56 protein-coding genes (2 of these 56 running past the window's edge) are annotated in these 56,841 nt (G+C 56.5%); 44 read left to right on the top strand and 12 right to left on the bottom strand.

The features are described from left to right. Both fadJ and sixA read left to right on the top strand, forming a co-directional pair. On the top strand, positions 1 to 1,628 hold the 3' portion of the coding sequence (gene fadJ / locus INF73_RS12480) for a fatty acid oxidation complex subunit alpha FadJ (RefSeq protein WP_193541795.1). The gene continues 520 nt to the left of window position 1, outside the view; 1,628 of the gene's 2,148 nt are visible here — the last part of the coding sequence; the start codon falls outside the window, past its left edge; its stop codon occupies positions 1,626 to 1,628. Positions 1,629 to 1,837: 209 nt separating this feature from the next. Beyond that, entirely contained in the window at positions 1,838 to 2,323 is a 486-nt protein-coding gene (gene sixA / locus INF73_RS12485; protein WP_003861375.1) for a phosphohistidine phosphatase SixA, read from the top strand. A gap of 46 nt (positions 2,324 to 2,369) precedes the next feature. Here the strand turns inward: sixA and smrB are convergent, their stop codons facing one another. Continuing rightward, positions 2,370 to 2,921, bottom strand: a complete 552-nt coding sequence (smrB, locus tag INF73_RS12490; RefSeq protein WP_008502613.1) for an endonuclease SmrB — start codon at positions 2,919 to 2,921, stop codon at positions 2,370 to 2,372. A 145-nt stretch (positions 2,922 to 3,066) separates the two neighbouring features. On the opposite strand from smrB, the gene prmB reads away from it, so the two are divergent. From prmB to INF73_RS12520, 6 genes are read left to right on the top strand one after another with little or no spacing between them, the layout of a single operon-like run. Then, positions 3,067 to 3,999 (top strand): 50S ribosomal protein L3 N(5)-glutamine methyltransferase, encoded by a 933-nt coding sequence (gene prmB, locus INF73_RS12495; protein WP_023312578.1) that lies wholly within the window; start codon positions 3,067 to 3,069, stop codon positions 3,997 to 3,999. A 60-nt stretch (positions 4,000 to 4,059) separates the two neighbouring features. Next, the gene (aroC, locus tag INF73_RS12500) at positions 4,060 to 5,145 is read left to right on the top strand and encodes a chorismate synthase (RefSeq protein ID WP_028013970.1); all 1,086 of its coding nucleotides are present in this window, start codon (positions 4,060 to 4,062) and stop codon (positions 5,143 to 5,145) included. Between the two features lie 2 nt (positions 5,146 to 5,147). After that, positions 5,148 to 5,972, top strand: coding sequence for a penicillin-insensitive murein endopeptidase (gene mepA, locus INF73_RS12505; protein WP_041908880.1), 825 nt, complete (start codon positions 5,148 to 5,150; stop codon positions 5,970 to 5,972). Beyond that, on the top strand, positions 5,972 to 6,781 hold the full coding sequence (locus INF73_RS12510) for a sulfite exporter TauE/SafE family protein (RefSeq protein WP_126300730.1): 810 nt from the start codon (positions 5,972 to 5,974) through the stop codon (positions 6,779 to 6,781). Before mepA ends, INF73_RS12510 begins: the two co-directional genes overlap by 1 nt. After that, entirely contained in the window at positions 6,781 to 7,326 is a 546-nt protein-coding gene (locus INF73_RS12515; protein ID WP_193541793.1) for an elongation factor P hydroxylase, read from the top strand. Before INF73_RS12510 ends, INF73_RS12515 begins: the two co-directional genes overlap by 1 nt. 13 nt (positions 7,327 to 7,339) lie before the next feature. Beyond that, the gene (locus INF73_RS12520; protein WP_028013966.1) at positions 7,340 to 7,615 is read left to right on the top strand and encodes a YfcL family protein; all 276 of its coding nucleotides are present in this window, start codon (positions 7,340 to 7,342) and stop codon (positions 7,613 to 7,615) included. A 53-nt stretch (positions 7,616 to 7,668) separates the two neighbouring features. On the opposite strand, the gene mnmC is transcribed toward INF73_RS12520, so the two are convergent. Continuing rightward, complete coding sequence (gene mnmC / locus INF73_RS12525) at positions 7,669 to 9,666, bottom strand: bifunctional tRNA (5-methylaminomethyl-2-thiouridine)(34)-methyltransferase MnmD/FAD-dependent 5-carboxymethylaminomethyl-2-thiouridine(34) oxidoreductase MnmC (RefSeq protein WP_193541791.1); 1,998 nt, start codon at positions 9,664 to 9,666, stop codon at positions 7,669 to 7,671. Positions 9,667 to 9,824: 158 nt separating this feature from the next. On the opposite strand from mnmC, the gene fabB reads away from it, so the two are divergent. Continuing rightward, on the top strand, positions 9,825 to 11,042 hold the full coding sequence (gene fabB, locus INF73_RS12530; RefSeq protein ID WP_023336433.1) for a beta-ketoacyl-ACP synthase I: 1,218 nt from the start codon (positions 9,825 to 9,827) through the stop codon (positions 11,040 to 11,042). 67 nt (positions 11,043 to 11,109) lie between these two features. Further along, positions 11,110 to 12,288 carry an MFS transporter gene (locus INF73_RS12535; protein ID WP_059353894.1) on the top strand — a complete coding sequence of 393 codons (1,179 nt, stop codon included), beginning with the start codon at positions 11,110 to 11,112 and terminating at the stop codon, positions 12,286 to 12,288. 89 nt (positions 12,289 to 12,377) lie between these two features. Here INF73_RS12535 and flk read toward each other — a convergent pair whose 3' ends face one another. Continuing rightward, a complete protein-coding gene (gene flk, locus INF73_RS12540; protein WP_059357082.1) occupies positions 12,378 to 13,382 on the bottom strand; it encodes a flagella biosynthesis regulator Flk in 1,005 nt (334 codons plus the stop codon). Between the two features lie 113 nt (positions 13,383 to 13,495). Between flk and pdxB the strand changes: the two genes are divergently transcribed. The 15 genes from pdxB (at position 13,496) to hisP (ending at position 27,494) form a co-directional block, all read left to right on the top strand. Beyond that, on the top strand, positions 13,496 to 14,632 hold the full coding sequence (gene pdxB / locus INF73_RS12545; protein WP_193541789.1) for a 4-phosphoerythronate dehydrogenase PdxB: 1,137 nt from the start codon (positions 13,496 to 13,498) through the stop codon (positions 14,630 to 14,632). 67 nt (positions 14,633 to 14,699) lie between these two features. Continuing rightward, a complete protein-coding gene (locus INF73_RS12550) occupies positions 14,700 to 15,713 on the top strand; it encodes an aspartate-semialdehyde dehydrogenase (protein WP_028013962.1) in 1,014 nt (337 codons plus the stop codon). Further along, positions 15,713 to 16,525, top strand: a complete 813-nt coding sequence (truA, locus tag INF73_RS12555; protein ID WP_045259682.1) for a tRNA pseudouridine(38-40) synthase TruA — start codon at positions 15,713 to 15,715, stop codon at positions 16,523 to 16,525. Before INF73_RS12550 ends, truA begins: the two co-directional genes overlap by 1 nt. Before the next feature lie 28 nt (positions 16,526 to 16,553). Continuing rightward, positions 16,554 to 17,213 carry a DedA family protein gene (locus INF73_RS12560; RefSeq protein WP_008502599.1) on the top strand — a complete coding sequence of 220 codons (660 nt, stop codon included), beginning with the start codon at positions 16,554 to 16,556 and terminating at the stop codon, positions 17,211 to 17,213. Between the two features lie 154 nt (positions 17,214 to 17,367). Further along, complete coding sequence (gene accD / locus INF73_RS12565; protein ID WP_003861408.1) at positions 17,368 to 18,273, top strand: acetyl-CoA carboxylase, carboxyltransferase subunit beta; 906 nt, start codon at positions 17,368 to 17,370, stop codon at positions 18,271 to 18,273. 70 nt (positions 18,274 to 18,343) lie between these two features. Next, positions 18,344 to 19,612 carry a bifunctional tetrahydrofolate synthase/dihydrofolate synthase gene (gene folC / locus INF73_RS12570; protein ID WP_028013959.1) on the top strand — a complete coding sequence of 423 codons (1,269 nt, stop codon included), beginning with the start codon at positions 18,344 to 18,346 and terminating at the stop codon, positions 19,610 to 19,612. Next, a complete protein-coding gene (dedD, locus tag INF73_RS12575) occupies positions 19,602 to 20,294 on the top strand; it encodes a cell division protein DedD (RefSeq protein WP_045259684.1) in 693 nt (230 codons plus the stop codon). The genes folC and dedD overlap by 11 nt, the downstream gene beginning before the upstream one ends. A gap of 164 nt (positions 20,295 to 20,458) precedes the next feature. Next, positions 20,459 to 20,947 (top strand): colicin V production protein, encoded by a 489-nt coding sequence (cvpA, locus tag INF73_RS12580; RefSeq protein ID WP_000262116.1) that lies wholly within the window; start codon positions 20,459 to 20,461, stop codon positions 20,945 to 20,947. Between the two features lie 33 nt (positions 20,948 to 20,980). Beyond that, the gene (purF, locus tag INF73_RS12585; RefSeq protein WP_014884664.1) at positions 20,981 to 22,498 is read left to right on the top strand and encodes an amidophosphoribosyltransferase; all 1,518 of its coding nucleotides are present in this window, start codon (positions 20,981 to 20,983) and stop codon (positions 22,496 to 22,498) included. Between the two features lie 88 nt (positions 22,499 to 22,586). Continuing rightward, positions 22,587 to 23,156 (top strand): UbiX family flavin prenyltransferase, encoded by a 570-nt coding sequence (locus INF73_RS12590; protein ID WP_048958028.1) that lies wholly within the window; start codon positions 22,587 to 22,589, stop codon positions 23,154 to 23,156. 290 nt (positions 23,157 to 23,446) lie between these two features. Next, entirely contained in the window at positions 23,447 to 24,229 is a 783-nt protein-coding gene (gene argT, locus INF73_RS12595) for a lysine/arginine/ornithine ABC transporter substrate-binding protein ArgT (RefSeq protein ID WP_028013956.1), read from the top strand. A gap of 213 nt (positions 24,230 to 24,442) precedes the next feature. Continuing rightward, entirely contained in the window at positions 24,443 to 25,225 is a 783-nt protein-coding gene (hisJ, locus tag INF73_RS12600) for a histidine ABC transporter substrate-binding protein HisJ (protein ID WP_047367997.1), read from the top strand. Between the two features lie 87 nt (positions 25,226 to 25,312). Then, on the top strand, positions 25,313 to 25,999 hold the full coding sequence (locus INF73_RS12605; protein ID WP_028013954.1) for a histidine ABC transporter permease HisQ: 687 nt from the start codon (positions 25,313 to 25,315) through the stop codon (positions 25,997 to 25,999). Next, entirely contained in the window at positions 25,996 to 26,712 is a 717-nt protein-coding gene (locus tag INF73_RS12610; RefSeq protein ID WP_193541787.1) for an ABC transporter permease, read from the top strand. Before INF73_RS12605 ends, INF73_RS12610 begins: the two co-directional genes overlap by 4 nt. 8 nt (positions 26,713 to 26,720) lie before the next feature. Then, complete coding sequence (hisP, locus tag INF73_RS12615; RefSeq protein WP_010433274.1) at positions 26,721 to 27,494, top strand: histidine ABC transporter ATP-binding protein HisP; 774 nt, start codon at positions 26,721 to 26,723, stop codon at positions 27,492 to 27,494. 99 nt (positions 27,495 to 27,593) lie between these two features. On the opposite strand, the gene INF73_RS12620 is transcribed toward hisP, so the two are convergent. From INF73_RS12620 to yfcG, 4 genes are all read right to left on the bottom strand, one after another. Next, complete coding sequence (locus INF73_RS12620) at positions 27,594 to 28,103, bottom strand: GNAT family N-acetyltransferase (protein WP_047367996.1); 510 nt, start codon at positions 28,101 to 28,103, stop codon at positions 27,594 to 27,596. A 44-nt stretch (positions 28,104 to 28,147) separates the two neighbouring features. After that, positions 28,148 to 29,041, bottom strand: a complete 894-nt coding sequence (locus tag INF73_RS12625; RefSeq protein ID WP_047367995.1) for a TIGR01777 family oxidoreductase — start codon at positions 29,039 to 29,041, stop codon at positions 28,148 to 28,150. A gap of 13 nt (positions 29,042 to 29,054) precedes the next feature. Further along, entirely contained in the window at positions 29,055 to 29,423 is a 369-nt protein-coding gene (folX, locus tag INF73_RS12630; RefSeq protein ID WP_028013950.1) for a dihydroneopterin triphosphate 2'-epimerase, read from the bottom strand. A 75-nt stretch (positions 29,424 to 29,498) separates the two neighbouring features. Continuing rightward, positions 29,499 to 30,128, bottom strand: a complete 630-nt coding sequence (gene yfcG / locus INF73_RS12635; protein WP_028013949.1) for a GSH-dependent disulfide bond oxidoreductase — start codon at positions 30,126 to 30,128, stop codon at positions 29,499 to 29,501. 140 nt (positions 30,129 to 30,268) lie between these two features. On the opposite strand from yfcG, the gene yfcF reads away from it, so the two are divergent. The 3 genes from yfcF to yfcD are packed head-to-tail and all read left to right on the top strand — an operon-like array spanning position 30,269 to position 32,142. Next, a complete protein-coding gene (gene yfcF / locus INF73_RS12640) occupies positions 30,269 to 30,913 on the top strand; it encodes a glutathione transferase (protein WP_047367994.1) in 645 nt (214 codons plus the stop codon). A gap of 55 nt (positions 30,914 to 30,968) precedes the next feature. Beyond that, a complete protein-coding gene (gene yfcE / locus INF73_RS12645; protein ID WP_028013947.1) occupies positions 30,969 to 31,520 on the top strand; it encodes a phosphodiesterase in 552 nt (183 codons plus the stop codon). Positions 31,521 to 31,575: 55 nt separating this feature from the next. Next, positions 31,576 to 32,142, top strand: coding sequence for an NUDIX hydrolase YfcD (yfcD, locus tag INF73_RS12650; protein WP_006811396.1), 567 nt, complete (start codon positions 31,576 to 31,578; stop codon positions 32,140 to 32,142). A gap of 3 nt (positions 32,143 to 32,145) precedes the next feature. On the opposite strand, the gene INF73_RS12655 is transcribed toward yfcD, so the two are convergent. Continuing rightward, positions 32,146 to 33,165, bottom strand: coding sequence for a LacI family DNA-binding transcriptional regulator (locus INF73_RS12655; protein ID WP_028013946.1), 1,020 nt, complete (start codon positions 33,163 to 33,165; stop codon positions 32,146 to 32,148). A gap of 232 nt (positions 33,166 to 33,397) precedes the next feature. Between INF73_RS12655 and INF73_RS12660 the strand changes: the two genes are divergently transcribed. From INF73_RS12660 to INF73_RS12680, 5 genes are all read left to right on the top strand, one after another. Beyond that, a complete protein-coding gene (locus tag INF73_RS12660; RefSeq protein ID WP_047367993.1) occupies positions 33,398 to 33,841 on the top strand; it encodes a PTS sugar transporter subunit IIA in 444 nt (147 codons plus the stop codon). Positions 33,842 to 33,921: 80 nt separating this feature from the next. Further along, positions 33,922 to 34,194 carry a PTS sugar transporter subunit IIB gene (locus tag INF73_RS12665; RefSeq protein WP_100169933.1) on the top strand — a complete coding sequence of 91 codons (273 nt, stop codon included), beginning with the start codon at positions 33,922 to 33,924 and terminating at the stop codon, positions 34,192 to 34,194. 21 nt (positions 34,195 to 34,215) lie between these two features. Continuing rightward, positions 34,216 to 35,607, top strand: coding sequence for a PTS ascorbate transporter subunit IIC (locus INF73_RS12670; protein WP_045631476.1), 1,392 nt, complete (start codon positions 34,216 to 34,218; stop codon positions 35,605 to 35,607). Next, positions 35,604 to 36,434 (top strand): transketolase, encoded by an 831-nt coding sequence (locus INF73_RS12675; RefSeq protein ID WP_028013942.1) that lies wholly within the window; start codon positions 35,604 to 35,606, stop codon positions 36,432 to 36,434. Before INF73_RS12670 ends, INF73_RS12675 begins: the two co-directional genes overlap by 4 nt. Then, positions 36,427 to 37,380, top strand: coding sequence for a transketolase family protein (locus INF73_RS12680; protein ID WP_045259691.1), 954 nt, complete (start codon positions 36,427 to 36,429; stop codon positions 37,378 to 37,380). The genes INF73_RS12675 and INF73_RS12680 overlap by 8 nt, the downstream gene beginning before the upstream one ends. A 107-nt stretch (positions 37,381 to 37,487) precedes the next feature. Here INF73_RS12680 and pta read toward each other — a convergent pair whose 3' ends face one another. Together pta and ackA are read right to left on the bottom strand one after the other, a co-directional pair. Beyond that, on the bottom strand, positions 37,488 to 39,629 hold the full coding sequence (gene pta, locus INF73_RS12685) for a phosphate acetyltransferase (RefSeq protein WP_041908921.1): 2,142 nt from the start codon (positions 39,627 to 39,629) through the stop codon (positions 37,488 to 37,490). A 75-nt stretch (positions 39,630 to 39,704) separates the two neighbouring features. After that, complete coding sequence (gene ackA / locus INF73_RS12690) at positions 39,705 to 40,907, bottom strand: acetate kinase (protein WP_041908924.1); 1,203 nt, start codon at positions 40,905 to 40,907, stop codon at positions 39,705 to 39,707. Between the two features lie 337 nt (positions 40,908 to 41,244). Here ackA and yfbV point away from each other — a divergent pair, with 337 nt between their 5' ends. The 4 genes from yfbV to INF73_RS12710 all read left to right on the top strand — a co-directional run bounded on the left by yfbV (position 41,245) and on the right by INF73_RS12710 (position 44,866). Next, the gene (gene yfbV, locus INF73_RS12695; RefSeq protein WP_028013938.1) at positions 41,245 to 41,700 is read left to right on the top strand and encodes a terminus macrodomain insulation protein YfbV; all 456 of its coding nucleotides are present in this window, start codon (positions 41,245 to 41,247) and stop codon (positions 41,698 to 41,700) included. Positions 41,701 to 41,792: 92 nt separating this feature from the next. Next, the gene (locus INF73_RS12700) at positions 41,793 to 42,287 is read left to right on the top strand and encodes a YfbU family protein (RefSeq protein ID WP_003861461.1); all 495 of its coding nucleotides are present in this window, start codon (positions 41,793 to 41,795) and stop codon (positions 42,285 to 42,287) included. Positions 42,288 to 42,298: 11 nt separating this feature from the next. Continuing rightward, positions 42,299 to 42,958, top strand: a complete 660-nt coding sequence (locus tag INF73_RS12705; protein WP_193541785.1) for a sugar phosphatase — start codon at positions 42,299 to 42,301, stop codon at positions 42,956 to 42,958. Positions 42,959 to 43,033: 75 nt separating this feature from the next. Next, the gene (locus INF73_RS12710) at positions 43,034 to 44,866 is read left to right on the top strand and encodes an SLC13 family permease (RefSeq protein WP_028013936.1); all 1,833 of its coding nucleotides are present in this window, start codon (positions 43,034 to 43,036) and stop codon (positions 44,864 to 44,866) included. A 52-nt stretch (positions 44,867 to 44,918) separates the two neighbouring features. Here the strand turns inward: INF73_RS12710 and yfbR are convergent, their stop codons facing one another. After that, positions 44,919 to 45,518 (bottom strand): 5'-deoxynucleotidase, encoded by a 600-nt coding sequence (yfbR, locus tag INF73_RS12715; RefSeq protein WP_028013935.1) that lies wholly within the window; start codon positions 45,516 to 45,518, stop codon positions 44,919 to 44,921. Positions 45,519 to 45,612: 94 nt separating this feature from the next. After that, positions 45,613 to 46,827: an alanine transaminase AlaA gene (gene alaA / locus INF73_RS12720; RefSeq protein ID WP_003861471.1), complete on the bottom strand. Its 1,215-nt coding sequence runs from the start codon at positions 46,825 to 46,827 to the stop codon at positions 45,613 to 45,615. Between the two features lie 938 nt (positions 46,828 to 47,765). Between alaA and lrhA the strand changes: the two genes are divergently transcribed. From lrhA to nuoG, 7 genes are all read left to right on the top strand, one after another. Continuing rightward, complete coding sequence (gene lrhA / locus INF73_RS12725) at positions 47,766 to 48,704, top strand: transcriptional regulator LrhA (RefSeq protein ID WP_028013934.1); 939 nt, start codon at positions 47,766 to 47,768, stop codon at positions 48,702 to 48,704. A gap of 630 nt (positions 48,705 to 49,334) precedes the next feature. Next, entirely contained in the window at positions 49,335 to 49,775 is a 441-nt protein-coding gene (nuoA, locus tag INF73_RS12730) for an NADH-quinone oxidoreductase subunit NuoA (RefSeq protein ID WP_014171000.1), read from the top strand. A gap of 15 nt (positions 49,776 to 49,790) precedes the next feature. After that, positions 49,791 to 50,465, top strand: a complete 675-nt coding sequence (gene nuoB / locus INF73_RS12735) for an NADH-quinone oxidoreductase subunit NuoB (protein ID WP_003861482.1) — start codon at positions 49,791 to 49,793, stop codon at positions 50,463 to 50,465. Between the two features lie 89 nt (positions 50,466 to 50,554). Then, the gene (nuoC, locus tag INF73_RS12740) at positions 50,555 to 52,357 is read left to right on the top strand and encodes an NADH-quinone oxidoreductase subunit C/D (protein WP_028013933.1); all 1,803 of its coding nucleotides are present in this window, start codon (positions 50,555 to 50,557) and stop codon (positions 52,355 to 52,357) included. Between the two features lie 2 nt (positions 52,358 to 52,359). After that, the gene (gene nuoE / locus INF73_RS12745; RefSeq protein WP_006176513.1) at positions 52,360 to 52,860 is read left to right on the top strand and encodes an NADH-quinone oxidoreductase subunit NuoE; all 501 of its coding nucleotides are present in this window, start codon (positions 52,360 to 52,362) and stop codon (positions 52,858 to 52,860) included. Continuing rightward, positions 52,857 to 54,194 carry an NADH-quinone oxidoreductase subunit NuoF gene (gene nuoF / locus INF73_RS12750; protein ID WP_006811381.1) on the top strand — a complete coding sequence of 446 codons (1,338 nt, stop codon included), beginning with the start codon at positions 52,857 to 52,859 and terminating at the stop codon, positions 54,192 to 54,194. Before nuoE ends, nuoF begins: the two co-directional genes overlap by 4 nt. 55 nt (positions 54,195 to 54,249) lie before the next feature. Further along, on the top strand, positions 54,250 to 56,841 hold the 5' portion of the coding sequence (gene nuoG, locus INF73_RS12755) for an NADH-quinone oxidoreductase subunit NuoG (RefSeq protein WP_045259693.1). The gene runs 132 nt beyond the window's last position; the window shows 2,592 of its 2,724 coding nt (coding positions 1–2,592); its start codon is at positions 54,250 to 54,252; its stop codon lies beyond the right edge, outside the window.

Consider the following 56,841-nt stretch of genomic DNA (forward strand, 5'->3'; position numbering starts at 1 on the left):
TACGCCCCCGTCAGGCACTGAAAGTGGGGTTGGTTGACGACGTCGTTCCGCACACCATTCTACTGGACGCTGCCGTTGAGCTGGCGCTGAAGGGACGTCAGGCAAAACGTCCTCTCCCCGTACGCGAGCGCGTGCTGGCAGGGCCACTGGGGCGCGCGCTGCTGTTCAACATGGTAGGCAAAAAAACCGAGCAAAAAACCAAAGGCAACTACCCGGCGGCAAAGCGCATTCTGGAAGTGATGGAAACCGGGTTGTCGCAGGGCAGCAGCAGCGGCTATGCCGCTGAGGCCAAAGCCTTTGGTGAACTGGCGATGACGCCGCAGTCGCAGGCGCTGCGCAGCATCTTCTTCGCCAGTACTGAGGTGAAAAAAGATCCGGGCAGCGAGGCAGAGCCTGCGCCGCTGCGCGCCGTTGGCGTGCTGGGCGGTGGGCTGATGGGCGGCGGAATCGCGTTTGTTACCGCCAGCAAAGGCAAATTGCCCGTGCGTATCAAAGACATCAGCGCAAAGGGCATCAACCACGCGCTGCAGTACAGCTGGCAGAACCTTGATCGGAAGGTCAAACGCCGCCATATCAAGGCAAGCGAACGTGATAAAACCCTGGCGACGATCTCCGGCACGACGGATTACAGCGGTTTTGCGCACCGGGACCTGGTGATTGAAGCCGTATTTGAAGACCTGGCGCTTAAGCAGCAGATGGTGGCCGACGTAGAGCAGCACTGCGCGCCGCACACTATTTTTGCCTCAAACACCTCGTCTTTACCGATTGGCGATATCGCGGCGAAAGCTGCTCGTCCGGAGCAGGTCATTGGTCTGCACTTTTTCAGTCCGGTCGAAAAAATGCCGCTGGTGGAGGTGATCCCGCACGCCACGACCAGCCCGCAGACCATCGCCACCGTGGTGAAGCTGGCGAAAAAACAGGGTAAAACCCCGATTGTGGTCGCGGACAAGGCTGGCTTCTACGTCAACCGTATTCTGGCACCCTATATCAACGAAGCGATGCGGCTGCTGACGGAAGGGGAGAAAATCGAACACGTCGACGAGGCGCTCGTAAAGTTTGGCTTCCCCGTCGGTCCAATCCAACTTTTGGATGAGGTGGGAATAGACACCGGCACTAAAATTATACCTGTGCTGGAAGCGGCTTATGGCGATCGTTTTACCCCGCCTGCAAACATTGTTTCTGCAATTTTGAAGGACGATCGCAAAGGCAGAAAAAATGAACGCGGTTTCTATCTTTACGGCGCGAAAGGGCGTAAAAGCAAGAAACAGGTCGACCCTTCGGTTTATGGGCTTATTTCGGCCACCGGTCAGGGAAGACTGTCTGCCGTTCAGTGCGCAGAACGTTGCGTGATGATGATGCTCAATGAAGCGGCGCGCTGCTTTGGTGAACAGGTGATCAAGAGCGCACGCGATGGCGACATCGGCGCGGTATTTGGTATTGGTTTCCCGCCGTTCCTTGGCGGCCCGTTCCGTTACATGGATACGCTCGGTGCGGGTGAAGTGGTTGTCATTTTGCAACGTCTGGCCTCGCAATACGGTCCGCGGTTTACACCGTGTGACGAATTATTGCAGATGGCGGAGCGGGGCCAGACATTCTGGCCAGCAAGGGAAACTGATTTCGTAAACTGAAGTCAAAGAAGGGTAAATCCTGAGGTGAATGAACCTGTTCTGGCGATTTTGTAAACAGAGATTGACTATACTTACGCCATTGAGGTAAAAAACAGCGTTTCATTCACCGAATGGATCAGGCACAATGCCCGGCCATCGGGTTTTCTACCTCAGAGCATTAATCGCGGGTAGTTAACGCCGGTGATTCTGGTTAACAAAAGCGGTGCAATATGCAAGTTTTTATCATGCGTCACGGCGACGCGGCACTCGATGCCGCCAGTGACTCAGTACGTCCTTTAACCGTCTGTGGCTGTGACGAATCCCGTCAAATGGCGACGTGGCTTAAAGGTCAAAAAGTGGACATTGAACGCGTTCTGGTGAGTCCGTTCCTGCGTGCAGAACAGACGCTGGACGTGGTAGGGGAGTGTATGAACCTGCCATCCAGCGTGGACGTTCTCCCTGAGCTGACGCCATGCGGCGATGTCGGTCTTGTCAGCGCTTACCTTCAGGCGCTGTGCAATGAAGGTGTCGCTTCCGCACTGGTCATTTCCCACCTGCCGCTGGTCGGCTATCTGGTATCTGAGCTGTGCCCGGGCGAAACGCCGCCAATGTTCACCACTTCCGCCATTGCCAACGTCACTCTCGACGAAACCGGCAAAGGGGTCTTCAACTGGCAAATGAGCCCGTGCAACCTGAAGATGGCAAAAGCCATCTGACGTGACGTGTGACAGGGCGGGGTACTACGTGTTTCCCGCCCTTCTGTCAGGGCAACTCTGGCGGCTGCCACTCCTCAACTTCAATCAACACCAGCAATGCGGCATCGCCGCCGTACTCTTTCGGTGCCTGATGAAACGCCATCACGTGCGGGTGCTGAGCCAGCCACAGCGGCGTCTGTTGCTTCAGAATGTGCTTACCGTGGCCGTGCATCACGCAGGCGCAAAAAACGTGTTCGCGGCGACAGGCGGCAATCAACGCCCCCAGCTCCTGTTTCGCCTGCATCTGCGTTAAGCCGTGCAGATCGAGAAACAGCTCCGGCGAATAATCTCCGCGTCGTAACTTTTTCAGCTCAAAATGGCTGACGTCTTCGCGCACGTACTTCACAGCCCCTTGCGTATTGAGCAGCGGCTGAAATTCATCTGAAAAATAGTGGCTGTTATCCGCCTGCTCCTGGAGCAGCCGTTTGACCGGAACTTCGCTGATTTTTTTACGCTGCGGTCGGTGGACAATCGTGTCCTGCGCGATTTTACGCGTCCCGGTCATCAGCTGGCGGAAGAGAGCCTGATCCTCCTCGCTGAGCGATGTTTTCTTTTTCATTCGTCATTCTCATCTCGTATTTCCGATAGTGTACCCGACTAAACGCATTTTTTAACCTCAAGCGGTACGCGTCATTGCTGATTTATCGCCGTCTTCATGGCAAACTAGCCGCCGAAAATTATGCGAGCATGCCCTGGAGGAAAGAGTGGATAAAATATTTGTCGATGAAGCAGTAAACGAGCTGCATACCATACAGGACATGTTGCGCTGGTCGGTTAGCCGCTTCAGCGCCGCTAATATCTGGTACGGTCACGGTACCGATAACCCGTGGGACGAGGCCGTTCAGCTGGTGCTGCCGTCTCTTTACCTGCCGCTGGACATTCCGGAAGACATGCGCACCGCGCGCCTGACCTCCAGCGAAAAACATCGCATCGTTGAGCGCGTGATCCGTCGCGTAAACGAGCGCATTCCGGTGGCTTACCTGACCAACAAAGCCTGGTTCTGCGGCCACGAGTTTTACGTCGATGAACGCGTGCTGGTACCGCGCTCGCCGATTGGTGAGCTAATCAACAACCACTTTGAAGGCCTGATTAACCATCAGCCGCAGCACATTCTCGATATGTGCACCGGCAGCGGCTGCATCGCTATTGCCTGCGCCTACGCTTTCCCTGAAGCGGAAGTGGACGCCGTCGATATCTCCACCGACGCGCTGGCCGTGACCGAACACAACATTGAAGAGCACGGCCTGATCCATCACGTCACGCCAATCCGCTCTGACCTGTTCCGCGACCTGCCGACGCTGCAATACGATCTGATCGTCACTAACCCGCCGTACGTCGATGCAGAAGACATGTCCGATCTGCCGAACGAATACCGTCACGAGCCGGAGCTGGGCCTGGCGTCGGGCTCGGACGGCCTGAAGTTGACCCGCCGCATTCTGGCCTGCGCGCCGGATTATCTGACCGACGACGGCGTTCTGATTTGTGAAGTGGGCAACAGCATGGTACATCTGATAGAGCAGTACCCGGATGTGCCGTTCACCTGGCTTGAGTTCGACAACGGCGGTGACGGCGTCTTTATGCTGACCAAAGCGCAGCTGCTCGACGCGCGCGAGCATTTCAGCATCTATAAAGATTAATCCAGCGGGCTTCGGCCCGTTTCACAACGCTCAAACACAAACAACAACATCGGAGCCGTGATGGCAGGAAACAGTATTGGACAGTTATTCCGCGTGACCACCTTTGGCGAGTCGCACGGGCTGGCGCTGGGCTGTATCGTTGATGGCGTACCGCCAGGCATCGAACTGACCGAAGCAGATTTACAGCACGACCTTGACCGCCGTCGTCCGGGCACCTCTCGCTACACCACGCAGCGTCGCGAGCCGGACCAGGTCAAAATTCTCTCCGGCGTTTTTGAAGGCCGCACCACCGGCACCAGCATTGGTCTGCTGATTGAAAACACCGATCAGCGCTCTCAGGACTACGGTGCTATCAAGGACGTGTTCCGCCCAGGCCATGCCGACTACACCTACGAGCAAAAGTACGGCTTTCGCGACTATCGCGGCGGCGGACGCTCTTCCGCGCGTGAAACCGCGATGCGCGTGGCCGCTGGCGCTATTGCAAAAAAGTATTTGCAGCAGAAATTTGGCATCGTCATTCGCGGCTGTCTGACCCAGATGGGCGACATTCCGCTGGCGATCAAGGACTGGGATCAGGTCGAACAAAACCCGTTCTTCTGCGCCGATGCCGATAAGCTTGACGCGCTGGACGAACTGATGCGCGGCCTGAAAAAAGAGGGCGACTCCATTGGCGCGAAAGTCACCGTGGTGGCAGATGGCGTCCCGGCTGGCTGGGGCGAGCCGGTATTTGACCGTCTCGACGCCGATATCGCCCACGCGCTGATGAGCATCAACGCGGTGAAGGGCGTCGAGATTGGCGACGGCTTCGACGTGGTGGCGCTTCGCGGCAGCCAGAACCGCGACGAAATCACGAAAGCGGGCTTCCAGAGCAACCATGCGGGCGGCATTCTCGGCGGTATCAGCAGTGGACAGCAGATTATTGCCAACATCGCGCTGAAGCCGACCTCAAGCATCACCGTGCCGGGCCACACGATTAACCGCTCAGGCGAAGAAGTTGAGATGATCACCAAAGGTCGTCACGATCCGTGCGTGGGGATCCGCGCGGTGCCGATCGCGGAAGCGATGCTGGCGATCGTGCTGATGGATCACTTCCTGCGCCAGCGCGCGCAGAACGCGGACGTGACGACCACCATTCCACGCTGGTAAACATGAAAAAAACCGCAATTGCTCTGCTGGCGCTGCTGGCCAGTGGAGCCAGTCTGGCCGCCACGCCGTGGCAAAAAATCACCCATCCGGTGGCGGGAAGCGCGCAGTCCATCGGTGCCTTCTCTAACGGCTGTATCGTGGGCGCGCAGGAGCTGCCGCTGCAATCAGATACCTATCAGGTGATGCGTACCGACCAGCGTCGTTACTTCGGCCACCCTGATCTGGTGCTGTTCATTCAGCGACTGGGGAACCAGGTGCATAACCTGGGGCTGGGGACGATGCTGATTGGCGATATGGGGATGCCTGCCGGTGGCCGCTTTAACGGCGGGCACGCCAGCCACCAGACCGGACTGGATGTCGACATCTTCCTGCAGCTGCCGAAAACGCGCTGGACGTCTGCGCAGCTGCTGAAGCCGCAGGCGCTGGATCTGGTGTCGCGCGACGGCAAAAGCGTGGTGCCATCACTGTGGTCACGAGATATTTCGAGCCTGATCAAGCTGGCGGCGAAAGATAACGACGTCACGCGGATTTTCGTCAACCCGGCGATCAAGCAGCAGCTTTGCCTGGATGCGGGGACGGATCGCGACTGGCTGCGCAAAGTGCGCCCGTGGTTCCAGCATCGTGCGCATATGCACGTTCGTCTGCGCTGCCCGGCGAACAGCCTGGAATGTGAAGATCAGCCGCTACCGCCGCCAGGCGATGGCTGTGGTTACGAACTGCAAAGCTGGTTTGAGCCGGCAAAACCTGGAACCTCTAAGCCTGAGAAGAAGACACCGCCTCCGTTGCCGCCTTCCTGCCAGGCGCTACTGGATGAGCATGTACTTTAATGGATAATTTCGTCGATCTGTTTATGGTGTCACCGCTGCTGCTGGTGGTGCTGTTCTTTGTGGCCATGCTGGCCGGTTTTATCGATGCCCTTGCGGGCGGCGGCGGGCTGTTAACCGTGCCCGCGCTGCTGGCGGCGGGCATGAGCCCGGCGCAGGCGCTCGCCACTAATAAGCTGCAGGCCTGCGGCGGCTCGCTTTCGGCGTCGCTCTATTTTATCCGCCGCAAGGTTGTGAGCCTGGCCGATCAAAAGCTCAATATCCTGATGACCTTTATCGGCTCAACGTCGGGCGCGCTGCTGGTGCAGCACGTGCAGTCGGATATTTTGCGCCAGATCCTGCCGGTTCTGGTTATCTGCATCGGTCTCTATTTCCTGCTGATGCCTAAGCTCGGCGAGGAAGACCGGGCGCGGCGGCTGCACGGCCTGCCGTTTGCGCTGATTGCCGGTGGCTGCGTCGGCTTTTACGACGGCTTCTTTGGCCCGGGGGCAGGCTCGTTTTACGCGCTGGCGTTCGTGACGCTGGCCGGCTTTAACCTCGCCAAATCCACCGCCCACGCTAAGGTGCTGAATGCGACCTCGAACGTCGGCGGCCTGCTGCTGTTTATCATTGGCGGCAAGGTTATCTGGGCAACCGGGTTTGTGATGATGGCAGGGCAATTTTTGGGCGCGCGCGCAGGCTCGCGTCTGGTATTAAGCAAAGGGCAAAAGCTGATCCGCCCGATGATCGTTGTCGTCTCGGCGGTGATGAGCGCCAAACTTCTTTATGACAGCCATGGACAGGAGATCCTCACCTGGTTGGGGATGAACTAATGAACAGTACGCATAAATACGAACAGCTGATTGAGATCTTCGATAGCTGTTTTGCTGATGATTTTAATACCCGTCTGATTAAAGGCGACGACGAACCGATCTATCTTCCTGCTGATGCAGAGGTTCCGTACAACCGCATCGTCTTTGCCCACGGCTTTTACGCCAGCGGTTTGCACGAGATTTCGCACTGGTGCATCGCGGGGAAAGCGCGTCGCGAGCTGGTCGACTTCGGTTACTGGTACTGTCCGGACGGGCGCGACGCCGCCACCCAGGGGCAGTTCGAAGATGTAGAGGTGAAACCGCAGGCGCTGGAGTGGCTGTTCTGCGTGGCGGCGGGTTTCCCGTTCAACGTGAGCTGTGACAACCTTGAAGGCGACTTCGAGCCAGACCGTATCGTCTTCCAGCGCCGCGTGCATGCGCAGGTGATGGAGTATCTTGAGAAAGGCATCCCGGAACGTCCGGCGCGCCTGATCGGGGCTTTACAGAATTATTACCACACGCCGGAGATCACGGCGGAATGCTTCCCTTGGCCGGAAGATCTTTAACAGAGGAAAGAAGATGATCGCAGAATTTGAATCACGCATTCTGGCGTTAATTGATGACATGGTGGAACACGCCAGTGATGATGAGCTGTTCGCCAGCGGTTATCTGCGCGGTCACCTGACGCTGGCGGTAGCCGAGCTGGAAGCAGGTGACGATCACTCTGCCGACGCCGTTCACGCTGAAGTCACGCGCAGCCTGGAAAAAGCCATTCTGGCCGGGGAGCTCTCTCCGCGCGACCAGTCTCTGGTGCTGGGGATGTGGGACAATTTATTCCAGCAGGCTAAACGCTAAGCCGCTGCCCTCTCTTCTCTCTCCCCTTTGGGGAGAGGGGATTCGACCGCACCCTACTTAACCATTTTCCCCTTCAGCAGTTTCCGTACCCACAGTCGATTCGGGTTCAGCCCCGCAAGCGTGGTTCTGTCCAGCGGAACAGGCTCATTACTCATTTGCGCGGCTAACGTTTCTGCCAGCAGCGGCGCGGAGCACAATCCTCGCGATCCTAATCCGCCCAGCATAAACAGTTCCGGATAAACCGGGGCACTTAGCGCCGTTTCCTTGTTTTCTGCCAGATCCTGATAGGCCTCAAGCGTCGTGTCGTAGTCCGGCACGTTTCCCGCCATCGGCAGGTGATCGCGGGTCGCGCAGCGCACGCCGCAGCGCGCTTCGCCCTCGCTCACGTCAACCTCTTTCGCCCACGCCGCGTCCGGGAAGCAGTCAATCAGGCGCTGGCGGTTTTGCTGCTGATCCGCTTCGCTGTAGCGCATATCCGCTTCGCCACGATGGTAGCTGGCGCCGATGCAGTGATATCCGTTAGACGGATTTTGTGGCGTCAGGTAGCCGTCATAGCACAGCACCTGGCGCAGCTTGCTCAGTTCGGGCGCGGTCGGGATATGGCTTACCTGGCCGCCGACCGGATAAACCGGCAACGTCTCGGTCTGGATAAACTGGCTGATGTTATGTCCGTTTGCCAGCACAACGCTGGCATGGTGTGCCGCTTTGCCATTAGCAAAATGCAGAGTCCACCGTTCTGACCGGCTAAGCGATTCAACCTTATGAGCATAATGCACCCTCAGCCCGCGTGACTGCGCCAGGCTAATCGCCGCCGCGGTCAGTTCAGCCGGGCACAGCCAGCCGCCGAGCGGATATTGAATGCCGCCACAGCCGGTTTCCACGCCCGCGGTGTCTGCCACCTCTTGCGCACTGACCGCGCGGGCAATCTCCTCCGGCAGACCCAGAGACAGCATCTGGGCGATTTTTTGCTGGCTCTTTTCATCCCAGCCGAGCTGCGTCACGCCACACCAGTCGTGGTCGAATGCCACAGGCAGCGCGTCGTACAGGCGACGGGCGAAGGTAAAGGCCGCGGGGAAAAACTGGAACAGGGCCGGGTCGTGCGCGCTTAAAAGCGGGTAAAGCGCGCCCTGGCGGTTGCCGGACGCGCCGCTGGCTGGTGCCTCGTCAGCGCAGTAGAGTGTCACCTGCCAGCCCCGGTGCAGCAGCGCGAGAGAGAGCAGGGCGCTGGCGATCCCTCCGCCAACGATCGCCACTTCGCGCGATGCGCTGGCGCTGCGCGCAAACCAGGGAGCCCGAGCGGGAATGTCCAGCGTCCGTTCCATCGTGCCGACCAGCATGTCGCGCTTGCGGCCAAAGCCTTTGGTCTTCTGCATGGTAAAGCCCGCGTCCTGCAGGCCGCGGCGAACAAATCCCGCCGAGGTAAAGGTGGCGAGCGTTGCGCCGGGACGCGCCAGCCGGGCCATCGCGCTAAACAGATGCTGGCTCCACATGTCCGGGTTCTTGGCGGGCGCAAAGCCGTCAAGGAACCACGCGTCCACCGTCTGGTTCATCGCGTCGTCGAGCGTATCGGTCAGGTCGTTAATGTCGCCCAGCCATAAATCCAGCGTCACCCGTCCGCCGTCCAGAATCAGACGGTGGCAGCCGCCGATATGCGGCGGCCACTGCGCCTGAAGCTGCTCCGCCCAGGCTGCAAGCTCCGGCCAGCGCTGGTGGGCGAGCCGCAGATCGTGCGCGGTAAGCGGAAATTTTTCAAAACTGATGAAATGTAATCTTTGTAGCGTAGCCTCAGAGTGCGCAGCGTGAAACTGGTCAAACGCCTGCCAGAGGGTTAAAAAATTGAGCCCGGTGCCGAATCCGCTTTCCGCAACAACGAACAGACTGCGCGGGTGCGCAGGGAAGCGGGCGCTGAGCTGGTTTCCCTCGAGGAAAACATAGCGGGTTTCTTCGAGTCCGTTATCATTAGAAAAGTAGACGTCATCAAAATCTCGGGAAACAGGTGTACCCTCAGCGTTGAATTCGAGGTTGGCGGGTTGTATAGCGTTTTGTTTCACGTAAGTTACTCGTCTGACAGGCAGTGGCACGATCTTAACGATGTGAATCCATCGGTGCAAATTTCCGCAGAAAATGTCTGATCGGACTTGTTCGGCGTACAAGTGTACGCTATTGTGCGACTCGAAACTTTTTATAGTGCGACTTACAGAGGTATTGAATGAAACGTGCAGTGATTACTGGCCTGGGCATTGTTTCCAGCATCGGTAATAACCAGCAGGAAGTCCTGGCATCTCTGCGTGAAGGACGCTCCGGGATCACTTTCTCTGAAGAGTTTAAAGATTCAGGTATGCGTAGCCACGTATGGGGTAACGTCAAACTGGACACCACCGGTTTGATTGACCGTAAAGTGGTTCGTTTCATGAACGATGCCTCTATTTATGCTTATCTCTCCATGCAGGAAGCGATCAAAGATTCCGGCCTGAGCGAAGAGGTTTATCAGAACAACCCGCGCGTGGGCCTGATTGCCGGTTCCGGCGGTTCCTCTAAAGCGCAGGTATTCGGTGCTGACGCCATGCGCAGCCCGCGTGGTCTGAAAGCGGTAGGTCCGTACGTGGTCACGAAAGCTATGGGTTCTGCGGTTTCCGCATGCCTGGCGACCCCGTTCAAAATTCACGGTGTGAACTACTCCATCAGCTCCGCGTGTGCGACTTCCGCACACTGTATCGGCAACGCGGTTGAGCAGATCCAGCTGGGCAAACAGGACATCGTATTTGCTGGCGGCGGCGAAGAGCTGGGCTGGGAAATGGCCTGTGAATTCGACGCGATGGGCGCACTGTCCACCAAGTACAACGAAACCCCAGACAAAGCCTCCCGTACCTATGACGCGCACCGTGACGGTTTCGTCATCGCGGGCGGCGGCGGTATGGTTGTGGTTGAAGAGCTGGAGCACGCGCTGGCGCGCGGCGCGCACATCTACGCTGAGATCGTGGGCTACGGCGCAACGTCCGACGGCGCCGACATGGTTGCGCCATCCGGCGAAGGCGCGGTGCGCTGCATGAAGATGGCGATGCACGGCGTTGACACCCCAATCGACTATCTGAACTCTCACGGTACCTCCACGCCGGTAGGCGACGTGAAGGAGCTGGGTGCGATCCGTGAAGTCTTCGGCGACAACAGCCCGGCAATCTCTGCGACCAAAGCCATGACCGGTCACTCTCTGGGTGCGGCTGGCGTACAGGAAGCGATTTACTCTCTGCTGATGCTGGAAAACGGCTTTATCGCCCCAAGCATCAACATCGACGAGATGGACGAGCAGGCCGCTGGCCTGAACATCGTGACCAAACCAACGGAAGCGACGCTGACCACCGTCATGTCCAACAGCTTCGGCTTCGGCGGCACCAACGCCACGCTGGTTATGCGCAAGCTGAAAGCATAAGCGTTTGAATGTATAATAGAAGGGAGCCGGAAGGCTCCCTTTTTTATGCCTGAACACGGAGTTATGCATGAAGGCTGTTACCCCCGAGAAGGGCACTCCTTCCGGGAACCTTTCTCTTTTCCGCATCGCCTTTGCGGTATTCCTGACCTACATGACCGTTGGCCTGCCGCTGCCGGTGATCCCGCTGTTCGTTCATCAGGAACTCGGCTATGGCAACACTATGGTCGGCATTGCTGTGGGCATTCAGTTTTTAGCCACGGTATTAACCCGCGGCTACGCAGGACGGCTGGCCGATCAGCACGGTGCAAAACGCTCGGCGCTGCAGGGCATGTTTGCCTGCGGTCTGGCGGGGGGCGCGTGGCTGCTGGCCGCTCTCCTGCCGGTCGACGCCGCGTATAAATTTGCGCTACTGGTGGTGGGCCGTTTAATCCTTGGCTTCGGTGAAAGCCAGCTGCTGACCGGCACCCTGACCTGGGGGATGGGGCTGGTGGGGCCTGCGCGCTCCGGCAAAGTGATGTCCTGGAACGGGATGGCGATTTATGGCGCACTGGCTGCAGGCGCGCCGCTGGGTTTGCTGATCCACAGCCAGTTTGGTTTTGCGGTACTGGCAGCAACCACCATGGTATTACCGCTGCTGGCGTGGGCTTTTAACGGTTCGGTACGCAAGGTGCCCGCCCATAAAGGCGAACGTCCTTCGCTGTGGAGCGTGGTGGGGCAAATCTGGCAGCCAGGGCTGGGGCTGGCGCTTCAGGGAGTAGGCTTCGCGGTGATTGGTACCTTCGTCTCCCTCTATTTCATGAGCCGCGGCTGGGCAATGGCGGGCTTTACGCTGACGGCCTTTGGCGGCGCGTTTGTCGTGATGCGTGTCCTGTTCGGCTGGATGCCGGATCGCTTTGGCGGCGTGAAGGTGGCGGTGGCGTCGCTGGTGATTGAAACCGTTGGGCTGGTGTTGCTCTGGCAGGCGCCAGTCGCCTCCGTTGCGCTGCTGGGTGCGGCGTTAACCGGCTGCGGCTGCTCGCTGATCTTCCCGGCGTTGGGCGTTGAGGTGGTGAAGCGCGTGGCGCCGCAGGTCCGCGGTACGGCGCTGGGCGGCTATGCGGCGTTTCAGGATATCTCATACGGCGTAACCGGGCCGCTGGCGGGTCTGTTAGCCACCTCGTTTGGCTACCCGTCCGTCTTCCTGGCCGGCGCGGTTTCTGCGGTGGTGGGGATCGTGGTGACGCTGGTGGCGTTTCGCAGAAATTAACTGTTGTCGCCGGGTGGCGGCTGCGCCTTACCCGGCATACGGTTCGAGCCGTTGTAGGCCCGGTAAGCGTAGCGCCACCGGGCAAATCCTCAGGCAACCAGCCAGAAAATCGCCAGCGCAATCAATAATGCAATCAACATTAATCCCGGGCGGGCAGAGAGCGTTCTGAACGTCTCCGCAACGGGCGCAAACAGCGGGCTGTAGATCGGCTGAACGTTTCTTACCTCCGGCACGCCGCCTTCCCGCTCGGCGCGGCGAACAAAGATCTGATTCAGCACATCCTGCACCTGCGCGGTGGTCAGTACCGTTTGCGGCGTGGCCTGCCAGTTCTGCTGGGCGTAATCCCGAATCACCTCGAACTCGTGCGGTTCCAGCGGCTGTTTAAGCGCCGCCTGAACGGTATGCAGGGTAGGGGCGCTCTGGGTGCTGAGCGTCTGGCGCGCCTGGAGCCAGGTCACCAGATGGGTAAACTGTTTGGCCGGGATCAGCTCGCCCGCCTTCACGCCGGACAGTTCCAGCATGGATTGCCAGATAAGCTTCGTCGACTCGCCGGTGGCGGCGGCCAGTTTGGTCACCATCTGGTTCAGCGTGTTGTGCTCGGCAGGCTGCAGCGGGCGCTCGGTTGAGGGGCGCACCTGAGGCTGCGGAATAGACAACTGATTGTTCTGCAGCAGCGTCAGCACGGTTTTAAGCTGGTCTGGCGTCAGCTGGCTCAGGGCGGTCTGGCCATACTGCTGACGGATAAAGTCACTGACAGCCTGACGGTTATTTCCCTGGCCCAGCAGCTCGGTCAACTGCGTGACAATCTGACGCGTGGTGTGGTTCTGCTGCGCGGTCGTAATACGCTGGTTGAGATTTTGCTCGGCGGCAGGGAAATGGCGCGACTGCAGCGGTGCGTCGTTCCTCACGCCTAAATCATGCTTTACCCCGGCCCAGACTTCCGCGTTTTGCTGCGAAGTCAGCGCTATCAGGCGCGTGATCAGTCGCTCCAGCACGGTGCGCTGTTGCGTGGATAGTGGCTGTTCACCGGCAACGTTTGGCGTGACAGGGCCTTCACCCGGAGGGCGTGGCGGCGTACCTGAAATGGGCTGCATCGTCAAAAATCCTTAAAGTCAAAACTCAGCGTAAACCCGGCATACGTATATGCCTGGCGGCCAGATTATGGCACACTTGGCAGGTTTTCTTCCTCTCAAACAGGTACTCAGACGTGAAAATCCTCGTTGATGAAAATATGCCTTACGCCCGCGAGCTGTTTAGCCGCCTCGGCGACGTTAAGGCTGTCCCTGGTCGCCCGATCCCGGTTAACGAACTGGATGACGCAGACGCGCTGATGGTGCGCTCGGTGACCAAAGTAAATGAGGCGTTGCTTGCCGGTAAAGCGATTAAGTTTGTCGGAACCGCAACGGCAGGGACCGATCATGTGGATGATCAGTGGCTGAAGCAGGCCGGAATCGGTTTTTCCGCCGCGCCGGGCTGTAACGCCATTGCCGTCGTGGAATACGTTTTCTCCTCGCTGCTGATGCTGGCCGAGCGCGATGGTTTTGCGCTGAAAGACCGCACCGTGGGGATTGTCGGCGTGGGTAACGTCGGCGGGCGTCTGCAAAAGCGCCTTGAAGCGTTAGGTATCCGCACGCTGCTGTGCGATCCGCCGCGTAAAGACAACGGTGACGACGAGGATTTCCGCGCGCTGGATGAGCTGGTTGAACAGTGCGATGTGCTAACGTTCCACACGCCGCTGTTTAAAGAAGGGCCGTATAAGTCCCTGCATCTGGCGGACGAGGCGCTGATTCGCCGTCTGAAGGCTGGCACTATTCTGATTAATGCCTGCCGTGGCCCGGTGGTGGATAATGCCGCGCTGCTGAAATGTCTGAATGAAGGACACGATCTCAGCGTGGTGCTGGACGTCTGGGAGCCGGAGCCGGATCTCAACGTTGAGCTGCTGAACAAGGTTGACGTTGCCACCGCGCATATCGCGGGCTATACGCTTGAAGGCAAAGCGCGCGGCACGACGCAGGTGTTTGAAGCCTACAGCGCCTTTATCGGCCATCCGCAGCAGGTGGCGCTTGATACTTTACTCCCCGTGCCTGAATTTGGCCGCATTACCCTGCATGGCCCGCTCGATCAGGCAACGCTGAAAAGGCTGGTGCATTTGGTGTATGATGTGCGCCGCGATGATGCGCTGCTGCGTAAGGTGGCGGGGATCCCGGGTGAATTTGATAAGCTGCGCAAGAACTACGTTGAGCGCCGCGAGTGGTCTTCCCTGTATGTGATGTGCGACGACGCAGCGGCTGCGACGTTGCTCAAGAAACTGGGTTTTAACGCCGTTCATCACCCGGCGCATTAATGTCTTCTTAATGCTCCCTGTCGGATACGCCGACAGGGACGCTTTTTTATTTCTGGAGTAAACCACCATGTCTGAAGGCTGGAACATTGCCATTTTAGGTGCCACGGGTGCCGTGGGCGAAGCCCTGCTCGAAACTCTTGCCGAGCGTCAGTTCCCGGTGGGAGATATCTATGCGCTGGCGCGCACCGACAGCGCGGGCGAACATCTGCGTTTTGGCGGTAAATCCGTGATGGTTCAGGATGCGGCCGCGTTTGACTGGACCCAGGCGCAGCTGGCGTTTTTTGCCGCAGGTGCTGAAGCCACGGCGTCTTACATTGAAGAGGCGACCAATTCGGGCTGTCTGGTGATCGACCTGAGCGGTCTGTTCTCCCTGGAGCCGGACGTGCCGCTGGTGGTCCCGGACGTCAATCCGTTTGTGCTGGCTGACTACCGCAACCGTAACGTTATCGCGGTACCGAACAGCCTGACCAGCCAGCTGCTGACCGCGCTGAAGCCGCTGATTGACGACGGAGGCCTGTCGCGCATTACCGTCACCAGCCTGCTGTCCGCGTCGGCGAACGGTAAAAAGGCCGTTGACGCGCTGGCCGGGCAGAGTGCGAAGCTGCTGAATGGCATCCCGATCGACGAAGATGATTTCTTTGGCCGCCAGCTGGCGTTCAACATGCTGCCGCTGCTGCCGGATCGTGAAGGTTCCGTGCGCGAAGAGCGTCGTCTCGTCGACGAAGCGCGCAAGATTCTGCAGGACGAGGGGCTGATGATTTCCGCCAGTGTCGTACAGTCTCCGGTCTTCTACGGCCACGCGCAGATGGTCGGTTTTGAAGCCCTGCGCCCGCTGGCGGCAGAGGAAGCGCGCGACGCGTTTGGCCGCGGTGAAGATATCGTCCTTTCCGAAGAGAGCGAGTTCCCGACCCAGGTGGGCGACGCCACCGGCAGCGCGCATCTTTCCGTTGGCTGCGTGCGCAACGACTACGGTATGCCGGAGCAGGTCCAGTTCTGGTCCGTTGCCGATAACGTTCGCTTTGGCGGCGCGCTGATGGCGGTCAAGATCGCCGAGAAGCTGGTGCAGGAGTATCTGTACTGATGTCCGAAGTGGATCAAAAGCCGGTTCATAAAATTGCCCTCGGTATTGAGTACGATGGCAGTAAATATTATGGCTGGCAGCGTCAGAATGAGGTGCGCAGCGTTCAGGAAAAGCTGGAGAAAGCGCTCTCTCAGGTGGCAAACGAGCCGATTAACGTCCTGTGCGCGGGGCGTACGGACGCGGGTGTTCATGGCACGGGGCAGGTGGTTCACTTTGAAACCACCGCCGTGCGTAAGGATGCCGCCTGGACGCTGGGTGTAAATGCGAATTTACCTGGTGACATCGCGGTGCGTTGGGTGAAAGCTGTGCCGGATGATTTTCACGCGCGCTTCAGCGCAACGGCGCGTCGCTATCGCTATGTCATCTACAACCAGCGTCTGCGCCCGGCGGTGTTAAGCCAGGGTGTGACGCATTTTTATGAACCGCTCGATGCAGAACGTATGCATCGTGCGGCGCAGTGTCTGATTGGTGAAAATGACTTTACGTCGTTTCGTGCGGTGCAGTGTCAGTCCCGTACGCCGTGGCGTAACGTCATGCACATTAACGTCAGTCGTTTTGGCGCGTATGTGGTGGTGGATATCAAAGCCAATGCCTTTGTACATCATATGGTGCGGAATATTGTAGGCAGCCTGATGGAAGTGGGCGCCGGACACCAGCCGGAGAGCTGGATTGCAGAACTGCTGGCAGCGAAGGACAGAACGCTTGCGGCAGCAACGGCGAAAGCGGAAGGGCTTTATCTGGTCTCGGTAGACTATCCGGATCGGTTTGACCTGCCAAAACCGCCAATGGGCCCGCTGTTTTTAGCGGACTAAACAAAGGTGCAATTAAGGCTTAGACAATATGGACGTAATACGTTTTCTGATTGATTTCATTCTGCATATTGATGTTCACCTGGCGGAGCTGGTCGCGCAGTACGGCGTCTGGGTTTACGCCATTCTGTTCCTGATTCTGTTCTGTGAAACCGGTCTGGTCGTTACCCCGTTCCTGCCGGGAGACTCGCTGCTGTTTGTGGCCGGTGCGTTGTCGGCGCTGCCCACCAATGATTTGAACGTGCATCTGATGGTGGTGTTGATGGTGATTGCCGCGATTGTCGGGGATGCGGTCAACTATACGATTGGCCGAGTGTTCGGTGAGCGGTTGTTCAGTAATCCGGACTCGAAAATTTTCCGCCGCAGCTATTTAGACAAGACCCATGCCTTCTATGAACGTCATGGCGGAAAAACCATTATCCTTGCGCGTTTTGTGCCTATTGTGCGCACATTTGCGCCGTTTGTGGCGGGAATGGGCCATATGTCCTATCGTCATTTTGCAATGTATAACGTGGTGGGCGCACTGCTTTGGGTGTTGCTCTTTACCTATGCAGGCTATCTGTTTGGCGACTTGCCGGTGGTTCAGGAAAACCTTAAGTTACTGATTGTAGCGATTATTGTGCTTTCCGTTCTGCCGGGTGTTATCGAAATCATTCGTCACAAACGCGCGGCAGCAAAGCAAGCGAAGTAAATGCACGCTGGCGGTTCGACCACTTTTTTATCCAAAGTTTCGGGCTGTTATGTTTTAATGTGCAACATTCATGGTCTGTTGGAGGCAAAAATGGCATTATTCGCCTCTTATAGCAAAACTGGCATACGACCAGGTTCAGGCAGAAAGGTTATCAATGAGCTGGATTGAACGAATTAAAAGCAACATTACCCCGACGCGCAAAGCGAGCATTCCTGAAGGGGTATGGACGAAGTGTGATAGCTGCGGCCAGGTTCTGTATCGCGCAGAGCTGGAACGCAATCTTGAGGTGTGTCCGAAGTGTGACCACCACATGCGTATGTCGGCGCGCAACCGCCTGCATAGCCTGCTGGACGAAGGTTCTCTGGTAGAACTGGGCAGCGAGCTTGAGCCAAAAGACGTGCTGAAGTTCCGCGATTCCAAAAAATACAAAGATCGTCTGGCCTCTGCACAGAAAGAGACCGGCGAGAAAGACGCGCTGATCGTCATGAAGGGCACCCTGCACGAGATGCCGGTGGTTGCCGCTGCGTTTGAGTTCTCCTTTATGGGCGGCTCAATGGGCTCCGTGGTCGGCGCGCGTTTCGTGCGTGCCGTTGAGCAGGCGCTGGAAGACAACTGTCCGCTGATCTGCTTCTCCGCCTCCGGTGGTGCGCGTATGCAGGAAGCGCTGATGTCCCTGATGCAGATGGCGAAAACCTCTGCGGCGCTGGCGAAAATGCAGGAGCGCGGTCTGCCGTACATCTCGGTACTGACCGACCCAACCATGGGTGGCGTCTCCGCAAGCTTCGCGATGCTGGGTGACCTGAACATCGCTGAGCCAAAAGCGCTGATCGGCTTTGCCGGTCCTCGCGTCATCGAGCAGACCGTTCGTGAAAAACTGCCGCCGGGCTTCCAGCGCAGTGAGTTCCTCATTGAGAAAGGCGCTATCGATATGATCGTCCGCCGTCCGGAAATGCGCCTGAAACTGGCCAGCATTCTGGCGAAGCTGATGAATCTGCCAGCGCCTAACCCGGATGAGCCGCGCGAAGGCGTGGTGGTACCGGATCAGGAACCCGAGGCCTGATAACTGAAAAGGGCAGGGCCAGATGGCGCTGCCCTTTTGCTTTATAACCTGTTAATGACAACCGGGCATTATGGAAAATAAAAGCATTCCCCAAGCCACGTCGCCCCTGGCCGCGTGGCTTTCTTATCTGGAAAACCTGCACAGTAAAACCATCGATATGGGCCTTGAGCGCGTAAGCCAGGTTGCCGCGCGTCTCGACGTGCTGAAACCGGCTCCGTTCGTGTTCACCGTTGCAGGTACTAACGGTAAAGGGACGACCTGCCGCACGCTGGAGTCAGTCCTGATGGCGGCGGGGTACAAGGTTGGCGTTTACAGCTCACCGCATCTGGTGCGCTATACCGAGCGCGTGCGGGTGCAGAACACCGAGCTGGCGGAATCTGCCCATACGGCGTCGTTCGCGGCTATCGAAGCGGCGCGCGGGGAAACCTCATTAACCTATTTTGAATACGGCACCCTGTCGGCGCTGTGGCTGTTCAAACAGGCGCAGCTGGACGTGGTGATCCTGGAAGTGGGGCTGGGCGGGCGTCTGGATGCCACCAATATGGTGGATGCGGACGTGGCGGTGGTCACCAGCATCGCGCTGGATCATACCGACTGGCTGGGCCCGGACCGTGAAAGCATTGGCCGCGAAAAGGCCGGTATTTTCCGGGCGAATAAGCCTGCCGTGGTGGGCGAGCCGGACATGCCGCATACCATTGCCGACGTGGCGAAAGAGAAGGGCGCACATCTGTTGCGCCGAGGCGTTGACTGGCAGTATGAGGTGCAGGGCAACGGCTGGCGCTTTAGCGATGCGCAGGGCGTTCTGGAGAATCTGCCGCTGCCGCAGGTGCCACAGCCTAACGCGGCAACCGCGCTGGCGGCACTGCGCGCCAGCGGATTAGCTGTAAGTGAGCAGGCGATCCGTGACGGCATTCAGAATGCGCTGCTGCCCGGTCGTTTCCAGATAGTCAGCGAGTCACCGCGTCTGATTCTGGACGTGGCGCACAACCCGCATGCGGCGGCGTATCTCGCAGGACGTCTCAAATCGTTACCAAAAACCGGGCGCGTGCTGGCGGTTATCGGTATGCTTCATGATAAAGATATCGGCGGCACGCTGGCCTGCATGGAGAGTGTGGTCGATAGCTGGTATTGTGCTCCTCTGGAGGGGCCGCGCGGTGCGACAGCTGAGCAGTTGATGGAACATCTCGGCAAAGGTGCAATCTACAGTAGCGTGGCGCAGGCCTGGCATGCCGCGATGGCGGATGCTAAACCAGAAGATACCGTGCTGGTGTGTGGCTCTTTCCACACGGTGGCACATGTCATGGAAGTGATGGATGCGGGGAGAACCGGTGGCGAGTAAGTTTCAGAACCGTTTAACAGGAACCATTGTGCTGGTCGCGCTCGGGGTGATTATTCTTCCCGGGCTGCTCGACGGGCAGAAAAAACATTATCAGGACGAGTTTGCAGCCATTCCGCTGGTGCCGAAGCCGGGCGACCGCGATGAGCCGGATATGCTGCCTGCGGCGACTCAGGCGCTGCCTGCTCAGCCGCCTGAAGGGGCGGCGGAAGAAGTTCGCGCGGGCGATGCCGCTGCACCGTCACTCGACCCGTCGCGTCTGGCGGCGAATAACAACATCGAGATCGATCCGGTACCGGTAGAGAAGCCTAAGCCTGTTGAAAAACCGAAGCCGGTAGAGAAACCGCAGCCGAAGCCTCAGCAACAGCGAGATAAAGCAGCAGAGCAGCTGGCTGCAGCGTCTGAAACTCCACCACCTGCGAAGCAAGACGCAGCGCCGACCGGCAAAGCCTACGTTGTGCAGCTGGGGGCGCTGAAAAACGCCGATAAAGTCAACGAGGTTGTCGGTAAACTGCGCAGCGCGGGCTATCGCGTTTACACTTCACCTTCCACGCCGGTACAGGGTAAAATTACCCGTATCCTCGTGGGGCCGGAGGCGTCGAAAGACAAGCTGAAAGGGTCGCTGGGCGAGCTGAAGCAGATCTCCGGGCTGAGTGGTGTGGTGATGAGCTACAGCGCGAACTAAGTACGACCTGCTCCTTTAGAGAGAGGCGATAAGCCACGGCGTTGAACATTTTTTCAGCGCCTTTTTTATTTACGCGCGGGAAGGAAATCCCTACGCAAACGTTTTCTTTTTCTGTTAGAATTCGCCCCGAACTGGATGACAGGGCGTTTAATCGTGGGACACATATGGTCTGGATTGATTACGCCATCATTGCGGTGATTGGTTTTTCCTGTCTGGTTAGCCTGATCCGTGGCTTTGTTCGTGAAGCGTTATCGCTGGTAACCTGGGGTTGTGCTTTCTTTGTTGCCAGTCATTACTACACTTACCTGTCTGTCTGGTTCACGGGCTTTGAAGATGAACTGGTCCGAAATGGAATCGCCATCGCGGTGCTGTTTATCGCGACGCTGATTGTCGGCGCTATCGTGAATTACGTGATAGGTCAGCTGGTCGAGAAAACCGGTCTGTCAGGAACGGACAGGGTACTCGGGATCTGTTTCGGGGCATTACGAGGCGTGCTGATTGTGGCCGCGATCCTGTTCTTCCTGGATACCTTCACCGGGTTCTCCAAAAGCGAAGACTGGCAAAAATCGCAGCTCATTCCAGAGTTCAGCTTCATCATCAGATGGTTCTTTGACTATCTGCAAAGCTCGTCGAGTTTTTTGCCCAGGGCATAAACCCTGAGATGTGGCTTAACGAGGAAAAGACGAATGTGCGGTATTGTCGGTATCGCCGGTTTCATGCCGGTAAACCAGTCGATTTATGACGCGTTAACGGTGCTTCAGCACCGTGGGCAGGATGCTGCGGGTATCATCACCATTGATGCAAACAACTGCTTCCGTTTACGTAAGGCCAATGGCCTGGTAAACGATGTGTTTGAAGCCCGCCATATGCAGCGTCTGCAAGGTAATATGGGGATCGGTCACGTTCGTTATCCTACTGCTGGCAGTTCCAGCGCCTCTGAGGCACAGCCTTTCTACGTCAACTCACCGTATGGCATCACGCTTGCCCATAACGGCAACCTGACCAACGCTCATGAGCTGCGTAAGAAGCTGTTCGAAGAGAAACGTCGCCACATTAACACCACCTCTGATTCAGAAATCCTGCTCAATGTGTTCGCCAGCGAGCTGGATAACTTCCGTCACTACCCGCTGGAAGCAGACAATATCTTCGCTGCCATTGCCGCGACCAACCGCCAGATCCGCGGTGCGTACGCCTGCGTGGCGATGATCATCGGTCACGGCATGGTCGCCTTCCGCGATCCAAACGGCATTCGTCCGCTGGTGCTGGGCAAGCGCGACCTCGGCGATGGCCGTACCGAATATATGGTTGCCTCTGAGAGCGTGGCGCTGGATACCCTGGGCTTCGAATTCCTGCGCGACGTTGCGCCGGGCGAAGCGGTGTATATCACCGAGAAGGGCCAGCTGTTCACCCGGCAGTGTGCCGACAACCCGGTCAGCAACCCGTGCCTGTTTGAATACGTCTATTTTGCCCGTCCGGATTCGTTCATCGACAAGATTTCCGTCTACAGCGCGCGCGTCAATATGGGCACGAAGCTCGGCGAGAAGATTGCCCGCGAGTGGGACGATCTCGACATCGACGTGGTGATTCCTATCCCGGAAACCTCCTGCGATATCGCCCTGGAGATCGCCCGAATTCTGGACAAGCCGTACCGTCAGGGCTTCGTGAAGAACCGCTACGTTGGCCGCACGTTTATCATGCCGGGCCAGCACCTGCGCCGTAAGTCCGTGCGCCGCAAACTGAACGCCAACCGCGCGGAATTCCGCGACAAAAACGTTCTGCTGGTGGATGACTCCATCGTTCGCGGCACCACCTCTGAGCAGATTATCGAGATGGCGCGCGAAGCGGGTGCGAAGAAAGTCTACCTGGCGTCTGCCGCGCCGGAGATTCGCTTCCCGAACGTGTACGGCATAGATATGCCAACCGCCAACGAGCTGATTGCTCACGGCCGTGAAGTGGATGAGATTCGCCAGATCATCGGGGCCGACGGCCTGATTTTCCAGGATCTGAACGATCTCATCGACGCGGTGCGCGCCGAGAACCCGGAGATTCAGCAGTTCGAATGCTCCGTGTTCAATGGCGTCTACGTGACGAAAGACGTTGACCAGCAGTACCTCGACTACCTTGATTCGCTGCGCAACGACGATGCGAAAGCCGTTCAGCTGCAAAACGATCTCGAAAGCTTAGAGATGCACAACGAAGGTTAATCTCTCCGCAGGTGAGGGCGCTCGCCCTCACTTGCAACTCCCCGCAAAATCCTGCACAGTCAGCCCAGAATTCAGCAAGGGCGAAATCATGAAACGACTCATAATAGGCATCAGCGGTGCCAGCGGCGCGATTTACGGCGTACGCCTGCTACAGGTTTTGCGTAACGTGGCAGAAGTGGAAACGCATCTGGTGATGAGCCAGGCGGCGCGGCAAACCCTCTCCCTTGAAACGGATCTCTCCCTGCGCGATGTCCAGGCGCTGGCGGACGTGGTTCACGATGCCCGCGATATCGCCGCCAGCATCTCCTCAGGCTCGTTTAAAACCGCCGGTATGGTGATCCTGCCCTGTTCAATCAAAACGCTCTCCGGGATTGTGAACAGCTATACCGACACGCTGGTAACGCGCGCGGCGGACGTGGTGCTGAAGGAGCGCCGCCCGCTGGTGCTCTGCGTGCGGGAAACGCCGCTGCACCTGGGCCATCTGCGCCTCATGACCCAGGCCGCCGAGCTGGGCGCAGTGATCATGCCGCCGGTGCCGGCGTTCTATCACAGACCGCAGTCGCTGGACGATGTGATCAATCAGACCGTCAATCGCGTGCTGGATCAGTTTGACATCGACCTGCCCGAAGACCTCTTCACCCGCTGGCAGGGAGCCTGATTCTGTGCACAAATGCTGTGCATGAAAAGAGACGTTGCCCTGTTTCAGGGCAATTATGCAACGGCGATCATATCCTCGACATTTAATTCGCTTTTTCCCTTTTTCTCTTTCCGGTTCGTTCGGCATACCTGCTATCTTTCACCATTAAGGCAATATCGCAACGTTTTATTAACATATTTAACGTCGAAGTTTTGACCAGACGGCAATGTGGCATAAGACCTGCAAGAGAAGCCTGCAACACAACACACAACACAATACATAATAAAATCACGGTACTTGAGGGTAAATGTATGAAGAAGACGGTTCTGGCTCTGTCTTTGCTGGTGGGGTTAAGTGCGGCGGCAGGTAGCTACGCAGCGCTTCCACAGACGGTTCGTATCGGTACAGACGCAACCTACGCGCCATTCTCTTCCAAGGATGCGAAAGGCGATTTCGTGGGGTTTGATATCGATTTGGGAAATGAAATGTGCAAACGTATGGAAGTGAAATGCACATGGGTGGGCAGCGACTTCGACGCGTTAATCCCGTCGCTGAAGGCAAAGAAAATCGACGCCATTATCTCTTCTCTCTCCATCACCGAAAAACGCCAGCAGGAGATTGCCTTCTCTGACAAGCTCTACGCTGCGGATTCGCGTCTGATTGCCGCGAAAGGTTCCCCGATCCAGCCGACCATCGACTCGCTGAAAGGCAAGCATGTGGGCGTGCTCCAGGGCTCGACCCAGGAAGGTTACGCGAATGCCAACTGGCGCGAGAAGGGCGTCGACGTGGTGGCTTACCAGAACCAGGATCTGATCTACTCTGACCTGGCGGCAGGCCGTCTGGATGCCGCGTTCCAGGATGAAGTCGCGGCGAGCGAAGGCTTCCTGAAGCAGCCGGCCGGTAAAGATTACGCCTTTGCGGGCCCGTCCGTAAAAGACAAAAAATACTTTGGTGACGGCACCGGCATCGGCCTGCGTAAGGACGATAAAGAGCTGAAAGCCGCCTTTGACAAAGCATTCACGGAGCTGCGCAAAGACGGTACCTACGACAAACTGGCGAAGAAATACTTCGACTTCAACGTCTACGGTGACTAACGCACCAGCGTGGTGCGTCGCGGGTGTGGATGATTCAATATGGTGCAATTTGTGCACCATATTGGGTCACTACGTGCATACTTAAGCATTTATAATGCAAAAATTCCCGTCTGAAAGGCATTATTCTTTGCCTGACAGCGTGGATTAATGGCACATTAACCCCACCCCGTCGTCGTAAAAAAACCGTATGAAGACAGTTTGTTGAGGACAAATATGAAAAAACTCGTGTTGTCATTATCTCTGGTACTGGCCTTTTCCAGCGCCACCGCGGCCTTCGCAGCCATTCCGCAGAAAATTCGTATTGGCACCGATCCCACCTACGCGCCGTTTGAATCGAAGAATTCAAAGGGTGAACTGGTGGGTTTTGACATCGATCTGGCCAATGAGCTGTGCAAACGCATCAAAGCACAGTGTACTTATGTAGAGAACCCGCTGGATGCGCTGATCCCTTCCCTGAAAGCAAAAAAAATAGACGTGATTATGTCCTCGCTTTCCATCACCGAGAAACGTCAGCAGGAGATTGCCTTCACCGACAAGCTCTATGCGGCCGATTCACGTTTGGTAGTGGCTAAGTCTTCTGACATTCAACCGACCCTCGAGTCGCTGAAGGGGAAACGCGTGGGCGTGCTGCAGGGCACCACGCAGGAAACTTACGGTAACGAACACTGGGCGCCGAAGGGGATCGAAATCGTCTCCTATCAGGGCCAGGAAAATATTTACGCAGACCTGACGGCAGGCCGTATTGATGCGGCATTCCAGGATGAAGTCGCGGCAAGCGAAGGTTTCCTGAAGCAGCCGGTAGGCAAAGATTACAAGTTCGGCGGTCCGTCCATTAAGGACGAGAAGCTCTTTGGCGTGGGTACCGGTATGGGCCTGCGTAAGGAAGACAACGAACTGCGTGAGGCGCTGAACAAAGCGTTTGCTGAAATGCGCGCTGACGGTACCTACGACAAACTGGCGAAAAAGTACTTCGATTTCAATGTGTACGGCGGCTAATCGCTCCGTCAAATAACGTGCGGCCCCTCCCGCTGGGGGAGGGGATAAGACACGGTTTACCACTCACGATACGACAGGGCTCGCGGTATGCTGTACGGATTTTCTGGCGTTATTTTACAGGGCGCGCTTGTCACCCTTGAGCTGGCTATCAGCTCCGTGGTGCTGGCGGTGCTGATAGGTCTGGCGGGCGCAGGGGCGAAGCTTTCGGCTAACAAACCGCTGGCGCTCATTTTCGAAGGCTATACCACGCTCATTCGCGGCGTACCCGATCTGGTGCTGATGCTGCTTATTTTTTACGGCCTGCAGATTGCCCTGAACAGCGTGACGGATGCGATGGGCATGGGACAAATTGATATCGACCCGATGGTGGCCGGTATTATCACCCTCGGTTTTATCTACGGTGCCTACTTCACGGAAACCTTCCGTGGCGCTTATATGGCGGTTCCCAGAGGACACATTGAAGCGGCAACCGCATTTGGTTTTACCTCTTCACAAACGTTTCGCCGGATTATGTTCCCGGCCATGATGCGCTATGCGCTGCCGGGCATCGGTAACAACTGGCAGGTTATCCTCAAAGCGACGGCGCTGGTCTCTCTGCTCGGTCTGGAAGACGTCGTGAAAGCGACTCAGCTGGCGGGCAAGAGCACCTGGGAGCCGTTCTACTTTGCGGTGGTCTGCGGAGCGATCTATCTGGTCTTTACGACCGTCTCCAATGGTGTGCTGCTTCTGCTCGAGCGTCGCTACTCCGTGGGTGTGAAGAGGGCTGACCTGTGATTGAGATTATTCAGGAATACTGGAAATCCCTGCTGTGGACGGATGGCTACCGCTTTACCGGCGTGGCGATCACACTCTGGATGCTGATTTCTTCCGTGGTGATGGGCGGCATTCTGGCGGTGTTTCTCGCCATCGGTCGCGTGTCGAACAATAAATTTATTCAGTTCCCGATTTGGCTGTTTACCTATGTGTTTCGCGGCACGCCGCTGTACGTGCAGCTGCTGGTGTTCTATTCGGGGATGTATACGCTGGAGATCGTAAAAGGCACGGAAATGCTGAATGCGTTCTTCCGCAGTGGCCTGAATTGTACGGTGCTGGCGCTAACGCTCAACACCTGCGCCTATACCACCGAGATTTTCGCCGGGGCCATTCGTTCCGTGCCGCACGGTGAGATCGAGGCGGCGCGCGCGTACGGCTTCTCCTCGGTGAAGCTTTACCGCTGCATTATTCTGCCGTCGGCGCTGCGCATTGCGCTACCGGCCTACAGCAACGAAGTGATTTTGATGCTGCACTCCACCGCGCTCGCCTTTACCGCCACGGTGCCGGACCTGCTCAAAATCGCGCGCGATATCAACTCCGCGACCTATCAGCCGTTTACCGCGTTTGGCATTGCGGCGGTGCTCTATTTAATTATCTCTTATGTTCTGATTAGCCTGTTCCGTAAGGCTGAAAAACGCTGGTTGCAGCATATAAAACCTTCTTCGACGCACTGAGAAAGATGATGGCTGAGAACAAATTAAACGTTATTGATTTGCACAAACGCTACGGCGAACATGAAGTGCTGAAAGGGGTGTCGCTGCAGGCTAACGCAGGCGACGTAATCAGTATCATCGGTTCATCCGGCTCGGGTAAAAGTACCTTCCTGCGCTGCATTAACTTCCTCGAAAAGCCGAGCGAAGGCTCGATTGTGGTGAGCGGGCAGAACATCAACCTGGTGCGTGACAAAGACGGCCAGCTGAAGGTGGCGGATAAGCATCAGCTGCGCCTGCTGCGTACGCGCCTGACGATGGTGTTCCAGCATTTCAACCTCTGGAGCCACATGACGGTGCTGGAGAACGTGATGGAAGCGCCGGTTCAGGTGCTCGGCTTAAGCAAGCAGGAAGCCCGGGAACGCGCGGTGAAATACCTGGCGAAAGTGGGTATCGACGAGCGCCAGCAGATGAAATACCCGGTGCATCTCTCCGGCGGCCAGCAGCAGCGTGTCTCTATCGCCCGCGCGCTGGCGATGGAGCCGGAAGTGCTGCTGTTCGACGAACCGACCTCCGCGCTGGACCCGGAACTCGTGGGCGAAGTGCTGCGCATCATGCAGAAGCTGGCCGAAGAGGGCAAAACGATGGTGGTGGTGACGCACGAGATGGGCTTCGCCCGTAACGTCTCGAACCACGTGATTTTCCTGCATCAGGGGAAAATTGAAGAGCAGGGGCACCCTGACGAGGTGCTGGCAAACCCGCAGAGCCCGCGTTTGCAGCAGTTCCTTAAAGGATCTCTGAAATAAAGAGGGCATCAGCCCGCAGTGCAGCCCAATCGCCCGGTGGCGCTTCGCTTACCGGGCCTACAAAACCCCAGGCCGGGCAAACGCAGTGCCGCACGGCATTCAGGCCGCACCACACTCCAGGCGATACACCCAGTCGTCATACCGCACACCGTCAATCTCATACGCCTTTTCAAGCACCTGCGTGCGCACAAACCCGGCTTTCTCAAGCACCCGCACAGACCCGCCGTTGTCCGCCAGCACGTACGCGTTAATCGCCTTCACGCCGGTCTGGTTAAACGCGTAGTCACATACCGCGCGCAGCGCCTCGCTGGCGATGCCTTTTCCCTGCGCGGCAGGCACAACCGTGTAGCCGATGTCCGCCTCTTCACGATTCTCAGGGCTGATTTGCAGGCCGATATCGCCGAGTGGCGTATCTTCATTCAGAAAGCGGATCACGAAGACATGCTCCGCCATCAGGCGTGCGGCAAACACGCGTCGGGTCTCTTTCTCAGGCGCAATCGCGGCCATATAGCGCATAATGTCGCGGTTTTCGCGCAGCGAGCGGAAGAACGCCCAGTCAGAGGGTTCGAAAGGGGTGAGATGAAGCCGGGGAGTGGTGATGGTTGCCATTGTTACGCCATTTCATCGGAACATGGCGTATCACTGTAACATATTCAGCGTACCACATCCCCCAGTGCCTCTTCTAAGTCATACCAGCGAAACGCAAACCCGGCCGCCTCCAGCCGTTTTGGCAGCGCGCGCTGACCGCCCAGTACCAGAACAGACGCTTCGCCCATCAACAAGCGAATCGCCGTCGCAGGCACGCGTAATATCGCCGGGCGATGCAGGGCATGCCCCAGCGCGTGGGCAAACTGTTCATTTCGCACCGGATACGGCGCAACCATGTTAAACGGCCCGCGCAGATCGTTATCCAGCAGCCAGATAATGCCGTTCACCATATCGTCGATATGGATCCAGGCCAGGTACTGTCGCCCGTTGCCGATCGGCCCGCCGAGCCCCAGCCTGAAGGGCGGAAGCATTTTACCCAGAATGCCGCCTTTCGGCGCAAGCACCACGCCGGTACGCAGCAGGCAGACGCGGGTATTATCGCTTTGCGCCGCGCAGGCGATACGCTCCCACTGGGCGCAGAGTTTATGGGTGAACTCGTTGTGGGGCGGCTCTTCCTCGGTCACCACCACTTCGCCGAGATCGCCGTAATAGCCCGTCGCAGAGCCTGAAATCAGCACCGACGGCGGGGTCTGGCTGTTGCGAATCAGCTCAACCAGCTTCTCGGTGATGTTCCAGCGGCTGCTGCACAACCGCTGTTTCTGCTCTTCGGTCCAGCGCTTATCGGCGATGGGTTCGCCCGCAAGGTTGATGACGGCGTCGAAGCCGTCCAGATTCTGCCGATCGGCCAGCCCTTTCCAGATATCGACCCCCGCGCCCAGCACCTGGCGCGCTTTCTCCGGGCTGCGGGTCACTACGGTAATGTCGTGATGCAGCGCCTGCAAACGCGCAATGAGATGGCGCCCAATCAGGCCTGTACCGCCGGTCAGCAGAATCTTCATACAACCTCCAGGTTTACGCCTGGCGTCGCCAGCTTAACGTCATGGAGACGGAGTCGGCATAGCGCAGGGCGTGAAGTTTATCGATCTCTACTTCAGCATAAGTGACCCAGTGATGATCGCGTGCGATATCGAGCACATCCTGGGTTAATTTTTCCAGCAGCGAGAAGCGGTTGTTTTCCACGTACTGGATGATGTTTTTGGTTATCGTGCGATAGTTCAGCGCGTCATTGATGTCTTCGCTGGCCCGCGCTTTGTCTGCCGGGTAGTGAATCACCACATTAATGACAATATCCTGACGGTTGGCAATCTCTTCCTCTTTGATACCAATGAACGTGCGCAAGCGTAAATTTTTTATACGAATAATAGCGTCTGGCTGTGACATTGCAGGTCTTCTCCGTGTCAGTATTTCCCGCCCATAATACATGAGAGCCTCTCAGCCACCCAGCCTCATAGGTGATTAAACCTGCTGGATTTTTTGCATTGCGCGTTCGGTGGCCGGGCGGGTCCGGATACGCTCAAACCAGTTGTTCACCGCCGGGTAAGACGCTAAGTCAATCCGGTGTTTATCATGCGTATTTACCCACGGCCAGCAGGCGATATCGGCAATGCTGTAATGGTCGCCCCCGAGCCACGGCGTTTTCTCCAGCCGCTGGTTCAGAACGCCGTAAAGACGCTGGGTTTCAACCTGATATCGCTCAATGGCGTAGGGAATAGTCTGCGGCGCGAAGGCGGTGAAGTGGTGGTTCTGCCCCAGCATCGGCCCAAAGCCGCTTGACTGCCAGAAAAGCCACTGCAGAGTGTGGTGACGCTCGCGCAGTTCACCGCTCAGCAGCTTGCCGGTTTTCTCTGCCAGATAAAGCAAAATTTCACCGGATTCAAACAGGCTTAACGGCCTGCCTCCGTCCGCCGGCTGGCTATCAATAATGGCCGGAATTTTATTGTTGGGCGAGATAGCCAAAAACACAGGGTTGAACTGTTCGCCTTTGCTGATATCCACGCGGATGATTCTGTAATCCAGTTCGGCTTCTTCGAGAAAGAGGGTGATCTTGTGGCCATTTGGGGTAGGGGCGTAATAAAGGTCAATCATTCTCAACTCCTGTCCATGCGAATAGTGGTGCCATGACAAATGAGTATAGGTGCTTGTTGTAAATCGTGAGTTTTCATCAAGTGACAGCGAAGCAAAGAGATTATATGTTGAGTAAAAACCGATCAGCCGATGAGGATGTTATGAACCAGCCCGTAATTACGTTGTGGTCCGATGCAAATTTCTTTTCTCCCTATGTTATGAGCGTTTACGTCGCGCTGGCCGAAAAGGGGCTCTCTTTTACGCTGAAGACCGTCGATCTCGACGGTGGTGAACACCTCAAACCCCAGTGGCAGGGTTACGACCTGACGCGACGCGTGCCGGTGCTGGAACTGGATGGTTTTGCACTGAGCGAATCCTCGGCGATCGATGAATATCTGGAAGATCGTTTTGCGCCGCCGGAGTGGGAGCGCATCTATCCTCACGATCTGCAAAAGCGCGCCCGAGCCCGGCAGATCCAGGCGTGGCTGCGTAGCGACCTGGTGCCGATTCGCGTCGAGCGCTCCACGGATGTCGTGTTTGCCGGTGTGAAAAAGCCAGCGCTCAGCGCAGAAGGCGTCGACAGCGCGCAAAAGCTGATTGAAACTGCAGCCTCGCTGCTCGCTCACGGCAACCCGAACCTGTTCGGTGAATGGTGTATTGCCGATACCGATCTGGCGCTGATGCTGAACCGTTTGATCCTCAACGGCGATGAGGTCCCTCAACTGCTGGTGGACTATGCGGCGTTCCAGTGGCAGCGAGCCTCCGTACAGCGCTATGTGGCACTCTCCGCTAAGCGCGCGGGCTGATAAGCCCTGACGCTTCAGGTATGATAAGGGGAGTTTTTTTACCAGGGAGTGACGGATGAAACTGATGTTTGCGTCAGATATCCATGGATCGCTGCCCGCGACCGAGCGAGTGCTTTCTCTGTTTTCGCAAAGCGGGGCCCAATGGCTGGTGATTCTGGGGGATGTGTTAAATCATGGTCCGCGTAATGCGCTGCCGGAAGGCTATGCCCCGGCGCAGGTGGCGGAAAAGCTTAACCCGTTTGCCTCGCGCATTATCGCCGTTCGCGGTAATTGCGACAGCGAAGTCGACCAGATGCTGCTGCATTTTCCCCTTACCGCGCCATGGCAACAGGTTCTGCTGGAAAACAGCCGCCTGTTTCTGACCCATGGACACCTTTTCGGCCCGGATAATCTCCCGGCGCTCGCGGCTGGCGATGTCCTGGTTTACGGCCATACTCATATTCCGGTGGCTGAAAAACGCGGTGAGATTTATCACTTTAATCCGGGGTCGGTCAGCATCCCGAAAGGCGGATATCCTGCGAGCTATGGCCTGCTGGATGGAAATACCCTGAGCGTTATCGCACTTAATGATCAGCAAGTTATTGCGCAGGTAGCGATTAATCCGTAAGTTACACCACAACTGCAAACGCGCCGAAAGAGCGCTTAGACGAGAAGGTTTCCCGATGGTGGAGCAGAATCATTTGGCAAGTACTGAATGGGTTGACATTGTCAGCGAAGAAAATGAAGTGATCGCGCAGGCGAGCCGCGAACAAATGCGTGCAGAGCGCCTGCGTCACCGTGCAACGTACATCGTTGTGCATGACGGCATGGGCAAGATTCTGGTCCAGCGCCGCACGGACACCAAAGATTTTCTTCCGGGCATGCTTGATGCCACCGCAGGCGGCGTCGTGCAGGCCGATGAAGTGCTGCTGGATTCCGCACGTCGTGAAGCGGAAGAAGAGTTAGGTATCGCCGGGGTGCCGTTTGCCGAGCACGGGCAGTTCTATTTCGAAGACGAACATTGCCGCGTCTGGGGTGGACTGTTTAGCTGCGTTTCCCATGGGCCTTTCGCCCTGCAGGAAGAGGAAGTGAGCGAAGTCTGCTGGATGACGCCGGAAGAGATTACCGCCCGCTGCGACGAGTTCACGCCGGATTCGTTAAAAGCGCTGGCGCTGTGGATGACCCGCAACGCCAAAAACGAATCCGCTAAGCCGGAAAACAAAGCGGAAAAAGAGGAAGAGGCTGAGTAAGCCTTAACAGCTTTCCCGCAGGCACAGGCTGGACGCGATGGTTTTTTGGTCGCGCCAGTCTCCGTCATTCAGACGTTCCAGTAGCGCTTTACCTGCCTCAATCCCAATCTTTCGATGCGGTACCGCCATCGTCGTCAGCGGCGGCTGGCAGACGCGGCTCACGTCGCTATCGCCAAAGCCCACGACAGCCAGATCGTCCGGCACTTTAATGCGTCGACGCTGACACTCATACAGCGCGCCGCAGGCCAGCTCGTCTGATACGCACACCAGCGCATCCAGCTCCGGCCACGCCAGCAAGAACTCTGGCAGCTGTGCCGCGCCGGTCGAGAAGCTCGGCGGCATCGCCGCGTTAATCACCCGGTTCGGCGACAGATGATGGCGCAGCATCGCCTTGTACCAGCCCTGCAAATGCTGCTGGAAAATCCACTGCTCCTGGTTGGCGCACAGCAGGCCGATATTCTGGTAGCCGCGCCTAATCACCATTTCCGTCAGCTCGTACATGGCCGCCACGTTATCGATCCCGATATTCATATCGATCGGATCGGCGCGCATCGCACCCATCTCCATTACCGGAATCGAGGCGTTTTTCAGCCAGTGGCGAACGGTGTCGGTGTGCTCGACGCTGAGCAAAATCGCGGCGGCGATATTTGACGCCAGCAGGGTCTCAAGCAGCTTCTCTTCCTGCTCAAGCCGATGCTGGGACTCTGCCAGCATAATCTGGTATCCGGCGGGCTGCAGCACCTGCTGTAGGCCCGCAAACATTTCAGAGCAACCGGCTTCGGAAAGGTTGGGAACAACCATCGCAATCGTCCATGAGGACGCGGATGCCAGTGCGCTGGCGGCGAGATTGGGCATATAGCCCAGCTCCTGCACCGCAGCTTCAATTTTTTCACGCAGTTTATCGGAAACCTGTTCGGGCGTGCGGAGCGCACGGGAGACGGTCATCGTGCCGACTCCGGCAAGCTGCGCGACATCAGCGAGCGTGACTTTTCCGGTACTGCGCCGTTTTCGGGTTAAAGACATACACCTTCCTGCTGACCAGACGCGTTCTTTTTTCCTTCATTTCAGGTGACAGGCAGTATACGCCTTAAATCCCTTTTTTTGCTGTGATTTCACACCATGATTACATTTTGATAGCGCTATCACATTTCTGCATGTTGGTAATTGGTAGCGCTATCTTTGTGATCGCGATCGCAGTCAATGATTGATGGGTTGAATAAAGTTTGCCCATCTTTAGCGTTTGGCGGGAGGGAAAATGCTCAAAAAGTGGATATATGATACAACCATCACGCTGCAGGATAGCGTGGAAAGCTGGCCACAGGCGCTGGAGATATGCGCGAAACCGCTGCTGGATCTGCAGGTGATTGCACCGGAATACGTGACGGCAATCATTCAGCAGCACCATACGTTAGGACCCTATTATGTGCTGGCACCAGGGCTAGCCATGCCGCATGCGCGGCCGGAGGAAGGCGCCAAAGGACTGGGTTTGTCATTACTAAAACTAAAACAGGGCGTCTCTTTTGGTGCCGGAGAGTTTGACCCTGTCGATCTGATTATTATGCTCGCGGCACCGGATAAACATAGCCATATCGAAATGATATCCGCGCTCGCTGAATTATTTTCCAGCGACGAAGATATGGAGAAATTACATCAGGCGAATACCCTGGAGGACATTAAAACCATTATTGACCGCTTCTGATTTAAATTTTTAATCCGATTATTCACAACATTACGCGCCAGCGTGATGGGGCGTGCTCTACTCAAAATAAGGGGACAACAATGAAAATCATGGCTATTTGCGGTTCTGGCCTGGGCAGCAGTTTTATGGTCGAAATGAACATTAAAAAGGTGCTTAAAAAGCTGGGCATTGAGGCCGAGGTTGAACACTCCGATCTCTCCTCCGCCACGCCGGGCGCGGCGGACCTGTTCGTGATGGCGAAAGACATTGCGGCCAGCGCCAGCGTGCCGGAAAGCCAGCTGGTGGTGATTAACAACATCATTGATATCAACGAACTCGAAGCGCAGCTGCGCGCCTGGTTCGACAGACAATAACCCTGATAAGGCGAGGTGGATATGTTTATCCTTGAAACGCTGAATTTCGTTGTCGATATTTTAAAAGTCCCTTCGGTGCTGGTGGGTTTAATTGCGTTAATTGGTCTGGTCGCGCAGAAAAAAGCGTTTTCTGATGTCGTAAAAGGCACAATTAAAACGATTCTCGGCTTTATTGTATTGGGCGGTGGCGCCACGGTGCTGGTGGGGTCGTTAAACCCGTTAGGCGGCATGTTTGAGCACGCTTTTAATATCCAGGGCATTATTCCAAACAATGAAGCGATTGTGTCGATCGCGCTGGAAAAATACGGCGCCTCGACCGCGCTGATCATGGCCTTCGGCATGGTGGCGAACATTGTCGTCGCGCGCTTTACCCGCCTGAAGTACATCTTCCTGACCGGGCACCACACCTTCTACATGGCGTGCATGATTGGCGTGATCCTGACGGTCGCAGGCTTCGAGGGAGTAGGGCTGGTATTTACCGGTTCGCTGATCCTCGGCCTGATTATGGCCTTTTTCCCGGCGATTGCGCAGCGCTATATGAAGCGTATTACCGGCAACGATGAGATCGCCTTCGGTCATTTCGGTACGCTGGGCTACGTGCTGTCCGGCTGGATTGGCAGCAGGGTCGGCAAAGGCTCGCGCTCCACCGAAGAGATGAACCTGCCGAAGAACCTCAGCTTCCTGCGCGACAGTTCGATCTCCATCTCCCTGACCATGATGATTATCTACCTGATCATGGCGGTAAGCGCCGGGCGTGAGTACGTGGAGTCCACCTTCAGCGGCGGGCAAAACTACCTGGTGTACGCCATCATCATGGCGATCACCTTCGCGGCGGGCGTGTTCATCATCCTGCAGGGCGTGCGCCTGATTCTGGCGGAAATCGTCCCGGCCTTTACCGGCTTCTCGGAAAAACTGGTGCCGAACGCGCGTCCGGCGCTGGACTGCCCGGTGGTCTACCCGTATGCGCCAAACGCGGTGCTGATTGGCTTCCTGTTCAGCTTCCTCGGGGGAATTGTGGGGTTGTTGATCTGCGGTCAGTTTAGCTGGGTGCTGATCCTGCCGGGCGTAGTGCCGCACTTCTTCACCGGCGCAACGGCGGGCGTGTTCGGTAACGCCACCGGTGGACGCCGCGGGGCAATGATAGGCGCCTTTGCTAACGGCCTGCTGATTACCTTCCTCCCGGTCCTGCTGCTGCCGGTACTGGGTGCGATTGGCTTTGCTAACACCACCTTCTCGGACGCCGACTTCGGCGCGGTCGGGATTGTGCTGGGCAACCTGGCGCGCTTCCTGTCACCGCTTGCCATCACCGGGCTGGTTGTGGCGCTGTTCGCGCTGCTGGTGGCCTACAACATCTTCGCGAAAAACAAACCTGCGGGTAGTAACGCGCAGGAAAATACCGGAGCCAAATCATGAATGAGAACGAGATAACCGAACTGGCGCGTCAGATCCGTCTTGAAACCCTCAAATCTCTGACGCAGCTGGGCTTTGGGCACTACGGCGGCAGCATGTCGGTGGTGGAAACCCTGGCGGTGCTGTACGGCGCCGTGATGAAGATCGACCCGGCGGATCCGGACTGGCCTGAGCGCGATTACTTTGTGCTGTCGAAAGGTCATGCAGGCCCGGCGCTCTACAGCACCCTGGCGATTAAGGGCTACTTCCCGGTTGAAGAGCTGAGCACGCTGAACCAGAACGGCACGCGTCTGCCCAGCCACCCGGACCGCCTGAAAACGCGCGGCGTGGATGCCACCACCGGCTCGTTGGGGCAGGGGATTTCCATTGCGGGCGGTATGGCACTCTCGCACAGGCTGGCCGGGCGACCGAATCGGGTCTTCTGCATCGTTGGCGACGGCGAGCTGAACGAAGGCCAGTGCTGGGAAGCGTTCCAGTTTATCGCTCACCATCGTCTGAACAACCTGACCGTGTTCGTGGACTGGAACAAACAGCAGCTCGACGGCGAACTGGACGAAATCATCTGTGCCTTCGACCTGGAGGGCAAATTCCGCGCCTTTGGCTTTGACGTGGTGACGGTCAAAGGGGACGACATTCCGGCACTGCTGAAGGTGACTTCAAGGGTACCGGAGGCCGATGCGCGTCCGCGGGTGGTGATCCTCGACAGCATCAAAGGGCAGGGGGTGCCGTACCTGGAACAGCTTAGCAACTCGCACCACCTGCGATTGACCGCGGAGAGCAAAGCGGCCCTCAATGAGACCATTCGCCAACTGGAGGCTTCACATGATTAAGGTTGCACCGGCAGGACAGAAAGACGCCGTTGAGATGCGCAAAGTCTACGCGGGCTTTGTGGCAAAGCAGATTGAGGCCGGCAGCGAGATTATCGCCCTGGAAGCGGACCTGATGAGCTCAATGGCGATGGACGGCGTAGCGCGCGATTATCCGCAGCACGTGATTAACTGCGGCATTATGGAGGCCAACGTCATCGGCACTGCGGCGGGGCTGTCGCTCACCGGCCGTAAGCCGTTCGTGCACACTTTCACCGCGTTTGCCAGCCGTCGCTGCTTCGACCAGCTGTTTATGTCCCTGGACTACCAGCGCAACAACGTGAAGGTGATTGCCTCGGATGCGGGCGTGACGGCCTGCCACAACGGCGGGACGCACATGTCCTTCGAGGATATGGGCATCGTGCGCGGTCTGGCGCATTCGGTGGTGCTGGAAGTTACCGATGCGGTGATGTTCGAGGATGTGCTGCGCCAGCTTATCGATCTCGAAGGCTTCTACTGGGTGCGCACCATCCGCAAGCAGGCGCCGAGCGTCTATGCGCCGGGCTCAACCTTCACCATTGGCAAAGGCAACGTGTTGCGCGAGGGAAGCGATATCACGCTCATTGCCAACGGCATCATGGTGGCGGAAGCGCTGGAGGCGGCGCGCCAGCTTGAACAGGAGGGGGTAAGTGCGGCGGTCATCGACATGTTTACCCTGAAGCCTATCGATCGGATGCTGGTGAAAAACTATGCCGAGAAAACCGGGCGCATCGTCACCTGCGAAAACCACAGTATTCACAACGGTCTCGGGTCAGCGGTGGCGGAAGTGCTGGTGGAGACCTGCCCGGTGCCGATGCGTCGCGTGGGCGTGAAGGAGCGTTACGGCCAGGTGGGCACACAGGACTTCCTGCAAAAAGAGTATGGCCTGACGGCGCATGACATTGTGTCGGCGGCGCGGGAGCTGCTGTAATAAAAAAAGGCGACCGTGTGGTCGCCTTTTTGTTGCCCGGTGGCGCTGGCGCTTACCGGGCCTAAGGTTCTGTAGGCCGGATAAGCGAAGCGCCATCCGGCAAAACATTACTGCTGCTGCGAAGACTGAATCGCCGTCAGCGCGATGGTGTAGACGATATCGTCAACCAGCGCACCACGGGACAGGTCGTTCACAGGCTTGCGCATGCCCTGCAGCATTGGCCCGATGGAGATCAGGTCGGCAGAACGCTGTACCGCTTTATAAGTGGTGTTACCGGTGTTCAGATCCGGGAAGATGAACACGGTAGCGCGACCGGCAACCGGAGAGTTTGGCGCTTTGGATTTCGCCACGTCAGCCATTACCGCGGCGTCGTACTGCAGCGGGCCGTCGATCATCAGATCGGGACGTTTTTCCTGCGCAATACGGGTCGCTTCACGGACTTTCTCTACGTCGCTACCTGCACCAGAGGTGCCGGTGGAGTAGGAGAGCATTGCTACGCGTGGTTCAATACCGAAGGCAGTCGCGGAGTCCGCAGACTGGATAGCGATTTCTGCCAGCTGTTCTGCGGTAGGATCCGGGTTGATCGCGCAGTCGCCGTAAACGTAAACCTGTTCAGGCAGCAGCATGAAGAACACGGAGGAGACCAGCGAGCTGCCCGGTGCGGTTTTGATCAGCTGCAACGGTGGACGGATGGTGTTCGCGGTGGTGTGAACCGCACCGGAAACCAGACCGTCAACTTCGTCCTGCTCCAGCATCAGCGTGCCCAGCACGACGTTGTCTTCCAGCTGCTCGCGCGCAACGGCTTCGGTCATGCCCTTGTTCTTACGCAGCTCAACCAGACGGGCAACGTAGCTTTCGCGAACCACTTCCGGGTCAACGATTTCGATGCCTGTGCCCAGCTCAACGCCCTGAGACGCCGCAACGCGGTTGATCTCGTCCGGGTTACCCAGCAGCACGCAGGTCGCGATGCCGCGCTCTGCACAGATAGCCGCCGCTTTAACGGTACGTGGCTCGTCGCCTTCTGGCAGAACCACGCGTTTGCCCGCTTTACGCGCCAGTTCGGTCAGCTGGTAGCGGAAGGCTGGAGGAGACAGACGGCGGCTGCGCTCGGAGGTCGCCGTCAGGGATTCAATCCAGTCTGCGTCGATGTAGCCCGCAACGTATTCCTGAACTTTCTCGATACGCTCGTGGTCATCAACCGGCACTTCCAGGTTGAAGCTTTGCAGGCTCAGAGAGGTCTGCCAGGTGTTGGTGTTCACCATGAAGACTGGCAGGCCTGTCGCGAACGCACGTTCGCACAGCTTGCTGATGCGCGCGTCCATTTCGTAGCCGCCGGTCAGCAGGATTGCACCGATTTCCACGCCGTTCATCGCCGCCAGGCAGGCAGCAACCAGCACGTCCGGACGGTCTGCGGAGGTCACCAGCAGGGAACCTGCGCGGAAGTGCTCCAGCATGTGCGGAATGCTGCGCGCACAGAAGGTCACGGACTTCACGCGGCGGGTGTTGATATCGCCTTCGTTAACGATGGTCGCGTTCAGGTGACGCGCCATGTCGATTGCACGGGTGGCAATCAGATCGAAGCTCCATGGCACTGCGCCGAGTACAGGCAGCGGGCTGGATTCCTGCAGCTTAGCCGGGTCAACCTTGATGACTTTCGCTTTGGAAGAGTCGTCGAAGATTTCGGACAGGTCAGGACGCGTACGGCCCTGTTCATCAACCGGTGCGTTCAGTTTGTTAACGATCACGCCGGTGATGCTGGTGTTTTTCGCGCCGCCGAAGCTGCTGCGCGTCAGTTCGATACGCTCTTTCAGCTGCTCTGGGGTATCAGTACCCTGAGACATCACGAAAACGATCTCTGCGTTCAGGGTTTTCGCGATTTCAAAGTTCAGGGACTGGGCAAACTGGTGTTTGCGGGTCGGGACCAGGCCTTCAACCAGCACCACTTCCGCGTCCTGCGCGTTAGCGTGGTAGTTGGCGATGATCTCTTCCATCAGCACGTCTTTCTGGTTGCTGGAGAGCAGAGACTCAACGTGGCTCATCTTCAGCGGTTCAGCCGCAGGAAGATTGGAGTTCTTACGCACGATGGTGGTGGTCTGGTCTGGCGCATCGCCACCGGCACGAGGCTGGGCAATAGGCTTAAAGACGCTCAGACGAACGCCTTTGCGTTCCATAGCGCGGATCACGCCGAGGCTGACGCTGGTCAGGCCGACGCTGGTTCCGGTAGGGATCAGCATAATAGTACGGGACACGGTTTATCCTCTTTCGTTACCGCCGCGTTGGGCGGGTTACAAAACAGCACCGCCAGCATTGCTGGCGGTGTGGAATCAGGCAGTCAGGCGGCACGCGTCTTGCGCGATGACCAGCTCTTCGTTAGTTGGGATAACGATAGCCGGGCGGGTGCCTTCTTTGTTGATGAAGCCAGACTTGCCGAAGCGGGCAGCCAGGTTACGCTCGTGATCGACTTCGAAGCCCAGAACGCCCAGTTTGCCCAGGGACAGTTCACGTACCATTGCCGCGTTCTCACCGATGCCACCGGTGAAGATAACCGCGTCCAGACGACCATCCATCAGCGCGGTGTAAGAACCGATGTACTTCGCCAGGCGGTGGCAGTAAACGTCCATTGCACGCTTCGCGTCTTCTTTGCTGTCGTAGTTGTCTTCAACGTAACGGCAGTCGCTGGTGACTTCGGTCAGACCCAGCAGGCCAGACTCTTTGGTCAGCATTTTGTTGATGTCGTCAACGCTCATGCCCAGAGTGTCGTGCAGGTGGAAGATGATCGCCGGGTCGATGTCACCGGAACGGGTACCCATCACCAGACCTTCCAGCGGGGTCAGACCCATAGAGGTATCAACACATTTACCGTTGCGGATAGCAGAAACAGAACCACCGTTGCCCAGGTGGCAGGTGATGATGTTGACTTCTTCAACCGGCTTGTTCAGGACTTTTGCGGCTTCCTGAGTCACATAGAAGTGGCTGGTGCCGTGCGCGCCGTAGCGACGTACGCCGTGCTCTTTGTACAGGCTGTACGGCAGGGCATAGAGGTAAGACTCTTCCGGCATGGTCTGATGGAACGCGGTGTCAAACACGGCCACGTTTTTGTCTTTCAGATTCGGGAAGGACTTCAGCGCTTCAGCGATACCGATCAGGTGCGCCGGGTTATGCAGCGGAGCAAAAGAGGCAGAGTCTTTGATGCCCTGGATAACAGAGTCGTCGATGACAACGGAGCTGGTGTATTTTTCGCCGCCGTGGACGATACGGTGACCAATCGCAGTCAGCTGAGCAGACAGTTCTGGTTTTTGTGCCAGAATAGTGTTAACGATAAAGTTCAGCGCTTCACTGTGAGCGGCGCCTGCACCTAAAGCCGCTTCTTGTTTGCTGCCGTCCATTTTCCACTTGATACGTGCTTCAGGCAGATGGAAACATTCGGCCAAACCAGAGAGGTACTCGTCACCGTTGAGCGCATCGATGATGGCGAATTTCAGTGAAGAGCTACCGCAGTTCAGAACCAGTACTAACTTACTCGACATGGAAGTACCTATAATTGATACGTGGCTAAAAAAACGTCAATGAGCCTAAAAGCGTAACGCAAGCTGACCCAGACGTTTATGATTAACATCATGCCAAACGAACATTCTGGCAGGATGGAAGAAATACCTATGATTTTAAGCCATTTTGAACATTTTTCAGACAATGGCATAATATGCGATAATTTGACGAGTTAACGCTTCTCGTCTACGGCCCTATCAGGCTGGCACAGAATACCCGATACGGGGTAGCGATGACAAAATATTTTGAACGTTGTCATAGCCTGTTGTGGTTTTGCACAAAAATTTTAATTTTTATATGTGAAGTTGAGGTACAGCCATGTCGACACCCGAAATCCCATCCGTGAGCTTTTTCAGTCTGTTTCGTCGGGGACAGCATTACGCAAAGACGTGGCCAATGGAAAAGCGCCTTGCGCCAATGTTTATTGAGAATCGCACGATCCGCGCCACGCGCTATGCGATTCGCTTTATGCCTCCGGTGGCTATCTTTACCCTGTGCTGGCAAATCGCCCTCGGTGGGCAGCTTGGTCCTGCCGTCGCAACGGCGCTCTTCGCGTTAAGCCTGCCGATGCAGGGGCTGTGGTGGTTAGGCAAACGCTCTATTACGCCGCTTCCGCCTTCTATTTTACACTGGTTTTATGAAGTGCGTGGAAAACTGGAGGAGGCCGGGCAGGCGCTGGCCCCGGTTGAAGGCAAGCCGGATTACCAGGCGCTGGCGGACACGTTAAAGCGTGCTTTTAAGCAGCTGGATAAAACATTCCTCGATGACTTGTGATTGATCATCGAAACGACTAACAAAAGAAGGCACAGTAACACACCGTTACCGTGTCTTTTTTTTACAGTGCAATGCGCTACAGGAGTCGAAAGATGGAAATGACCCATGCTCAACGTCTGATTTTGTCTAACCAGTACAAGATGATGACTATGCTTGATCCCGATAACGCTGCGCGCTACAGCCGCCTGCAAACCATCGTCGAACGCGGTTTTGGTTTGCAAATGCGCGAACTGGACCGCGAGTTTGGCGAGCTGAAAGAAGAAACCTGCCGCATCGTGATCGACATTATGGAGATGTATCACGCTCTGCACGTCTCCTGGACGAACCTCAAAGACCAGCAGACCATTGACGAACGTCGCGTGACCTTCTTAGGCTTTGATGCCGCGACGGAAGCGCGCTATCTGAGCTATGTTCGCTTTATGGTGAACACCGAAGGGCGCTACACCCATTTTGATGCGGGAACGCACGGCTTCAACGCCCAAACCCCCATGTGGGATAAATATCAACGTATGCTGAGCGCGTGGCACGCCTGCCCGCGTCAGTACCATTTAAGCAGCAACGAAATTCAACAAATCATTAATGCCTGACGGAGGTGCGTGTGCAGTGTAAAGGTTTTCTGTTTGATCTGGACGGTACGCTGGTGGATTCGCTGCCGGTGGTGGAACGCTCGTGGTGCCACTGGGCCGACCGGCACGGCATCGACCACCAGGACGTGCTGAATTTTATCCATGGCAAACAGGCCATTACCTCATTGCGGCACTTTTTAGCGGGGCGTTCTGAGGAAGAGATCCAGGCGGAGTTCAAATACCTGGAGCAGATTGAGGCCACCGACACCGAGGGCATTACCGCGCTGCCCGGGGCGCGCGAACTGCTTGAGCATCTGAATGAAGCGCAAATCCCGTGGGCTATCGTCACCTCCGGCTCTGTTCCGGTCGCGCATGCCCGCCATAAGGCGGCCGGTTTACCGAAGCCAGAGGTGTTCATTACGGCTGAGCGCGTTAAACGCGGCAAGCCGGAGCCGGATGCGTTTCTGCTTGGTGCAGAAATGCTGGGCTTCGCGCCTGCAGAGTGTGTGGTGGTGGAAGATGCGGCCGCTGGCGTGCTGGCCGGGCTGAACGCCGGTAGCCACGTCATTGCCGTTAACGTTCCGGCGGGGTCTCCACGCCTGGACGAGGCGGACTTTGTGATTCGTTCCCTGACGGCGCTGGCGGTGTCAAAAGCGCCCGACGGAGTTGTAACCGTCTCGCTAAAAATGTAATCCCATGATATAGCCCCACGCTGCTGGGGCTTTTTTATGGCAAAATTTCTCATCTTCCACTGACAAGGATAGGTTGTGAACGGTGAACTGATCTGGGTTCTGAGCCTGCTTTTAATCGCCATTATTCTCTTCGCCACAGGCAAGGTGCGCATGGATGCCGTCGCCCTGTTTGTCATCGTCGCGTTTGTGCTGAGCGGCACGCTCACGCTACCGGAAGCCTTCTCCGGGTTCAGCGACCCCAACGTTATCCTTATAGCTGCCCTGTTTATCATCGGCGACGGCCTTGTTCGCACCGGCGTGGCGACCATCATGGGCGCGTGGCTGGTTAAGGTGGCCGGCAGCAGTGAAACCAAAATGCTGATCTACCTGATGCTGACGGTCGCCGGACTGGGGGCGTTTATGAGCTCAACGGGCGTGGTCGCTATTTTTATCCCGGTGGTGCTGAGCGTTTCAATGCGGATGCAGAGTTCGCCGTCGCGCCTGATGATGCCCCTGAGCTTTGCCGGTTTGATCAGCGGAATGATGACGCTGGTGGCGACGCCGCCGAACCTGGTTGTCAACAGCGAGCTGATTCGTGAAGGGTTTCAGGGCTTCAGCTTTTTCAGCGTCACCCCGCTTGGGCTGGTGATTCTGGCGATGGGCGTGGTCTACATGCTGCTGACCCGTTTTGCCCTCAAAGGCGACAAACAGGATAAGAACAAAGAGGGGTGGAAGCGACGCACCTTCCGCGATCTGATCAAAGAGTACCGCCTCACCGGGCGGGCGCGCCGTCTGGCCATTCGCCCCGGCTCGCCGATGGTCGGCCAGCGGCTCGACGACCTTAAGCTGCGCGAGCGTTATGGCGCGAACGTGATCGGGGTTGAGCGCTGGCGTCGTTTTCGTCGGGTGATCGTTAACGTGAACGGGGTATCAGAGTTCCGCGCGCGTGATGTCCTGCTGATTGATATGTCAACGGCGGACGTGGATCTGCGAGAGTTCTGTAGCGAGCAGCTGCTGGAGCCGATGGTGCTACGCGGCGAGTATTTCTCCGACCAGGCGCTGGATGTGGGGATGGCCGAAGTGTCGCTGATACCGGAATCGGAACTGCTGGGTAAAACCGTGCGTGAAATGGGGTTCCGTACTCGCTATGGCCTGAACGTAGTGGGGCTGAAGCGTGATGGCGTGGCAATGGAAGGGGCCGTCGTCGATGAGCCGATCCTGCTGGGCGATATCTTTCTCGTGGTCGGCAACTGGAAGCTGATAAGCCAGCTCGGGCAAAAAGGGCGTGATTTTGTGGTGCTCAACATGCCGGTCGAGGAGAGCGATGCCTCCCCGGCGCACAGCCAGGCGCCCCATGCGATTTTCTGTCTGGTACTGATGGTGGCGCTGATGCTGACCGATGAAATCCCTAATCCGGTCGCAGCCATTATCGCCTGCCTGCTGATGGGGAAATTCCGCTGCATTGACGCCGAAAGCGCGTATAAAGCCATTCACTGGCCGAGCATTATTCTTATCGTCGGGATGATGCCCTTTGCCCTGGCACTGCAAAAAACCGGCGGGGTAGATCTGATCGTAAAAGGCTTGATGGACGTGGGCGGCGGGTATGGACCGTACATGATGATGGTCTGTCTGTTTGTCATGTGCGCCACGATAGGGTTATTTATCTCGAATACCGCGACGGCGGTGCTGATGGCGCCCATTGCGCTGGCGATGGCGAAATCCATGGGCGTGTCGCCGTACCCGTTTGCGATGATGGTCGCGATGGCGGCATCCGCGGCGTTTATGACGCCGGTTTCATCGCCGGTGAACACGCTGGTGCTGGGGCCGGGGAATTATAAGTTCAGCGATTTCGTGAAGCTGGGCGTGCCGTTCACCGTGCTGGTGATGGTGGTGTGCGTGGTGTTAATTCCGGTTTTATTCCCGTTTTAGCGTGAGCGCAGAAACGTAGGCCGGGTAAGGCGAAGCCTCCACCCGGCTAAAATTACAACGGTGAATCCTGGCTAATCTCGTCCAGCGATAGATGGAAGCTCGGCACAAATACCTGCATGAAGTAGTCCATCTCTTCGCTGCGGCGGGATTCCAGCGTTTTTTCCAGACGCGTTTTCGCCAGTAAAAACTCATTATTGCCCGCAGACAGCTCTTCCAGACACTTCAGATATGCGCACAGCGCGTCGGCCTGCTTGACCAGCGACTTTTCATCTTCCGTATACTGATGCTCGTCGATGAGCGGTTCAAAGATATCGCGCAGCTCTTCGGGCACCATCTCGATAAGCTTCTGCTGGGCAATCTTCTCGATAGCCTTATATTCCTGAGCAATCTGAGAATTGAAATATTTCACTGGCGTAGGCAGGTCGCCGGTCAGCACCTCTGATGCGTCGTGGTACATCGCCAGCAAAGCGATGCGCTCGGCATTCACCTGCCCGTTAAATTTGCGATTCTTAATGGCAGCCAGCGCATGAGCAACCATAGCAACCTGCAGGCTATGCTCAGACACGTTCTCTGTACGCACGTTGCGCATCAGCGGCCAGCGGTTGATCAGTTTCAGGCGGGAGAGGTGGGCAAAGAAATGGCTCTGACTCATAGGTTACCTTTTGTCTTCACTGCGACAGAACTTCATTGTGCGGGGAGGGGAGGGAAGATGCAAATCAGGCTACCGAAGTAGCCTGATTTTAAGATTACTGATGGTATCCAGAGAGGAATCGCCCGAAGCGGCTGATAGCCATTTCGAGATCGTCTTCACGTGGCAGGGTCACGATACGCACGTGGTCCGGCCACGGCCAGTTAAACGCCGTCCCCTGAACCAGCAGCACTTTTTCCTGCAACAGGAAATCGAGCACCATTTTCTGATCGTCGTGGATATTGAAGCGCTTCGCGTCAATTTTCGGGAACATATACAGCGCCCCGTTCGGCTTCACGCAGGAGACGCCCGGGATATCGTTGATCAGTTCCCATGCGCGGTTACGCTGTTCGTACAGGCGACCGCCAGGGACGATAAACTCGCTGATGCTCTGGTAGCCGCCCAGCGCCGTCTGGATCGCGTGCTGCGCAGGCACGTTGGCGCAAAGACGCATCGACGCCAGCATCTCAAGCCCTTCAATATAGCCTTTTGCGTGCTTTTTCGGGCCGTTCAGCACCATCCAGCCCTGACGGAAACCGGCCACGCGGTAGGTTTTAGACAGTCCGTTAAAGGTGACGGTCAGCAGGTCGGGCGCCAGCGCGGCGATAGAGTGGTGCTGCGCCGCGTCGTACAGGATCTTGTCGTAGATTTCGTCAGCGAAGATGATCAGGTTGTGCTGGCGGGCGATCTCCACAATCTCCATCAGCAGCTCTTTTGAATAGACCGCGCCCGTCGGGTTGTTCGGGTTGATGATCACAATCCCACGCGTGCGAGGCGTGATTTTCGCGCGAATGTCGTCCAGATCCGGGAACCAGTCAGAGGATTCGTCGCAAAGATAATGTACCGCTTTACCGCTGGAGAGCGATACGGCAGCGGTCCACAGCGGATAGTCCGGCGCGGGAACCAGCATTTCGTCACCGCTGTTCAGCAGCGCCTGCATGGCCTGAACGATAAGTTCGGAGACGCCGTTGCCGATATAGATATCTTCGACGGTAACGTCACGCATACCGCGCGCCTGGTAGTGCTGCATAATGGCTTTACGGGCGGAGTAAAGTCCCTTTGAGTCACAATAGCCTTGTGCCGTAGGCAGGTTGCGGATCACATCAACCAGAATTTCATCCGGCGCTTCAAAACCAAATGGCGCGGGGTTGCCGATGTTGAGCTTCAGAACCTTGTTGCCTTCTTCTTCAAGGCGTTTTGCCTCTTTCAGAACCGGGCCACGGATGTCATAACAGACGTTATCTAGCTTGCTGGATTTTTCGATAGGGGACATGAACCTTTAACCTTTTCGCTATTATTGCCACTCCCTGCCGTGGAAGTCAGCACGGAATAATGTACTCCCCCCACGCTTCGTTTTGAAGGGTGTGCAGAAGAAGATTTTGTGCTCATAGCGAAATTGTGATGAATCTTTTTAACTATTGACTGACGCTTTCACTGCCTTAACGTAATGTACAAACCAAAAATAATGGTTGATTGTACTGCGAATTAATGTGAATTGTGTATATTGTTCTGATGGAAAATAAAAAACGCGCAGACAACAAGCAGAAGTTACGCTGGGTGACATTTCGTAAAACCTGAGTGTTGAAGGGACCTTGCAGTAATAGCCCGGAGCGGCTAAAAGTTAATCATGTGAAATTAATGTTAAGTGTTATTAATGAATGACCATAATCTAAATTAAAATTTATTTATTATTAACCAACAAAATGCAACTTTAGTTAATTCTAATAAAATTAGTTTAGAAGCTTAACAAACCTCTTTAATCCTGAATATTGCAATAAGACTTATAAATAAAGTGGATTTGGGTTAAGATGTCTATACGGAAAGCAGTAGAAAGATGCAGTGGTTTTGCATTTTTGAAACTGATTTTTCGATTTAATTGATTGTTATTGTTGGAGTTATCTCTGGCTGGAATGTGTCAAACATCTCCTGCTACGTTGACAGCGCTGCGAAAAAGATGGCAGAAAAAGTGTTACGCCTTTAATGTAATTTACATAACCCTGCGAACATCTAAATATCCTGAACGTTTAAGAGAATAAAAATAACGTCATGAAACGTGCTTTCTGACTGTTGATATAAAGCAGCACAATAACTATCTGTCAGGCAGTCTGCCGGGCCGGGATGCGAGGGAAAACCTTCAGAAGGAATTGCTTAACTGTTACACACAGCTTCAACCCGGGCAGCTCCGCACGAGCAACCTGAAAGTGAATAGATATGATAAATGCAAATCGTCCGATAATGAATCTCGACCTCGATCTGCTGAGAACGTTTGTTGCGGTCGCCGATCTCAACACTTTTGCAGCAGCTGCTGCCGCCGTCTGCCGAACTCAGTCCGCCGTTAGCCAGCAAATGCAGCGGCTGGAGCAACTGGTTGGGAAAGAGCTTTTTGCCCGTCACGGGCGTAATAAGCTCTTAACGGAACACGGTATTCAGCTACTGGGTTATGCCAGGAAAATTCTTCGCTTTAATGATGAAGCATGTATGTCATTAATGTTTAGCAACCTTCAGGGGGTGTTAACCTTAGGGGCATCTGATGAGTCAGCGGATACAATATTGCCGTTTCTTCTCAACCGAATTAGCTCGGTTTATCCGAAGCTTGCGCTGGATGTGAGCGTAAAACGTAATGCCTTTATGGTTGAGATGTTAAATGAGAACAAGGTCGACCTGGTGGTCACGACGCATCGTCCCGGACAGTTTGATTGTCTGACCTTGCGCACATCGCCAACGCACTGGTATTGCGCAGCGGAATACGTGTTGCAAAAAGGGGAACCCGTACCGCTGGTTTTACTGGACGATCCGAGTCCTTTCCGGGATATGGTGCTTACGGCGTTAAATGAAGCCAACATTCCGTGGCGTCTGGCCTATGTGGCGTCCACGCTGCCCGCGGTGCGTGCCGCCGTGAAAGCGGGTCTTGGCGTAACGGCCCGTCCGGTAGAGATGATGAGCCCCGATCTGCGCGTTCTCGGTAAATCTGATGGTCTCCCAGCGCTGCCGGATACCGAGTATCTGCTTTGCCATAACGCGTCCAGTCATAACGAGCTGGCGAAGGTGGTGTTTGAGGCGATGGAAAATTACCATAACCCATGGCAGTTCGAGCATGTTACCTCCGAAGGGGGGGATGATTCCCTGATCGTTGAAGGTGACTTTGAGTGATCAAAAGCTCAAAATTCTGGTAACAAATTGTAAGTGTAAAAAAAAGCCACTCGTGCCGTTTTCGCACGCAGTGGCTTTTTTTTGCCATTATTATCCTCTTTCGTTACAGGGTTTTCATAAATAAAACATACATATCAAGGGAATAAATGCTTCTGCTTAAATCTTGTTCACTTTCCGTTCTAACTTCATCCATAACCCCTTGATGTTAAAAAAGCAGCAAATATGTTGCCGGTTTTTTGGGTGAATTAACAAAAGCGTGTCTCAGATCAAGAAAATACTCCTATTTGGGGGGAGGAATCGTTGGCAAATCCTGTCAAAATAGGAGGGTTATTTTTTTTACTTCCAAAACGGACACGATTCAACAACATGCATTTGACGAAAAGTCAGGTAACCACCAGGGTTAAAGGGCACCAAATGTTAATGAGAATCGCTCGATGTAATTTAATGTGAAGAAACCTTTGTTAAAGTTGACAATAGGTTATAGAAAGGAGTAAAAAACCCCATCATTTTGCTGTCTACGTCTCATTTCAGACAGTTAGTGTAAGGTTATTTGTTCCTCCCCATGAATCGATGTGATGCCCATCTGCCAGCAAGAGCAGTGTCGTCGGTATCACTTTTGATGAGTAAGCAATGAGTATGTCAACATCCACAGAAGTCATCGCTCATCACTGGGCATTCGCAATCTTTCTTATTGTAGCCATTGGCCTGTGCTGCCTGATGTTAGTCGGCGGCTGGTTCCTGGGCGGTCGCGCCCGTGCAAGGCACAAAAACACACCTTTCGAATCAGGTATTGATTCAGTAGGTTCCGCTCGCTTACGCCTGTCTGCCAAGTTCTATCTGGTAGCGATGTTCTTCGTCATCTTTGACGTGGAAGCGCTCTACCTGTTCGCATGGTCGACCTCCATTCGCGAAAGTGGTTGGGTGGGCTTTGTCGAGGCCGCAATTTTCATTTTAGTGCTACTGGCCGGTCTGGTTTATCTGGTGCGTATTGGCGCGCTTGACTGGACGCCTGCGCGTTCACGTCGTGAACACATCAACCCGGAAAACAGTATCTCTAATCGTCAGCAGTAACAGCGAGGCAATAAGATGGATTATACGCTCACCCGCATAGATCCTAACGGTGAGAATGACCGTTACCCCCTGCAAAAACAGGAGATCGTAACCGACCCCCTGGAGCAAGAAGTCAACAAAAGCGTGTACATGGGCAAACTCGAACATGCCATGCACGATATGGTCAACTGGGGTCGTAAGAACTCCATCTGGCCATACAACTTTGGCCTTTCTTGCTGCTACGTTGAAATGGTGACGTCATTCACTGCGGTGCATGACGTTGCGCGTTTTGGGGCCGAGGTACTGCGTGCTTCCCCGCGTCAGGCTGACCTGATGGTGGTGGCCGGTACCTGCTTTACCAAAATGGCGCCTGTTATTCAGCGTCTGTATGACCAGATGCTGGAGCCAAAATGGGTTATCTCCATGGGCGCATGTGCAAACTCCGGCGGTATGTACGACATTTATTCCGTTGTGCAGGGCGTTGATAAGTTCATTCCGGTGGATGTTTACATCCCGGGCTGCCCGCCGCGCCCAGAAGCCTATATGCAGGCGCTGATGCTGCTGCAGGAGTCTATCGGTAAAGAACGTCGCCCACTCTCATGGGTTGTTGGCGATCAGGGTGTCTATCGCGCGAACATGCAGTCCGAGCGCGAGCGTAAACGTGGTGAACGTATTGCCGTCACCAACCTGCGTACGCCTGACGAAATTTAATTTGCGCCTGTAGGCCTGGAGAAAACCTTCGCATATCACTACTCAAATAGCGCGAAGCCAGGCTTAACAGTCACCACGGACCATTTGCAATGGTGAACAATATGACCGACTTAACCGCGCAAGAAGCCGCCTGGCAGACCCGGGATCATCTTGATGACCCCGTTATTGGCGAACTGCGCAACCGTTTTGGGCCGGATGCCTTTACCGTTCAGGCGACCCGCACCGGGGTACCCGTTGTTTGGGTGAAGCGTGAACAATTGCTGGAAGTTGTCGATTTCCTCAAGAAATTGCCAAAACCTTACGTCATGCTGTTTGACTTACACGGCATGGACGAACGTCTGAGAACGCACCGCCAGGGTCTCCCTGCTGCGGATTTTTCCGTTTTCTACCACCTGATCTCAATAGACCGCAACACGGATATCATGCTCAAGGTGGCATTGTCTGAAAACGACATGCATCTGCCGACGATCACCAAACTTTTCCCGAACGCTAACTGGTATGAGCGTGAAACCTGGGAAATGTTCGGCATGACCTTCGACGGCCACCCGCACCTGACGCGCATCATGATGCCGCAGACCTGGACCGGCCACCCGCTGCGTAAAGACTACCCGGCACGTGCGACCGAATTCGATCCGTTTGAGCTGACCAAAGCCAAGCAGGATCTGGAGATGGAAGCGCTGACCTTCAAGCCGGAAGACTGGGGCATGAAGCGCGGTACTGAAAACGAGGACTTCATGTTCCTCAACCTCGGTCCGAACCACCCGTCTGCGCACGGTGCATTCCGTATAATTCTTCAGCTTGACGGCGAAGAGATTGTCGACTGCGTCCCTGACATCGGCTACCACCACCGTGGTGCTGAGAAGATGGGCGAGCGTCAGTCCTGGCACAGCTACATTCCGTATACCGACCGTATCGAGTACCTCGGCGGCTGCGTAAACGAAATGCCTTACGTGCTGGCCGTTGAGAAACTGGCAGGTATCACCGTACCGGATCGCGTTAACGTGATTCGCGTGATGCTGTCTGAACTGTTCCGTATTAACAGCCACCTGCTGTACATCTCCACGTTCATTCAGGACGTGGGCGCGATGACCCCGGTCTTCTTCGCCTTTACCGATCGTCAGAAAATCTACGATCTGGTGGAAGCGATTACCGGCTTCCGTATGCACCCGGCCTGGTTCCGTATTGGCGGTGTGGCGCACGATCTGCCGCGCGGCTGGGACCGCCTGCTGCGTGAATTCCTCGACTGGATGCCGAAGCGTCTGGCGTCTTACGAGAAAGCCGCGCTGCGCAACACCATCCTGAAAGGCCGTTCCCAGGGCGTTGCTGCCTACGGCGCGAAAGAAGCGCTGGAGTGGGGGACCACAGGTGCTGGCCTGCGCGCGACCGGTATTGATTTCGACGTGCGTAAAGCCCGTCCTTACTCAGGCTACGAGAACTTCGACTTTGAAGTCCCGGTTGGCGGCGGTGTTTCCGACTGCTACACCCGCGTGATGCTGAAAGTGGAAGAGCTGCGCCAGAGTCTGCGCATCCTTGAGCAGTGCCTCAACAACATGCCGGAAGGCCCGTTCAAGGCGGATCACCCGCTGACGACGCCGCCGCCGAAAGAGCGCACGCTGCAGCATATCGAAACCCTGATCACCCACTTCCTGCAGGTTTCCTGGGGCCCGGTCATGCCGGCGCAAGAATCCTTCCAGATGATTGAAGCGACCAAGGGGATTAACAGTTACTACCTGACCAGCGACGGCAGCACCATGAGCTACCGTACCCGCGTGCGTACGCCGAGCTTTGCGCACCTGCAGCAGATCCCGTCCGCCATCCGCGGCAGTCTGGTCTCTGACCTGATTGTGTATCTGGGTAGTATCGATTTTGTTATGTCAGATGTGGACCGCTAATTATGCACGAGAATCAACAACCACAAACCGAGGCTTTTGAGCTGAGTGAAGCAGAGCGTGCCGCCATTGAGCACGAGATGCACCACTACGAAGACCCGCGTGCGGCGTCCATTGAAGCGCTGAAAATCGTACAGAAACAGCGTGGTTGGGTGCCGGATGGGGCGATTTACGAGATCGCAAAAGTGCTGGGCATTCCGGCAAGTGACGTAGAGGGCGTAGCTACGTTCTACAGCCAGATCTTCCGTCAGCCGGTAGGCCGCCATGTGATCCGCTACTGTGACAGCGTCGTCTGCCACATTACCGGCTATCAGGGCATTCAGGCTGCGATTGAGAAAAAGCTCAATATCAAGCCGGGACAGACCACGTTCGATGGACGCTTTACTCTGCTGCCAACCTGCTGCCTGGGTAACTGCGACAAGGGGCCGACCATGATGATTGATGAGGACACTCACAGCCATCTGACGCCGGAAGCGATTCCTGACCTGCTGGAGCAGTACAAATGAAAACTGTAATTCGTACTGCTGAGACGCATCCGCTGACCTGGCGTCTGCGCGATGACAAACAGCCGGTATGGCTCGACGAATACCAGAGCAAAAACGGCTATGCCGGTGCGCGTAAAGCCCTCGGCGGCATGGCGCCGGACGACATCGTTAATGCGGTGAAAGATTCCGGCCTGAAAGGCCGCGGCGGTGCGGGCTTCTCCACCGGTCTGAAGTGGAGCCTGATGCCGAAAGACGAATCCATGAACATCCGTTACCTGCTGTGTAACGCCGATGAAATGGAGCCAGGCACCTATAAAGACCGCCTGCTGATGGAGCAGCTGCCGCACCTGCTGGTGGAAGGCATGCTGATCTCCGCGTTTGCGCTGAAAGCGTACCGTGGCTACATCTTCCTGCGCGGTGAGTACATCGAAGCGGCAGAAAACCTGCGTCGCGCGATTGCCGAAGCCACCGAAGCCGGCCTTCTGGGTAAAAACATCCTGGGTACCGGGTTTGACTTCGAACTGTTCGTGCACACCGGTGCCGGGCGTTACATCTGCGGTGAAGAAACTGCGCTGATTAACTCCCTGGAAGGCCGCCGTGCGAACCCGCGTTCCAAGCCACCGTTCCCGGCAAGCTCCGGCGTGTGGGGTAAACCGACCTGCGTAAACAACGTCGAAACCCTGTGTAACGTCCCGGCTATCCTCGCCAACGGCGTGGAGTGGTATCAGGGCATCTCCTCAAGCAAAGATGCCGGTACCAAGCTGATGGGCTTCTCCGGTCGCGTGAAGAACCCTGGCGTCTGGGAACTGCCGTTCGGTACCACCGCACGCGAAATTCTTGAAGACTACGCCGGCGGCATGCGCGATGGCCTGAAATTCAAAGCCTGGCAGCCGGGTGGGGCAGGGACAGACTTCCTGACCGAAGCCCACCTTGATCTGCCGATGGAATTCGAAAGCATTGGTAAAGCAGGCAGCCGTCTGGGTACGGCGCTGGCGATGGCCGTCGACCACGAGATCGGCATGGTATCGCTGGTGCGTAACCTGGAAGAGTTCTTCGCTCGCGAGTCCTGCGGCTGGTGTACACCGTGCCGTGATGGTCTGCCGTGGAGCGTGAAGATCCTGCGCGCAATCGAACGTGGCGAAGGCCAGCCTGGCGATATCGAGACGCTTGAGCAACTGTGTCGATTCTTAGGCCCGGGTAAAACCTTCTGCGCCCACGCACCGGGTGCCGTCGAGCCGCTGCAGAGCGCGATTAAATATTTCCGCGACGAATTCGAAGCAGGCATCAAGCAGCCGTTCAGCAATACCCATTCGATCAATGGTATTCAGCCGAACCTGCTGAAAGCGCGCTGGTAACGACAAGAATTTTGATTAACGCTCGGTTTCGACCGAGCCAACTGGAAGCATGCTAATGGCTACGATTCATGTAGACGGCAAAGAATACGAAGTCAACGGGGCGGACAACCTGCTGGAAGCTTGTCTGTCTCTTGGCCTCGATATTCCGTACTTTTGCTGGCATCCGGCGCTGGGCAGCGTCGGTGCTTGCCGCCAGTGTGCGGTGAAGCAATATCAAAACGCGGAAGACACGCGTGGTCGCCTGGTGATGTCCTGTATGACGCCAGCCACCGAAGGCACCTTTATTTCGATTGATGACGAAGAAGCCAAACAGTTCCGCGAAAGCGTGGTGGAGTGGTTGATGACCAACCACCCGCACGACTGTCCTGTTTGTGAAGAGGGCGGTAACTGCCACCTTCAGGATATGACCGTGATGACCGGTCACAGCTTCCGTCGCTATCGCTTTACCAAGCGTACCCACCGTAACCAGGATTTGGGGCCGTTCATCTCTCACGAAATGAACCGCTGCATCGCCTGCTATCGCTGCGTGCGTTACTACAAAGACTATGCAGACGGTCAGGATCTGGGCGTGTATGGCGCGCATGACAACGTCTACTTCGGTCGTCCGGAAGACGGCGTGCTGGAAAGCGAATTCTCCGGTAACCTGGTCGAAATCTGCCCGACCGGCGTCTTCACGGATAAAACCCACTCCGAGCGTTACAACCGTAAATGGGACATGCAGTTTGCGCCAAGCATCTGCCAGCAGTGTTCCCTCGGCTGTAACACCAGCCCGGGTGAGCGCTACGGCGAACTGCGTCGTATCGAAAACCGTTACAACGGTACCGTAAACCACTATTTCCTGTGCGACCGCGGTCGTTTCGGCTATGGCTATGTGAACCTGAAAGACCGTCCGCGTCAGCCGGTTCAGCGCCGTGGCGACGACGTTATTACCCTGAACGCTGAACAGGCGATGCAGGGCGCGGCAGATATTCTGCGCCAGTCGAAGAAAGTGATCGGCATCGGCTCCCCGCGCGCCAGTATCGAAAGCAACTTCGCGCTGCGCGAGCTGGTCGGGGCGGAAAACTTCTATACCGGTATCGCCCAGGGCGAGCAGGAACGTCTGCAGCTGGTACTGAAAGTGCTGCGTGAAGGCGGTATCCATACCCCTGCGCTGCGTGAAATTGAATCCTATGATGCGGTCCTGGTGCTGGGTGAAGACCTGACGCAAACCGGCGCCCGCGCGGCCCTGGCGGTTCGTCAGGCGGTGAAGGGTAAAGCACGTGAAATGGCAGCGGCGCAGAAAGTGGCTGACTGGCAAATTGCGGCAATCCTCAACATCGGCCAGCGCGCGAAGCACCCTCTGTTTGTAACGAACGTCGACAACACCCGTCTGGACGATATCGCCGCGTGGACCTACTGCGCGCCGGTTGAAGATCAGGCGCGCCTCGGCTTTGCCATTGCCCACGCGCTGGACAACAGCTCACCGGCCGTTGAACTGGATCGCGACCTGCAAAACAAGGTCGACGTGATTGTTCAGGCCCTCGCAGGTGCAAAGAAACCGCTGATTATCTCCGGAACCAACGCCGGTAGCGCTGAAATCATTCAGGCCGCCGCGAACGTTGCCAAAGCCCTGAAAGGCCGCGGTGCAGACGTTGGCGTGACCATGATTGCCCGTGCGGTAAACAGCATCGGTCTGGGCATGATTGGCGGCGGCTCGCTGGAAGAAGCGTTAAGCGAACTGGAATCCGGTGCCGCTGACGCCGTTGTGGTGCTGGAAAACGATCTGCACCGCCACGCGTCTGCCGCTCGCGTTGACGCCGCGCTCTCCAAAGCGCCGCTGGTGATGGTGATTGACCATCAGCGCACCGCGATCATGGACAAAGCGCATCTGGTGCTCTCTGCGGCAAGCTTCGCAGAAAGCGACGGTACCGTTATCAACAACGAAGGCCGCGCGCAGCGTTTCTTCCAGGTTTACGACCCGGCGTACTACGACAGCAACACCGTGATGCTGGAAAGCTGGCGCTGGCTGCACTCCCTGCACAGCACCGTGCAGAGCCGTGAAGTGGACTGGACGCAGCTCGACCACGTTATCGACGCGGTGGTGGAAAAACTGCCTCAGCTGGCAGGCATTAAAGATGCCGCACCTGAAGCCAGCTTCCGCATCCGCGGCCAGAAGCTGGCGCGTGAACCGCACCGCTACAGCGGCCGTACCGCTATGCGCGCCAATATCAGCGTGCACGAACCGCGCCAGCCGCAGGATAAAGACACCATGTTCGCCTTCTCCATGGAAGGGAACAACCAGCCGTCTGCCCCGCGTTCGCAAATCCCGTTCGCATGGGCTCCGGGCTGGAACTCCCCGCAGGCGTGGAACAAGTTCCAGGCTGAAGTGGGCGGCTCCCTGCGCCACGGCGATCCGGGCGTGCGTCTGATTGAAGCTTCCGAAACCGGTCTGGACTTCTTCACCACCGTACCGGCGAGCTTCCAGGCGCAGGACGGTAGCTGGCGTATTGCCCCGTACTACCACCTGTTCGGTAGCGACGAGCTGTCCCAGCGTTCACCGGTCTTCCAGACCCGTATGCCGCAGCCTTACATCAAGCTCAACCCGGCGGATGCCGCGAAGCTTGGCGTTAACGCGGGCGCGAACATCGCCTTTAGCTATGACGGCCAG

This window comes from Enterobacter cloacae complex sp. P6RS (assembly GCF_014982245.1).
Classification (GTDB): domain Bacteria; phylum Pseudomonadota; class Gammaproteobacteria; order Enterobacterales; family Enterobacteriaceae; genus Enterobacter; species Enterobacter bugandensis.

Excerpts from the sequence above, each read along its gene's own strand:
- sixA (WP_003861375.1), top strand. The coding sequence starts at position 1,838 with ATGCAAGTTTTTATCATGCGTCACGGCGACGCGGCACTCGATGCCGCC.
- smrB (WP_008502613.1), bottom strand. The coding sequence starts at position 2,921 with ATGAAAAAGAAAACATCGCTCAGCGAGGAGGATCAGGCTCTCTTCCGC.
- aroC (WP_028013970.1), top strand. The coding sequence starts at position 4,060 with ATGGCAGGAAACAGTATTGGACAGTTATTCCGCGTGACCACCTTTGGC.
- mepA (WP_041908880.1), top strand. The coding sequence starts at position 5,148 with ATGAAAAAAACCGCAATTGCTCTGCTGGCGCTGCTGGCCAGTGGAGCC.
- INF73_RS12510 (WP_126300730.1), top strand. The coding sequence starts at position 5,972 with ATGGATAATTTCGTCGATCTGTTTATGGTGTCACCGCTGCTGCTGGTG.
- INF73_RS12515 (WP_193541793.1), top strand. The coding sequence starts at position 6,781 with ATGAACAGTACGCATAAATACGAACAGCTGATTGAGATCTTCGATAGC.
- INF73_RS12520 (WP_028013966.1), top strand. The coding sequence starts at position 7,340 with ATGATCGCAGAATTTGAATCACGCATTCTGGCGTTAATTGATGACATG.
- fabB (WP_023336433.1), top strand. The coding sequence starts at position 9,825 with ATGAAACGTGCAGTGATTACTGGCCTGGGCATTGTTTCCAGCATCGGT.
- INF73_RS12535 (WP_059353894.1), top strand. The coding sequence starts at position 11,110 with ATGAAGGCTGTTACCCCCGAGAAGGGCACTCCTTCCGGGAACCTTTCT.
- flk (WP_059357082.1), bottom strand. The coding sequence starts at position 13,382 with ATGCAGCCCATTTCAGGTACGCCGCCACGCCCTCCGGGTGAAGGCCCT.
- INF73_RS12550 (WP_028013962.1), top strand. The coding sequence starts at position 14,700 with ATGTCTGAAGGCTGGAACATTGCCATTTTAGGTGCCACGGGTGCCGTG.
- truA (WP_045259682.1), top strand. The coding sequence starts at position 15,713 with ATGTCCGAAGTGGATCAAAAGCCGGTTCATAAAATTGCCCTCGGTATT.
- INF73_RS12560 (WP_008502599.1), top strand. The coding sequence starts at position 16,554 with ATGGACGTAATACGTTTTCTGATTGATTTCATTCTGCATATTGATGTT.
- accD (WP_003861408.1), top strand. The coding sequence starts at position 17,368 with ATGAGCTGGATTGAACGAATTAAAAGCAACATTACCCCGACGCGCAAA.
- folC (WP_028013959.1), top strand. The coding sequence starts at position 18,344 with ATGGAAAATAAAAGCATTCCCCAAGCCACGTCGCCCCTGGCCGCGTGG.
- cvpA (WP_000262116.1), top strand. The coding sequence starts at position 20,459 with ATGGTCTGGATTGATTACGCCATCATTGCGGTGATTGGTTTTTCCTGT.
- purF (WP_014884664.1), top strand. The coding sequence starts at position 20,981 with ATGTGCGGTATTGTCGGTATCGCCGGTTTCATGCCGGTAAACCAGTCG.
- INF73_RS12590 (WP_048958028.1), top strand. The coding sequence starts at position 22,587 with ATGAAACGACTCATAATAGGCATCAGCGGTGCCAGCGGCGCGATTTAC.
- argT (WP_028013956.1), top strand. The coding sequence starts at position 23,447 with ATGAAGAAGACGGTTCTGGCTCTGTCTTTGCTGGTGGGGTTAAGTGCG.
- hisJ (WP_047367997.1), top strand. The coding sequence starts at position 24,443 with ATGAAAAAACTCGTGTTGTCATTATCTCTGGTACTGGCCTTTTCCAGC.
- INF73_RS12605 (WP_028013954.1), top strand. The coding sequence starts at position 25,313 with ATGCTGTACGGATTTTCTGGCGTTATTTTACAGGGCGCGCTTGTCACC.
- hisP (WP_010433274.1), top strand. The coding sequence starts at position 26,721 with ATGGCTGAGAACAAATTAAACGTTATTGATTTGCACAAACGCTACGGC.
- INF73_RS12620 (WP_047367996.1), bottom strand. The coding sequence starts at position 28,103 with ATGGCAACCATCACCACTCCCCGGCTTCATCTCACCCCTTTCGAACCC.
- INF73_RS12625 (WP_047367995.1), bottom strand. The coding sequence starts at position 29,041 with ATGAAGATTCTGCTGACCGGCGGTACAGGCCTGATTGGGCGCCATCTC.
- folX (WP_028013950.1), bottom strand. The coding sequence starts at position 29,423 with ATGTCACAGCCAGACGCTATTATTCGTATAAAAAATTTACGCTTGCGC.
- yfcG (WP_028013949.1), bottom strand. The coding sequence starts at position 30,128 with ATGATTGACCTTTATTACGCCCCTACCCCAAATGGCCACAAGATCACC.
- yfcF (WP_047367994.1), top strand. The coding sequence starts at position 30,269 with ATGAACCAGCCCGTAATTACGTTGTGGTCCGATGCAAATTTCTTTTCT.
- yfcE (WP_028013947.1), top strand. The coding sequence starts at position 30,969 with ATGAAACTGATGTTTGCGTCAGATATCCATGGATCGCTGCCCGCGACC.
- yfcD (WP_006811396.1), top strand. The coding sequence starts at position 31,576 with ATGGTGGAGCAGAATCATTTGGCAAGTACTGAATGGGTTGACATTGTC.
- INF73_RS12655 (WP_028013946.1), bottom strand. The coding sequence starts at position 33,165 with ATGTCTTTAACCCGAAAACGGCGCAGTACCGGAAAAGTCACGCTCGCT.
- INF73_RS12660 (WP_047367993.1), top strand. The coding sequence starts at position 33,398 with ATGCTCAAAAAGTGGATATATGATACAACCATCACGCTGCAGGATAGC.
- INF73_RS12665 (WP_100169933.1), top strand. The coding sequence starts at position 33,922 with ATGAAAATCATGGCTATTTGCGGTTCTGGCCTGGGCAGCAGTTTTATG.
- INF73_RS12670 (WP_045631476.1), top strand. The coding sequence starts at position 34,216 with ATGTTTATCCTTGAAACGCTGAATTTCGTTGTCGATATTTTAAAAGTC.
- INF73_RS12675 (WP_028013942.1), top strand. The coding sequence starts at position 35,604 with ATGAATGAGAACGAGATAACCGAACTGGCGCGTCAGATCCGTCTTGAA.
- INF73_RS12680 (WP_045259691.1), top strand. The coding sequence starts at position 36,427 with ATGATTAAGGTTGCACCGGCAGGACAGAAAGACGCCGTTGAGATGCGC.
- ackA (WP_041908924.1), bottom strand. The coding sequence starts at position 40,907 with ATGTCGAGTAAGTTAGTACTGGTTCTGAACTGCGGTAGCTCTTCACTG.
- yfbV (WP_028013938.1), top strand. The coding sequence starts at position 41,245 with ATGTCGACACCCGAAATCCCATCCGTGAGCTTTTTCAGTCTGTTTCGT.
- INF73_RS12700 (WP_003861461.1), top strand. The coding sequence starts at position 41,793 with ATGGAAATGACCCATGCTCAACGTCTGATTTTGTCTAACCAGTACAAG.
- yfbR (WP_028013935.1), bottom strand. The coding sequence starts at position 45,518 with ATGAGTCAGAGCCATTTCTTTGCCCACCTCTCCCGCCTGAAACTGATC.
- alaA (WP_003861471.1), bottom strand. The coding sequence starts at position 46,827 with ATGTCCCCTATCGAAAAATCCAGCAAGCTAGATAACGTCTGTTATGAC.
- lrhA (WP_028013934.1), top strand. The coding sequence starts at position 47,766 with ATGATAAATGCAAATCGTCCGATAATGAATCTCGACCTCGATCTGCTG.
- nuoA (WP_014171000.1), top strand. The coding sequence starts at position 49,335 with ATGAGTATGTCAACATCCACAGAAGTCATCGCTCATCACTGGGCATTC.
- nuoB (WP_003861482.1), top strand. The coding sequence starts at position 49,791 with ATGGATTATACGCTCACCCGCATAGATCCTAACGGTGAGAATGACCGT.
- nuoC (WP_028013933.1), top strand. The coding sequence starts at position 50,555 with ATGGTGAACAATATGACCGACTTAACCGCGCAAGAAGCCGCCTGGCAG.
- nuoE (WP_006176513.1), top strand. The coding sequence starts at position 52,360 with ATGCACGAGAATCAACAACCACAAACCGAGGCTTTTGAGCTGAGTGAA.
- nuoF (WP_006811381.1), top strand. The coding sequence starts at position 52,857 with ATGAAAACTGTAATTCGTACTGCTGAGACGCATCCGCTGACCTGGCGT.